At 45.5% G+C, this 52,924-nt stretch carries 49 protein-coding genes and 1 pseudogene (1 of these 50 running past the window's edge); 18 read left to right on the forward strand and 32 right to left on the reverse strand.

What is annotated here, in order from left to right; all coding sequences use genetic code 11:
* The 9 genes and pseudogenes from MOB98_RS15905 to MOB98_RS15945 all read right to left on the reverse strand — a co-directional run.
* On the reverse strand, positions 1-732 hold the 5' portion of the coding sequence (locus MOB98_RS15905) for a dihydrolipoamide acetyltransferase family protein (protein WP_268360454.1). It extends 465 nt beyond the left edge of the window; only the first 732 of its 1,197 coding nucleotides appear in the window; its start codon is at positions 730-732; its stop codon lies beyond the left edge, outside the window.
* A 13-nt stretch (positions 733-745) separates the two neighbouring features.
* Positions 746-1,774, reverse strand: a complete 1,029-nt coding sequence (gene acoB / locus MOB98_RS15910; protein ID WP_268360453.1) for an acetoin:2,6-dichlorophenolindophenol oxidoreductase subunit beta — start codon at positions 1,772-1,774, stop codon at positions 746-748.
* A 1-nt stretch (position 1,775) separates the two neighbouring features.
* On the reverse strand, positions 1,776-2,777 hold the full coding sequence (acoA, locus tag MOB98_RS15915; protein WP_268360452.1) for an acetoin:2,6-dichlorophenolindophenol oxidoreductase subunit alpha: 1,002 nt from the start codon (positions 2,775-2,777) through the stop codon (positions 1,776-1,778).
* Between the two features lie 227 nt (positions 2,778-3,004).
* A complete protein-coding gene (locus tag MOB98_RS15920) occupies positions 3,005-3,694 on the reverse strand; it encodes a hypothetical protein (protein WP_268367257.1) in 690 nt (229 codons plus the stop codon).
* 29 nt (positions 3,695-3,723) lie between these two features.
* On the reverse strand, positions 3,724-4,176 hold the full coding sequence (locus tag MOB98_RS15925; RefSeq protein ID WP_019713636.1) for a DUF6884 domain-containing protein: 453 nt from the start codon (positions 4,174-4,176) through the stop codon (positions 3,724-3,726).
* A 459-nt stretch (positions 4,177-4,635) separates the two neighbouring features.
* Positions 4,636-6,414 carry an ABC transporter ATP-binding protein gene (locus tag MOB98_RS15930; protein WP_268360920.1) on the reverse strand — a complete coding sequence of 593 codons (1,779 nt, stop codon included), beginning with the start codon at positions 6,412-6,414 and terminating at the stop codon, positions 4,636-4,638.
* A 780-nt stretch (positions 6,415-7,194) separates the two neighbouring features.
* Positions 7,195-8,171 (reverse strand): annotated as a pseudogene (locus tag MOB98_RS15935) (tRNA dihydrouridine synthase).
* A 373-nt stretch (positions 8,172-8,544) separates the two neighbouring features.
* Positions 8,545-9,945 (reverse strand): 23S rRNA (uracil(1939)-C(5))-methyltransferase RlmD, encoded by a 1,401-nt coding sequence (gene rlmD / locus MOB98_RS15940; RefSeq protein WP_268360921.1) that lies wholly within the window; start codon positions 9,943-9,945, stop codon positions 8,545-8,547.
* Between the two features lie 113 nt (positions 9,946-10,058).
* Positions 10,059-10,922, reverse strand: a complete 864-nt coding sequence (locus MOB98_RS15945; protein WP_268360922.1) for a DNA-3-methyladenine glycosylase family protein — start codon at positions 10,920-10,922, stop codon at positions 10,059-10,061.
* 118 nt (positions 10,923-11,040) lie between these two features.
* Here MOB98_RS15945 and corA point away from each other — a divergent pair, with 118 nt between their 5' ends.
* Together corA and MOB98_RS15955 are read left to right on the forward strand one after the other, a co-directional pair.
* Positions 11,041-12,000, forward strand: coding sequence for a magnesium/cobalt transporter CorA (corA, locus tag MOB98_RS15950; RefSeq protein WP_268360924.1), 960 nt, complete (start codon positions 11,041-11,043; stop codon positions 11,998-12,000).
* Positions 12,001-12,083: 83 nt separating this feature from the next.
* Positions 12,084-12,944 carry an NAD(P)-dependent oxidoreductase gene (locus MOB98_RS15955; protein ID WP_268360926.1) on the forward strand — a complete coding sequence of 287 codons (861 nt, stop codon included), beginning with the start codon at positions 12,084-12,086 and terminating at the stop codon, positions 12,942-12,944.
* Between the two features lie 38 nt (positions 12,945-12,982).
* On the opposite strand, the gene pdaA is transcribed toward MOB98_RS15955, so the two are convergent.
* Together pdaA and MOB98_RS15965 are read right to left on the reverse strand one after the other, a co-directional pair.
* A complete protein-coding gene (gene pdaA / locus MOB98_RS15960; RefSeq protein WP_268360928.1) occupies positions 12,983-13,774 on the reverse strand; it encodes a delta-lactam-biosynthetic de-N-acetylase in 792 nt (263 codons plus the stop codon).
* A 99-nt stretch (positions 13,775-13,873) separates the two neighbouring features.
* Positions 13,874-14,059, reverse strand: coding sequence for an SE1561 family protein (locus tag MOB98_RS15965; protein ID WP_003239829.1), 186 nt, complete (start codon positions 14,057-14,059; stop codon positions 13,874-13,876).
* A 145-nt stretch (positions 14,060-14,204) separates the two neighbouring features.
* Between MOB98_RS15965 and yfkAB the strand changes: the two genes are divergently transcribed.
* A complete protein-coding gene (gene yfkAB, locus MOB98_RS15970) occupies positions 14,205-15,326 on the forward strand; it encodes a radical SAM/CxCxxxxC motif protein YfkAB (protein WP_268360930.1) in 1,122 nt (373 codons plus the stop codon).
* Entirely contained in the window at positions 15,327-16,169 is an 843-nt protein-coding gene (gene mscC, locus MOB98_RS15975) for a mechanosensitive ion channel protein MscC (RefSeq protein ID WP_268360932.1), read from the forward strand.
* A gap of 35 nt (positions 16,170-16,204) precedes the next feature.
* Here the strand turns inward: mscC and MOB98_RS15980 are convergent, their stop codons facing one another.
* Complete coding sequence (locus MOB98_RS15980; RefSeq protein ID WP_268360934.1) at positions 16,205-16,999, reverse strand: YfkD famly protein; 795 nt, start codon at positions 16,997-16,999, stop codon at positions 16,205-16,207.
* 70 nt (positions 17,000-17,069) lie between these two features.
* Positions 17,070-18,125, reverse strand: coding sequence for a calcium/proton exchanger (gene cax / locus MOB98_RS15985; protein ID WP_268360935.1), 1,056 nt, complete (start codon positions 18,123-18,125; stop codon positions 17,070-17,072).
* A 167-nt stretch (positions 18,126-18,292) separates the two neighbouring features.
* Here cax and MOB98_RS15990 point away from each other — a divergent pair, with 167 nt between their 5' ends.
* On the forward strand, positions 18,293-19,468 hold the full coding sequence (locus tag MOB98_RS15990) for an MFS transporter (protein ID WP_268360937.1): 1,176 nt from the start codon (positions 18,293-18,295) through the stop codon (positions 19,466-19,468).
* A 199-nt stretch (positions 19,469-19,667) separates the two neighbouring features.
* Here the strand turns inward: MOB98_RS15990 and MOB98_RS15995 are convergent, their stop codons facing one another.
* Genes MOB98_RS15995 through MOB98_RS16005 form a run of 3 tightly spaced genes read right to left on the reverse strand, consistent with a single transcriptional unit; the run spans position 19,668 to position 21,328 of the window.
* Positions 19,668-20,495 (reverse strand): YihY family inner membrane protein, encoded by an 828-nt coding sequence (locus tag MOB98_RS15995; RefSeq protein WP_268360939.1) that lies wholly within the window; start codon positions 20,493-20,495, stop codon positions 19,668-19,670.
* A 24-nt stretch (positions 20,496-20,519) separates the two neighbouring features.
* Positions 20,520-20,840, reverse strand: a complete 321-nt coding sequence (locus tag MOB98_RS16000; RefSeq protein ID WP_268360941.1) for a hypothetical protein — start codon at positions 20,838-20,840, stop codon at positions 20,520-20,522.
* A gap of 17 nt (positions 20,841-20,857) precedes the next feature.
* Positions 20,858-21,328 carry a low molecular weight protein-tyrosine-phosphatase gene (locus MOB98_RS16005; protein ID WP_268360942.1) on the reverse strand — a complete coding sequence of 157 codons (471 nt, stop codon included), beginning with the start codon at positions 21,326-21,328 and terminating at the stop codon, positions 20,858-20,860.
* A 203-nt stretch (positions 21,329-21,531) separates the two neighbouring features.
* On the opposite strand from MOB98_RS16005, the gene MOB98_RS16010 reads away from it, so the two are divergent.
* Positions 21,532-21,747, forward strand: coding sequence for a DUF1128 domain-containing protein (locus tag MOB98_RS16010; protein WP_268360943.1), 216 nt, complete (start codon positions 21,532-21,534; stop codon positions 21,745-21,747).
* A 168-nt stretch (positions 21,748-21,915) separates the two neighbouring features.
* Complete coding sequence (locus MOB98_RS16015) at positions 21,916-23,115, forward strand: MFS transporter (RefSeq protein WP_268360945.1); 1,200 nt, start codon at positions 21,916-21,918, stop codon at positions 23,113-23,115.
* A 29-nt stretch (positions 23,116-23,144) separates the two neighbouring features.
* Here MOB98_RS16015 and yfkM read toward each other — a convergent pair whose 3' ends face one another.
* Positions 23,145-23,663 carry a general stress protein 18 gene (gene yfkM, locus MOB98_RS16020; RefSeq protein ID WP_268360947.1) on the reverse strand — a complete coding sequence of 173 codons (519 nt, stop codon included), beginning with the start codon at positions 23,661-23,663 and terminating at the stop codon, positions 23,145-23,147.
* Positions 23,664-23,905: 242 nt separating this feature from the next.
* Here yfkM and MOB98_RS16025 point away from each other — a divergent pair, with 242 nt between their 5' ends.
* Positions 23,906-28,294 (forward strand): multifunctional 2',3'-cyclic-nucleotide 2'-phosphodiesterase/3'-nucleotidase/5'-nucleotidase, encoded by a 4,389-nt coding sequence (locus tag MOB98_RS16025; protein WP_268360948.1) that lies wholly within the window; start codon positions 23,906-23,908, stop codon positions 28,292-28,294.
* Positions 28,295-28,328: 34 nt separating this feature from the next.
* Here MOB98_RS16025 and MOB98_RS16030 read toward each other — a convergent pair whose 3' ends face one another.
* From MOB98_RS16030 to treP, 4 genes are all read right to left on the reverse strand, one after another.
* A complete protein-coding gene (locus MOB98_RS16030; RefSeq protein WP_268360949.1) occupies positions 28,329-28,994 on the reverse strand; it encodes an NAD(P)H-dependent oxidoreductase in 666 nt (221 codons plus the stop codon).
* A gap of 139 nt (positions 28,995-29,133) precedes the next feature.
* Positions 29,134-29,850 (reverse strand): trehalose operon repressor, encoded by a 717-nt coding sequence (treR, locus tag MOB98_RS16035; RefSeq protein ID WP_268360950.1) that lies wholly within the window; start codon positions 29,848-29,850, stop codon positions 29,134-29,136.
* 20 nt (positions 29,851-29,870) lie between these two features.
* Positions 29,871-31,559 (reverse strand): alpha,alpha-phosphotrehalase, encoded by a 1,689-nt coding sequence (gene treC / locus MOB98_RS16040; RefSeq protein ID WP_268360952.1) that lies wholly within the window; start codon positions 31,557-31,559, stop codon positions 29,871-29,873.
* A 70-nt stretch (positions 31,560-31,629) separates the two neighbouring features.
* On the reverse strand, positions 31,630-33,042 hold the full coding sequence (gene treP / locus MOB98_RS16045) for a PTS system trehalose-specific EIIBC component (protein ID WP_268360954.1): 1,413 nt from the start codon (positions 33,040-33,042) through the stop codon (positions 31,630-31,632).
* Positions 33,043-33,233: 191 nt separating this feature from the next.
* Between treP and MOB98_RS16050 the strand changes: the two genes are divergently transcribed.
* From MOB98_RS16050 to MOB98_RS16065, 4 genes are read left to right on the forward strand one after another with little or no spacing between them, the layout of a single operon-like run.
* Positions 33,234-34,775: a spore germination protein gene (locus tag MOB98_RS16050; RefSeq protein ID WP_268360955.1), complete on the forward strand. Its 1,542-nt coding sequence runs from the start codon at positions 33,234-33,236 to the stop codon at positions 34,773-34,775.
* Positions 34,756-35,910 carry a Ger(x)C family spore germination protein gene (locus MOB98_RS16055; protein ID WP_268360956.1) on the forward strand — a complete coding sequence of 385 codons (1,155 nt, stop codon included), beginning with the start codon at positions 34,756-34,758 and terminating at the stop codon, positions 35,908-35,910. The genes MOB98_RS16050 and MOB98_RS16055 overlap by 20 nt, the downstream gene beginning before the upstream one ends.
* Positions 35,911-35,925: 15 nt before the next feature.
* Positions 35,926-36,126: a hypothetical protein gene (locus MOB98_RS16060; protein ID WP_044163621.1), complete on the forward strand. Its 201-nt coding sequence runs from the start codon at positions 35,926-35,928 to the stop codon at positions 36,124-36,126.
* 23 nt (positions 36,127-36,149) lie between these two features.
* Positions 36,150-37,226: an endospore germination permease gene (locus MOB98_RS16065; RefSeq protein ID WP_268360958.1), complete on the forward strand. Its 1,077-nt coding sequence runs from the start codon at positions 36,150-36,152 to the stop codon at positions 37,224-37,226.
* Here the strand turns inward: MOB98_RS16065 and MOB98_RS16070 are convergent.
* Both MOB98_RS16070 and MOB98_RS16075 read right to left on the reverse strand, forming a co-directional pair.
* A complete protein-coding gene (locus MOB98_RS16070) occupies positions 37,223-38,638 on the reverse strand; it encodes an alanine/glycine:cation symporter family protein (RefSeq protein ID WP_268360960.1) in 1,416 nt (471 codons plus the stop codon). The two genes, MOB98_RS16065 and MOB98_RS16070, sit on opposite strands and share 4 nt — an antisense overlap.
* Positions 38,639-38,764: 126 nt before the next feature.
* A complete protein-coding gene (locus MOB98_RS16075; RefSeq protein ID WP_268360962.1) occupies positions 38,765-39,157 on the reverse strand; it encodes a DUF1992 domain-containing protein in 393 nt (130 codons plus the stop codon).
* 257 nt (positions 39,158-39,414) lie between these two features.
* Here MOB98_RS16075 and ltaS point away from each other — a divergent pair, with 257 nt between their 5' ends.
* Positions 39,415-41,364 carry a lipoteichoic acid synthase gene (gene ltaS, locus MOB98_RS16080; protein ID WP_268425360.1) on the forward strand — a complete coding sequence of 650 codons (1,950 nt, stop codon included), beginning with the start codon at positions 39,415-39,417 and terminating at the stop codon, positions 41,362-41,364.
* A gap of 33 nt (positions 41,365-41,397) precedes the next feature.
* Here the strand turns inward: ltaS and nagE are convergent, their stop codons facing one another.
* Positions 41,398-42,756, reverse strand: coding sequence for an N-acetylglucosamine-specific PTS transporter subunit IIBC (gene nagE, locus MOB98_RS16085; protein ID WP_268361856.1), 1,359 nt, complete (start codon positions 42,754-42,756; stop codon positions 41,398-41,400).
* Positions 42,757-42,927: 171 nt separating this feature from the next.
* On the opposite strand from nagE, the gene map reads away from it, so the two are divergent.
* The 4 genes from map to MOB98_RS16105 all read left to right on the forward strand — a co-directional run bounded on the left by map (position 42,928) and on the right by MOB98_RS16105 (position 44,631).
* Positions 42,928-43,677 (forward strand): type I methionyl aminopeptidase, encoded by a 750-nt coding sequence (map, locus tag MOB98_RS16090; protein WP_268290837.1) that lies wholly within the window; start codon positions 42,928-42,930, stop codon positions 43,675-43,677.
* 81 nt (positions 43,678-43,758) lie between these two features.
* Positions 43,759-44,073: a DUF3243 domain-containing protein gene (locus MOB98_RS16095; protein ID WP_268361858.1), complete on the forward strand. Its 315-nt coding sequence runs from the start codon at positions 43,759-43,761 to the stop codon at positions 44,071-44,073.
* Between the two features lie 108 nt (positions 44,074-44,181).
* Complete coding sequence (locus MOB98_RS16100; RefSeq protein ID WP_268361861.1) at positions 44,182-44,337, forward strand: hypothetical protein; 156 nt, start codon at positions 44,182-44,184, stop codon at positions 44,335-44,337.
* Between the two features lie 156 nt (positions 44,338-44,493).
* Entirely contained in the window at positions 44,494-44,631 is a 138-nt protein-coding gene (locus MOB98_RS16105; RefSeq protein WP_003239885.1) for a YflJ family protein, read from the forward strand.
* 40 nt (positions 44,632-44,671) lie between these two features.
* On the opposite strand, the gene MOB98_RS16110 is transcribed toward MOB98_RS16105, so the two are convergent.
* Positions 44,672-45,337 (reverse strand): MOSC domain-containing protein, encoded by a 666-nt coding sequence (locus tag MOB98_RS16110; RefSeq protein WP_268361862.1) that lies wholly within the window; start codon positions 45,335-45,337, stop codon positions 44,672-44,674.
* Positions 45,338-45,403: 66 nt separating this feature from the next.
* Between MOB98_RS16110 and MOB98_RS16115 the strand changes: the two genes are divergently transcribed.
* On the forward strand, positions 45,404-45,679 hold the full coding sequence (locus MOB98_RS16115; protein WP_268361865.1) for an acylphosphatase: 276 nt from the start codon (positions 45,404-45,406) through the stop codon (positions 45,677-45,679).
* Here MOB98_RS16115 and nosA read toward each other — a convergent pair.
* The 7 genes from nosA to yflR all read right to left on the reverse strand — a co-directional run bounded on the left by nosA (position 45,670) and on the right by yflR (position 52,473).
* A complete protein-coding gene (gene nosA / locus MOB98_RS16120) occupies positions 45,670-46,761 on the reverse strand; it encodes a nitric oxide synthase (protein ID WP_268361867.1) in 1,092 nt (363 codons plus the stop codon). The genes MOB98_RS16115 and nosA overlap by 10 nt on opposite strands.
* A gap of 121 nt (positions 46,762-46,882) precedes the next feature.
* A complete protein-coding gene (locus tag MOB98_RS16125; protein WP_268361868.1) occupies positions 46,883-47,677 on the reverse strand; it encodes an MBL fold metallo-hydrolase in 795 nt (264 codons plus the stop codon).
* A 55-nt stretch (positions 47,678-47,732) separates the two neighbouring features.
* On the reverse strand, positions 47,733-49,034 hold the full coding sequence (gene citM, locus MOB98_RS16130) for a citrate transporter CitM (RefSeq protein WP_268361869.1): 1,302 nt from the start codon (positions 49,032-49,034) through the stop codon (positions 47,733-47,735).
* Positions 49,035-49,060: 26 nt separating this feature from the next.
* Positions 49,061-49,204, reverse strand: coding sequence for a hypothetical protein (locus tag MOB98_RS16135; protein ID WP_268361871.1), 144 nt, complete (start codon positions 49,202-49,204; stop codon positions 49,061-49,063).
* A gap of 26 nt (positions 49,205-49,230) precedes the next feature.
* Positions 49,231-50,190 carry a tripartite tricarboxylate transporter substrate binding protein gene (locus MOB98_RS16140; RefSeq protein ID WP_268361873.1) on the reverse strand — a complete coding sequence of 320 codons (960 nt, stop codon included), beginning with the start codon at positions 50,188-50,190 and terminating at the stop codon, positions 49,231-49,233.
* A gap of 2 nt (positions 50,191-50,192) precedes the next feature.
* Positions 50,193-50,873, reverse strand: coding sequence for a two-component response regulator CitT (gene citT / locus MOB98_RS16145; RefSeq protein WP_268361876.1), 681 nt, complete (start codon positions 50,871-50,873; stop codon positions 50,193-50,195).
* Complete coding sequence (gene yflR / locus MOB98_RS16150; RefSeq protein ID WP_268361878.1) at positions 50,845-52,473, reverse strand: two-component sensor histidine kinase CitS; 1,629 nt, start codon at positions 52,471-52,473, stop codon at positions 50,845-50,847. Before yflR ends, citT begins: the two co-directional genes overlap by 29 nt.
* Positions 52,474-52,924: the final 451 nt, after the last annotated feature.

Genomic DNA, 52,924 nt, shown 5'->3' on the forward strand with positions numbered 1-52,924 from the left:
ATGAGCTTGCAGGGCGAGAACGGCGGCTTTTGAGATAAAATGAGTGATCGTCAGCTTTGTGCCGTACCGTTCTTCAGCAGTCGGCGAAAGCTGTTTTTGAAGAGCGGCAAGCTTAGTGATATCAGCCTTCATTGTAATCGTCAGCTGCGCACTGTTTGCCAGGCTTTCCTGCATTCTGGCTGCGATGACTTTTCTCATGCCTGTCACTGGGGTTTCCTGCGCTTTCTGCTCAGAAACCGGCTCTGCCCGATCTTTTTTCGGTTCAGCCAGCGCCTTTGTGACGTCGTCCTTCACGATTCGCCCGCCTGGTCCAGTACCCTTCAGCTGTTTCAGGTCTAATCCCGCTTTTTCTGCTATTTTCCTGGCGACTGGAGATATTTTGATCCGTTCTTTTTTAGCGGCTGCGGGTTTGTTGTTTTGTTTGATGGGCTGGACGGCTGGCGATGCGCTGTTTTCTGCAGCAGGCGCGTCCACCTCTTCCTGCACCGATTCATTGGCTTCCCCGATGTAGCAGATCGCTGTTCCGGGCGGAACCTCTTCTCCCTCTTTCACTTTGATATCGATCAGCGTTCCATTTTCGGGCGCCTCGATGTCCATTTCAATTTTCTCCGATTGAATGCTGGCAATGCTTTCTCCTTTTTCAACCGGATCGCCTACTTTTTTATTCCATATTGATACTTCCCCTTGTTTCATGGCCATTCCCAATTTTGGCATCACTACTTTTACCGCCATTTGTGTCCCCCCTTTAATTCATTGCCGGCTCGCCAAGCAATTTAAGCGTGACGCTGACTATTTGATCTGGTGTCGGCAAATATTGATCTTCAAGCACCGGCGAGAACGGAACTGGTGTATGCGGTGCCGTAATCCGTTTAATCGGCGCATCAAGCAAATCAAAGCCCTTGTCTGCAACAATCGCAGCAATATCCGTGGCAATGCTGCAGCGCGGATTGGCTTCATCAATGATGATCAATCGGTTTGTTTTTTCCAACGACCTAAAAATGGCTTCTTCATCCAGAGGAGACAGACTGCGGGGATCCAGCACCTCGGCTTCGATGCCTTTTTCTGAAAGCTGTGCAGCCGCTTCAAGTGCGGTATTGACCTGCTTGCCGACCGCAAACAGCGTGATATCGCTCCCTTCGCGTTTGATGTCCGCCTTTCCGAGCGGGATTGTATAATAATCTTCCGGCACCTCGCCTTTCATGTTGTAGGACGTTTTGTCTTCAAAAAAGAACACCGGATCATTGTCTTCTATTGCCGCCAGCAGGAGGCCTTTGGCGTCATACGGATTGGACGGAACAACCGTCTTCAGACCCGGGATGCTGGTGAAAAGACCGTACAGCGCCTGTGAGTGCTGAGCAGCTGCCCGGAATCCCGCTCCGTACGTGGTGCGGACTGTAATCGGCACTTGCGCTTTTCCGCCGAACATATAACGGAATTTCGCCCCTTGGTTGATCACCTGGTCAAAGCATGTGCCGATAAAATCATTAAACATCAGCTCGGCAATCGGTCTCAGCCCGGTGGATGCCGCAGCCATTGCCGCACCCATATAGCCCGCCTCAGAAATCGGTGTGTCCAGCACTCTTGTACGCCCGAATTCCTGTACAAGCCCCTTTGTGACCCCTAATACGCCGCCCCAAGCCTCATCATCCTGCAAATGATCGACCGCTGCTCCCCCGGCGACATCCTCACCGATCAACAGCACATTTTCGTCTCTTCTCATCGCAAGCTTCATCGCTTCATTGATCGCGTCTGACATGCTTATGACTCTGGCCATCTCACATTCCCCCTTTTTCATATGACACGTAGACGTCTGTCAGCAGCTCTGATTCTTTTGGATATGGACTGTCTTCACTAAACGAAACGGCTTTTTCAATCGATTCGCTGACACGCTGTTCAATGGCTGACAGCTTATTGGCATCTGTTTCGTTTAACAGGTAGTTTTTAAAGCCTTGAATGGCATCCTTTTCTTCAAGGTGCTCAACTCTTTCATCCTTCGTTTTATAGGTCTGGGCATCCCCTTCGAAATGTCCGTAGTTTCTGTAGGTCATACATTCAATCAAAGATGGGCCTCCGCCGTTTCTTGCTCTTTCTATCGCTTCCTCGGCTGCCTGGTAAACTGCTAAAATATCTTTTCCGTCAACTGTGACCCCCGGCATATTATAGGCAGCAGCCCGGTCGGCGATTGAATCACAGGCTGACGCGTACTCAAATGGGGTAGCTTCGCCGTAGCCGTTGTTTTCAGCAACAAATACGACAGGAAGGTTCCATACTGCCGCTAGGTTCAGCCCTTCATGGAAGGTGCCTTGGTTATTTGCTCCGTCTCCAAAAAAGCAAACGCTTACATTTTTAGTTTGTTTATATTTAGCGGTGAGCGCTGATCCGCATGCGAGTGTAAATCCGCCCCCGACAATTCCATTTGCCCCTAGCATGCCTTTATCGAGATCGGCAATGTGCATAGAGCCGCCCTTGCCTTTGCACAATCCGGTCGCTTTCCCGAAAATTTCCGCCATCATGCCGTCCAGATCACAGCCCTTGGCAATACAATGGCCATGTCCCCTGTGCGTGCTTGTAATGCTGTCGCCATCATGTAAATGAGCGCACACACCTACAGCCACCGCTTCCTCACCGGCATACAAATGGACGAATCCGGGAAGCACTCCCTGTGCGAACAGCTCATGCACTTTGTCTTCAAAGCCCCTGATTTCCAGCATCTTTTGGTACATCCACAGCGCTTTCTCCTCAGTTAATGACAAGCCTTCTCGTTTTAACAATTCCATTTTGTGTGCCTCCTTCTATTTAGGGTTCACATTTATAAATGCAAGAAGTGTGCCAGCCTTTTCGGCCCGTAAAATCAATCTTTCCATTTTCATACTGGAGACAGTTTGAGACAGGTGTCTCATTTTGTCTCGATTTGTTCCATTTGTCTCGTTTTATGGCAATAAAAAAAGACCGGACATCTGGTCTTCTGACAATGATCGACGTATTTATTTCCTCGGAAATCTCTTTAAATGCCTAATTCTTCTGCATCGTTTGGCTGAATAGCTGTTTTTGGGAGAAAATCTATTGAATATTTGACATAACCGATACCGCCGTCACCGTCCTTCTGCATACAGTCTATCGTGCCGTTTAAATATGTATATCCCTTTTCATTAAGCGTTTTTCTGACCGTTTCCGCCATCTTTGCAGCATCTGTTTTTGATAATCCGCTGGCATCTAACTGAATCGTCATGTTCATAGACACTTTTTCAGCCAGCTGCTTGTTCCATTTTGTATCTAATGTAAACTCTCCGTTTTCGATACTCAAAACAGCATCAGCCTTTATGACTCGCGGAACCGCTTTTTTCAGGTCTGCTTCGATTGCCTTCGATGCTTCTTCATTTACATGTTTTGCTACTGATTCGGTGTACGCTTCTTCAATTCCATCGCACGCTACTTTAGGATGGAGAAATCCCTTCGTACACATTGGATAATGATGAGATTGGGTGTTTGCTTGGAATACATATTCAGAGGTTTTAGCGTTATATACCCCATTCGTGATCTTGATTTCTTTTTTTGGATAGGTTTCCTTCACATAAGAGGTAAGTTTCTGCTCAGCAGCATTTTTCGAAAATGGATCACCGAACCATACATGATAGATATATAGTCCGCACCCGAATACCGCCATGGCAAGCAAGCCAAACACAAGTTTTTTCATGTTCACCCTCTTTTCTTCATATGTACGTGCTACAATTCTTGCTTTTCTTCAACAGCCCGGTTCAGCGCTTGAAGCATGTAGCCAATGCCTTTGTACGATGACAGCGGCCAGCTGATATGCTGATGCTCTCCGATGACAGCGTTTAGGACGCTTCGATATTTTTTCCCGCCAAGCATGACTAGCTCTTCGATATCTGAAAAGCCCTTTTCGTAAAATTGGCGGTGCAGGTTCTCAGCAGTCATGATCTCCGGATGACCGGTGCCAAAAGTCACATCGTAATTTTCCGATACGATATCATCAGGGCGAAGGAATCCGTGCTTCGCCGATAAAATGACCCACTCATCGAAAAATGCTTTCGCATACCGCTCGCATGCCTGATGAAACGGGCTGAGATAAGCGTCCTCCGCCCTTACCGGCCCGGCATCAGGCTGGACATCCCAAATTTTTTTCTTCCCGCAGGGGATGATGCATAGTCGTTTCATTTTCCTCTCCCCCTTTATAATGTATCAATGTACCATTATTTCTTATTCCTGCATGACTAAACAAGAGAAGAGAGGTTTCGCTACCTCAACAGCTTCATTGTAACCCTCTCACAGCAGTTGATACTTTAGCAGAATGTCCTCCTGAATATCGAACTTTTATGATGATACGGTACGGCCGATAAGCATATACGTTTCCTTATTGCTCCTGAACTCTTTTGATCAGTAGCTTGTGTCTTCACTTCATCTTGAGCCTGTTTGGATGGCCTTTTAGAGAAGAAAAACCTCTTTAGCTGGATGTTCCACCTCAAGTAGTTTTTTCTTTAAAAAGTCGTATATGGATATTATCATATTTACGGCTATTTTCATCCTATGTTAATTCAAGTAAAAGATAGATGTATAAAAAAATTAGGCAACCATACACCAATAGAATTTGGTAACATAGCAGCCTAATTGAGTATATTAACTTGACCCTATATTATTAGTTTGTTCGTTTAACTTACATAGTACATCATTGCCTCGATCCATTTGTTCTCTAATTACTCTTACATAATAATCATTTCTCTTGATTAATTCTTCGTGTGTTCCAATATCTTCTAACTGTCCATCTTTAATCACAGCAATTTTATCGGCACCTTTTACAGTGGAAAGTCTGTGAGCTATGATAATAAACCCCATATCCCCTCTCAACTGAGAAACTGCTTTAATTAATTCCTGTTCTGTATCACTGTCAACATTGGAAGTATACTCATCTAACAAAACGAATGAACTTTTCCTTAAAAAGGCTCTAGCAATTGCTATTCTTTGTTTTTGCCCTCCAGATAGATAACTACCGTAGTCACCAATATCCGAATCATATCCATCGTCTAATTTCATTATAAATTCGTGAGCACTCGCTTGTTTTGCAGCAAATATGACTTCTTCGTCTGTTGCATTTGGATTTGCATATTTGATATTATCCTTTATTGTCCCGTCAAACAAAGATGTATCTTGAGAAACAAGGCTAAACCCTTTTCGCCAAATTTGTGGAGGAATATTTTTATAAGAAACGTTATCAATTAGCATGTTGCCTGAGTCTGGTTCATAGAATCTCTCAAGCAAATTGATAATTGTTGATTTCCCCGCACCACTCTCACCAATCAATGCTAGTACTTCCCCACGACAAACATTTAAAGATAGATTAGATACAACATTTTCCTTCTTATTGTAAGAAAAATTAACATTTTCTAGCCTGATTTCACTAAAAGGAAATCTCATTTTTCTATCATTCTCTGTTATGCTCTCTTCTTCTTTTTCCATCAATATTTCAAACACTTGTTTTAAGGAACCTTTCGCTTCATGATAAGAGCCAATGTTCATCCCAATTCCCGCTACGTGAACAATAACCTGGAATAAGTATAATACAAAAGCAACCAACGTACCCATTGTAAGGTCTCCAGAACCTAAACGCCAGAAACCAAATCCAACAACTATAACAACGATCACAAAACCAATTACACTCAATAAAGGATAGATTACGGAATCTATAATCGCTTCTCTAATACTCAATTGATACATATTAGAAAAAAAGTTCTTTCCTTTAGCTTGTTCATCCGCTTCCCTACCATAAGCCTTCACAATTTTAAAATTCCTAAGTATTTGTGAAGAAAACACGGTAACCTCTGATAATTTTTCTTGCCGACTATAATTAATATGCTCTATTCTTTTAAAAAGCGGTAAAACTAGAACAAAAGTTAACGGAACAAGCACAATGACTAATATAGTTAACCAAAAATCAGTTAACATTAAAACTATAATGGCTCCAATCACAGAGATAATAGCCATCACAAAATCTATTAGGTCTTTTGTTAAGATAGATGAAATTAACGTGGCATCTTCAGTTAGCCGACTAACTAAAGACTCCGACTTATTTTTTTGGAAATATGAAACAGGCAGTTTTAATATTTTGCTCCATAAAATTTCCCTTAATAAATATACTACTTTTTCTTCTGTAAACTTTATAATAGAGGAGGCAACTGTAGAAGATACACTATCTGCTATTAACAATCCTACAACAAGGGCAACTAACGTCCAATCTATAACTTGATTTGAAAATTGATCAACAAACTCCTTTACAATCATTGGAGAAACCAAACCAATAGCAGCACTTAACAACGATAAAATGAACGCTATCATCAAAGCGATTCTGCTTTTCACTGGTAAAGTATATTTTATAACTTCTACAATTGTTTTTTTAGACATATGATGTATTCCCCCATGCAGGTTAGTCATAGATATAGTATAGATTTTTTATTTAATTATATCAAATACAGAAATAACACTTTATGTAATTACTTTTTCTTCTTTTTCTTTTTCTTCTTATCAGGAACTTTTTTTGTTACTTTTCTTTCAACCTTAAGGAAACCTAAACTAACTTTAATAACTGTTTCTACTACCTTTGCCATAAACTATCCTTCCCCTTTTATACTTCTACACTATAATCTATGACCAACACCTAGTAAATGTTAGCATAATATATTAAAAATGTAAATATTATTCCTTTTTTTCTGATACTTTATCTCTAAAAAATTATATTCCTTATTAAGAGATTATTTTACATTAATTCATAGTTACTAATATTTTTGTCTATAACGTCCCTTTTATGAAACTAAAACATTTTGTCAATAAGTCAAAATAAGATGTTATTTATACTTGTAGATCTAAAGGTCAGTAACAAATAAATCGTTTAGATAAAAAAGTTCCACTACTAAATGATGGACTCTTCAACAGTATATTTTCCGCCCCTTCATTTTCCTTACTGACTGTCACTGGCTTAATTTATTTTGCCTTTTCCCTCGATATAAAGTCTAGATCTCGGAAGTAGGAAAAGGAATACCAAAAGCCCAGACAGATCAAGGACTGCAATGAAAAAAACCCGGAAATCGGAATTGTTTATTTTACCGAACATCCAGGTTTATTTGAGTCAAGAATTGTGTGAAAATCCCTTTATTTTGTTAGCCTTTTTTGAATCAAGCACTGCTGTTACTCTATCCCATCAAGATCTTTCTCTCAAAGTCGTCGAGCAATGCACGCACTTCATCTGTTGACTTTGTGTTCATGCATTGATTTCTTAAGTCACTTGCCCCTCTGAATCCGCGGAGATAAATCTTGAAAAAGCGAGGAAGAGGCTTGTACGGACGCGCTTCTAATGCTGAATATTTATCATGAAGATCCAGATGCAGCCTTAAGAGATCAAGCAATTCCTTGCTGCTATGCTCTTTTGGCTCATTTTCAAAGGCAAATGGATTTGTAAAGATACCGCGCCCAATCATAATCCCATCAACACCGTATTGTTCAGCAAGTTTCAAGCCGGTTTGGCGGTCAGGGATATCCCCGTTGATTGTCAACAGTGTATCTGGTGCCACCTCGTCACGAAGTTTTTTAATCTCAGGTATTAGCTCCCAATGCGCATCTACTTTGCTCATTTCTGCTCTTGTACGCAAATGAATAGAAAGATTGGCAATATCCTGTTTCAAAATGTGTGTCAGCCAGTCGCGCCATTCGTCTACATCTGTATATCCAAGCCTTGTCTTCACGCTTACAGGCAATCCCCCTGCTTTTGCAGCTTGTATTAATTCTGCCGCAACACCGGGACGGCAAATAAGGCCGCTTCCCTTTCCATTCCCCGCCACATTAGGCACAGGGCAGCCCATATTGATATCTAGTCCTTTAAATCCTAACTCTGCCATGCCAATACTCATTTTACGGAAGTTTTCAGGCTTATCTCCCCATATATGGGCTACCATTGGCTGTTCATCCTCTGTAAAAGTCAAACGGCCGCGCACGCTATCCTTTCCATCCGGGTGACAATAGCTCTCTGAGTTTGTAAACTCTGTAAAAAATACATCCGGTCTGCCTGCTTCACTTACTACATGCCGGAAAACAACATCTGTCACATCTTCCATTGGTGCCAGTACAAAAAATGGCCGTGGTAATTCACGCCAGAAATTATCTGTCATCATACATTCAAATCCTTTCATTATGGGATATTTCAAAACCTTTATCCCAACATTAACAAGCTGACCATACTTCTTTTACACTTATAGCATGCTTCAGCAGTTCTTATCAAACGATAGTAAATTTTGAACATTTATATCTTTACACACATAAAAAATTGACACAGTAAATCAAGTAAGAAAAAGCAGTTTGAGTCTTAGGGTTAGGTACACGAGCCAGTTTTCTAGTGTTGTTTCTGAAAATTTTCTTACAATAGCTGGAATACGCCGCATCCTTGTTTCCTGAGTCACTACCCAAATAAAACGCAAGGAAAAGACCCGAAAATCGGAATTGTTTATTTTACCGAGGTCCAGGCCTGATTAGAAGCTGTTTATTTTAGTTAGACGATTTCAATACAAGCTTGGCCACCGCTTCAACATGCGCTGTCTGCGGAAACATATCCATAGGCTGAATATATTCCACGCGATAGTCCTTTGACAGCGCCTGCAAATCCTTCGCAAGCGTGGATGGGTTGCAGGAAACGTAGACAAAGCGTTTCGGTTTGACTTTTTTGATCGTGTCCAGGAACGTGCTGTCACAGCCGGTTCTTGGCGGGTCCACGATGACGACGTCAGGTCGGAAGCCTTCTTTCGTCCATTTCGGGAGCCAGTGCTCGGCTGTTCCTGTTACGTATGTGGCATTTGTCATGCCGTGTTTTTTGGCGTTTTTCTTGGCATCGTCAATTGATTCCTTGATAACGTCCATGCCGCGGACTTCCTTCGCTCCGTCCGCAACCCACATGCCGATGGTGCCGACGCCGCAATACGCATCAACGACTTTTTCTTTTCCGGTCAGCTGCGCCGCTTTTTTCACTTCATCATACAGCTTGACGGTCTGTTCCGGATTGAGCTGGAAGAAGGCGCGGGCGCTCAATTCAAAGGATACGTCTCCGAGCACCTCTTGGATCACTGTTTTTCCGGCGAGCGGTTTTGTTTTCTCACCAAAAATCACAGAGGTTTTCGCTCCGTTTACATTTTGGATAATGGATTTGACCTCTGGCAGGCGCTTTTGGATCGCTTTGACGATTTCTTCCTTGTGGGGAAGCGTTTCTTTTGCTGTTACAAGCACGACCTGCACTTCGCCTGTTTCAAAGCCGACTCTCGTCACTATCGTGCGGACGTCGCCTTTTCGTTTTCTTTCATTATAAACAGACACATTGAAGTCCTCTAAAATGCGGCGGACGATGCCTGTTGTTTTATTAGTTGCCGGATGCTGAACAATGCAGTCTTTAATCGGCACAATGTCATGAGAATCAAGGCCGTATAAGCCGGCGATAATGCTGCCGCTTTGCGAGCGCCCGATCTGGAATTGGCTTTTGTTGCGGTAATTCCACGGATTGTCCATGCCGATTGTTTCTCTGATGTCCATATTCTCTATTTTAAACTTCGTGTGACGCTCAAGCGACTGAATGACGATGTCTCGTTTTTCCCGAAGCTGCTGGCTGTATGCAAGGTGCTGAAGCTGGCAGCCGCCGCATTGTTCGTATACAGGACAAGGCGGTGCCACGCGGTGCTCCGACGCCTTGCGGATTTTTTTAATGCGGCCCTCCGAAAACTTCGGCTGAACCTTTGTGGCCTGCACGACAACCTCTTCACCAGGAAGCGCGCCGGGCACAAAGACGACTTTTTTCTTAAAATAGCCGACACCTTCTCCGTTAATGCCGAGACGCTTAATCGTCAGCGGAAAGGTTTGTCCGACCTTCAGTTCGACGGGCGCCTGTTTCTTTTGTTGGTTCACGTTGTTCTCTCCGTTTCTATATGAAGCTTTCTGCAGATGGCAGAAAGTGAAATGGTTTTTTCACATCTTTCTAGTATAACACGTTTGCAGGATTTCCTTCATTGTCAGACGAATTATTCTATACTTCTCCACAAATACAAAGACGCATAGCTTAAATAAGGCTCCCACTCCTTGCTCATCGCCAGCATGACGTCCTTTGCCGGTTTATCGTCCAGCTGAAAATGGCGTTTGATCGCGTTCTGGAGTCCGATATCGGCAAGCGGGAATAAATTAGGGCGTCCAAGCCCGAACATGAGGACGTTTTGCACGGTCCACGGGCCGATGCCCCTGATTTTGACCAGTTTCTTCATAATGTCTTCATCCGTCATATGCGGCAGCTCTGACAAGCTGAGTGTGCCTTCGGCGATCATCCTTGATGTATCAATGGCGTATTCCGCTTTTCTCATGCTGAACTGCAGATCGCGCAAATCCTGATAATCTAGTTCCGCAATCGTTTCCGGCTTTGGATAGCACCACACGCCGTCCTTCTGCTCGCCAAACGCATGGACAAACCGTTCTGTCAGCGTGTAAGCGAAGGAAAGATTGAGCTGCTGGTGGATGATGCATTTCATGATGCAATTGTACACGCTGTAGTCCAGTACAAGCGGCGTGCCCGCATGCTCTTCAAAAATGGCTGACAGACTCGTTTTCGAAAAATGATCGAGAACGTGCTGCAAATCATGTTCCCATTGAAAAATCCGTTTGATTTCCTGCATCATCTCTTCCTGATCCGCTTCTCCGCTGACGAGAAACTCAGGTTCATCCGCATGGCCTAACGCCTGTACCTTTACAATACACACGTCCCCCGCCCGGTTTCTGATCGGCACGCGGATTTCCCGTGCTTCTCGATCTGCCGCATTAAGAGGGTCTAAAGACAGTCTGTCTAACACGCGGTCAAAATGGTACGGAGGCGTAGCAGCTACGTTTTCCTTCCACATGCCATTCACCCTTTTTTCGTTTTTTGTTCAGTATAACACGCCGTTGGAAATAGGCAGAGAACACCGTATACTTTTCTCATAAAGGCCGCATGATATAATGGCAGGTGGAGGGTTGTTTATGATCAACATTACCGCAATTACAACAGAGCATCAGCTGCTGAAAAATATACCGATCGAACGAGTGGAACAGCCTGATATTGCGTGGTACTGGGTTGATTTTTACGGCCCGGAGGATACGGAAACGGCGTTATTGAGAGATTTTTTTCATTTTCATCCGCTTGCCATTGAGGATTGCTTCCAGCATATGCAGCGGCCTAAGCTTGACCATTATGACGGTTATCGCTTTTACGTGATTCATGCGCTGAATAAGGAAACACTTGAGACGGAGGAAGTCGATATCTTTCAAGGCGACAAATTTGTCGTCACCTTTCATTTACACGAAACGCCCGGTATTGCCAAAGTCCGGGAGCGTTTGTATGCTTCACCGGACATATTTAAAAAAGGCCCTGGGCACATTTCTTATATGATCATGGATCAGCTTGTTGATGAATATTTTCCTCTCGTATACAAAATTGAAGACCGGCTGAACGAAATTGAAGAGAGCCGTCCCCATAAAACCTATGGAACGCTGATGAACGAGGTATTTGATCTCAGGACAGATCTTTTGCATTTGAGACGGACGATAATTCCGATGCGTGATTTGCTCTACCGGATTTTAAGCCTTGACCATGTGAAAGAGCAGCGCGAAACGAAAGCCTACTTCAGCGACATATACGATCATTTGTTAAAATTATCTGAGATTGTGGAATCCAACCGTGACATGACGTCCGACTTGCGTGACAGCTACGTGACACTGAACTCAAATCGGATGAACGCGATTATGATGACACTGACGATCGTATCGACTATTTTCATCCCGCTTACCTTTATCGCCGGCGTATATGGCATGAACTTCGACAACATGCCGGAGCTGCATTGGGAATACGGGTATTTCGCCGTGCTTGGCCTGATGGCTGCACTTGTGATCGGGATGCTGATATGGTTTGTACATAAAGGATGGTTCAATATATTTAAATGAGGACAGCGTGAAGCTGTTCTTTTTTTGTTGGCATATCATGTTCTTTTGTTTATAATGGAAAAAATATTCAGGGAGTGATCAGATTGAAAATTGCTGTCATCGGACTTGGCAATATGGGGCAGCCCATTGCCCGAAATGTGCTTCAAGCAGGCTACGAATTGACTGTATATAACCGGACGAAACAAAAGGCAGAGGAACTAGCATCAGAAGGCGCGCAGGCAGCTGACACACCGCGACAGGCGGCAGAATCCGCTGATATTGTGATCACGATGCTTTCGGATGACGATTCTGTCAGTGCTGTGACATTCGGAGAGGACGGGCTGATTAAAGGATTAGCGGAGAACGGCATTCACATCTCGATGAGCACGATCAGTGTTGAGTTCTCAGAAAAGCTCGCCGCAGCTCATGCAGAAAAAGGACAATCCTTCCTCTCCGCTCCTGTGCTCGGCAGACCGGATGCCGCCGCCAAAGCTGCGCTCCGCATCATAACAGCCGGACCGGCGGAAGCGAAGCAAACAGCCAAGCCTCTGCTCGACAGCCTGAGCCAGCAGGTATTTGATGTCGGCGAAGAAAGCAAGACAGCAAATGCGGCCAAAATCAGCATCAATTTCCTGCTTGTGTCCATGTTGGAGGCGTTATCTGAATCATTCTTACTGATGGAGAAATACGGTTTAGAACAAAAACAATTTTTAGAAATTGCCAGCGCGCTCTTTGGCTCTCCAGTCTATCAAAATTACGGAACCATCATGGCCGAGGAGAAATTTGAGCCGGCCGGTTTCAAAATGTCTTTAGGGCTGAAAGATACCAATCTGGCACTCGCCGCCGCAGAACAAGTCGCTGCAAACCTTCCTCTTGCCGAGCTGGCCAAGAGCCATTTTGAAAGCGGGATTGAACAAGGCTTCGGAGATCTGGATTGGGCCGCACTAATTAAATGTATAAAATAATGAGAAAAGCCTCTCCGTTTTAAGGAGAGGCTTTCTTTTTACAAAGACGGCAGCTTCATCTCTTTCTCAAACATCAAATCATCAAGGCTTTTAAATGTGTAGCCCTGTTTTTTCAGATCTGTAATCGCATCATCCAGTGCTTCGGCATTGTCTCTTGATACAGTGTGAAGCAGGTAAATAGCTCCTGGATGCGCCTGCTTGATCATATGATCGTAGGCATATTTCTTTCCCTTCTGATTGTTGATTTTCCAATCGACAAAAGCGACTGACCAGAAAACGGTTTGATAGCCGAGGCGCTTTGTTTCTTTCAGCACGTATTCACTGAACACGCCGCGCGGCGGGCGCAAATACAAGTTATCCTGCTTTCCCGTAATTTTATAGACCTCTTCGTTGACGGAATCAAGCTCGTCCTGGATCTGATCAGCTGTTTTTGTGGTCAAATCCGGATGGTGAAAGGAATGGTTGCCGATAATATGGCCTTCATCTGACATACGCTTGATCAGCTGGGGCTGATCCTTCACAAAATGTCCAGTGACAAAAAATGTTCCTGTTACGCGATGTTTTTTTAAGACATCAAGCACCTTTGGCGTATAGCCATTTTCATAGCCGTTATCAAACGTTAAATAAATTGTTTTTTCCTTTGTATTCCCTAAATAAAACGCGTCATATTTATCAATTAAGCTGTTCAGCTGCTTCCCGGCATCAGGCGGCTGATGATTGACACTGCGTTTAAAGCCCCAATTGATTGGCTCATTCGGCACCGCTCCCGCCTGTGCTGCACCGCCGGCAAGCAAAACGGCGGCGCAGCATATTGAACACATCCACTTCATGGCCAGCGCTCCTTCTGCATTTTTTCTTATTTTACAGAAAGGCGCTTCGTTTTATACTGACGCTTTATGCCAATAGAAAAAACCGCGGCGTGCGCGGTTTTATTCCCAATCTTTTTTAAAGCGTTCGTATTTGGCTTCAAGGTCATCAAGCATGCTGATGAGCCTGTCTATATCTTCAACGTCGGTTGCTTCAGGGTCTAATGAATCGATGACGTTCATAAACATATCAAGTCTGTTTTTTAAATAATCTAGCTGCTGGTCCTTATTGTTTACTGCGTTCCCCATTCTGCTCCTCCATTCATTTTTTATTATGGTAGCTCATTTTTTGCCCTTTTTCAATTGCTTCGCTACTTGCGAACTTGTCAAATCAGGTCTAAAATTAACTGTTGGCAGCGTTAGTATGCCCCATTTATAAAGGAGTTAGATAGTCATGACACAAAACACGAAGCTGCGTCCGATCACACCCGAGTTTGACCCTTGGGAAGCCTATATGGATGTTGACCAGTATGGAGACATGCAGCTGACAAACGTTGAATTTACAACGACGACACTGTGCAATATGAGATGTGAGCATTGCGCTGTAGGCTATACATTGCAGCCTAAAGACCCGAATGCTCTGCCAATAGATCTTTTGTTAAAACGACTGGAGGAAATTCCGCGCCTGCGGTCCATCAGCATTACAGGCGGAGAGCCGATGCTTTCGCTAAAATCAGTAAAGGAATACGTCGTTCCATTATTAAAATATGCACACGAGCGGGGCGTACGAACGCAGATTAATTCAAACCTGACCCTCGACATTGAACGATACGAATGGATCATTCCGTATCTTGATGTGCTACATATTTCTCATAACTGGGGTACAGTTGAGGATTTCGCTGAAATTGGCTTTGCCATGATGGACAGAAAACCAACCTTCGAGCAGCGCGCACGTTATTTTGAAAAAATGATCGAAAACAGCCGCACGCTCGTAGAGGCCGGAGTGATGGTATCTGCGGAAACAATGCTGAATAAACGCACACTTCCACATATTGAGCATATTCACCGCCAAATCACAGAAGATATGAAATGTCAGCGCCACGAAGTCCATCCGATGTATCCGAGCGATTTCGCAAGCGCTCTTGATTCTCTCAGCCTGAAAGAGATGAGACAGGCCATTCACCGCTTGCTGGATATTCGCGATGAAAAGACGTGGATGCTGTTCGGGACACTGCCGTTTTATGCCTGCAGCCCGGATGAAGAAGATCAAAAGCTGCTTCGCCGGCTTCGCGCGGCGAAAAATGTTACGGTGAGAAATGACCCTGACGGGCGTTCCCGCCTGAATGTGAACATTTTCGACGGAAACATTATCGTGACCGATTTCGGTGATACACCGCCGCTTGGCAATATTCAAACGGACAGCCTCCCTTCCGCCTATGAAAAATGGAGAGAGACGAAGCTTGCAAAAGAGCTGAATTGCCATTGCCCGAATGTCCGATGCTTGGGGCCGAATGTGCTCGTCAAAAACAGTTATTATCAAGATACAGATTTCACAAAACGTCAAGCCAGGAGTTAGATGCGGATGGAAGAAACCCTTACGGAGATTTTTCAAAATAAAATCGTTGATATTCTCCTCGTTGCCGTTATCCTTTGGATTGGTGTTTTTATCATCAACCGGCTGGTACAGCTATTTTTTAAACGGACGGATTTCATTGAAGAAAGAAAAGAAAAAACAATTGAAAGCTTGGTTCGTTCTGTCACCCAGTATACGGCGACGATTGGTTTTATCTTTTACGTTATATCTTTATTTGTGCATGATTTCGGCAAAATTTTAGCCGGGGCAGGCGTGGCCGGTATCGTCATTGGTTTTGGCGCCCAATCGCTGATTAAAGATGTGCTGGCAGGTGTGTTCTTAATTTATGAACGCCAGCTGCACAAAGGCGATTATGTCACCGTCAACAATTTGTTTAACGGTACTGTAGAGGAAATCGGCCTTCGCTCACTGCAGATCCGGGAATGGAGCGGGAAGCTGCTCACCATCAGCAACGGTGAGGTCAGACAGATAGAGAACTATAATATTGATTTTATGCGGATTACCGAATCCTTTCTCATTAGCTTTAAGGAAGATCCGGACCGCGTGTACAGCGTATTGGAAGAAGCATGTGACATGCTGAATGAAGAGCTTCAGGATTCATTGAAGCGCGATGAATTCGGCAATCCGACAGAACCGTTTCAAATCCACGGGATCACCGCATTAAATAAAATCAACCGCGGCGTTGAATTTACGGTAAAAGGCATGGTGAAAGATGATGATTATTTCAGCGCCAGCCTTGCAGCAAGACGGGTTCTCGTTCGCCAGCTGTACCAAAACAATGTGCAAATGCTTGAGGAAGCGGTCAGAATCGAGAGAACGCAATAAAAAAACTGATTCCGAGTTGGAATCAGTTTTTTTATTTATCTTGGCTGCGAGGAAAGCTGAAAGCCAAACGTGACGTGATCTTGAACCGGAATCCAGGCGCCGATTCCCTGTGATGTGACATTCTTCACGACAAGTTTTCGTTTATTCCCCTTCAGCACTAAGTACACTTCTCCGTAAGTCACTTTTCCTTTTTCATTCACAGCCGGTGCATATGCGTTTAGATAACCTAATTTTTTAGGAGCTACTTTATAAATTTGATCCCGTTTCGTGCCCGCTCCGACGACCGTTTCAAATGCCAGCGGAAGATTCGTTTTCTTCATCGCTTTCAGCATCATCATGCTTCTGACATCTTCGGCATTTGGAACCTTAGCTGTGAGTCCGCCCTTCACTTTGTACTGCTGTTCCTGGGCATAATGCATTTCAGCCGTTTCTTTCCCGCCGCGGTTATCCGCACGGTTTGTATTGATTTTTTTATATTCCCAGTTCGCGACTGTTTCATTTGATTCATAGCCGAGCGCCCATTTCCCGAGAAATATTGTCGCCCGATAGCCAACCGCAAGCGGTGTGCCGGATATGTTGGACTCATTCAGCATTTTGATAAGGTGCGGGTTTTCAATCTTCACCTCAGAATGATCGAGCAATTCCTTTGCCAGTTTACTCGGCTGAAGCATCGGCTGATCCTGTGAAGCATTTGGATACGTGTTTTCCTTCGAAATGCTTGCTACAGAATTAGGAACCTTAAACTGCTTTTTCGCGTGGATAGGCTGAACGCCGAAAAAACTAAAGAATAACAACACAATAAGTGTGGAATGAAATAGCTTTTTCATCATATCACTCTTTCTATGGCATTTTCCCTTAGTCTTTTCATCCCGCATTGTTGTTATCCATCATTTTTTCAGGTTAAAGCAGGAAAAAGCCGATCGCCATAATGATATAGGCGGCAAGCAGGGTTGCTCCTTCAAACCAGTTGGAATCGCCGTCATTCGAAATGGCGATCATTAAGAGAACGGCTGATACCATCGCAACAAGCTCCGGCAGTGTAAAGACAAGCGGCATGCTTACCGGGAAAAAGATGGAACAAATGACGAGAACCGGCGCGACAAACATAGCAATCTGCAGCGTCGAGCCGACTGCGATTTCAACTGCAATATCCATTTTATTTTTGTAGGCCATAATAATCGCGGACGCGTGCTCCGCGGCATTACCGACAATCGCAACGATAATGACCCCGATAAACAGCTCGCTCCATCCGAACTGCTCTGCCACCGAGTGAAAGGTGTGGACCAGGTTTTCGGATATGTATGCCACGGCAATCGTTGCTGCAAACAAAACAATTGTGGCAATCTTCCCTGACCATTCCGGCTCCTCCTCTTCCACATGCTGGGCGGCATTGTTCGGCTGATATACACCGCGGTGCGTGACGAGTTTAAAGTACAGAGCCGCTACATACAACAGAATCAAAATGATGCTGATTCCAATGCTTAAATTGAGCTTGCTGACGTCGCCCATACCAACGGAAAATACCTCCGGAATGACAAAAGCGACAATGATGGCAAAAATCAAAAGTCCTGAATTATGGCGGGCATCATGGATGTTAAATTCCTGACGCTTATATTTTAAACCGCCGACAAAAAATGATAGGCCCGCGACCAGCAGCAGGTTCCCCAGCACTGACCCGGTTAAAGAGGCAAGCACGATCCCGGTCAAACCTTCCTTTAATGCAAAAATGGAAATGATCAGCTCAACCGCATTTCCGAATGTCGCGTTCAACAATCCGCCGATTCGCGGGCCGGCAATGATGGACAGCGCTTCCGTCGCTCTCCCCATATAGCTCGCAAGGGCGATAATCGTTACACAATAGACGGCAAAAAGAATGGCAGAAGGCCAATGCATGAAACTGCCGATCACAGAAAGCGGTATCCCCGCTGCTACTAAAATAAAAAAGATACGATTCATGGTGAGTTAACTCCTTTTGTATGACTTGTTTTATTTTTATTCTTCACAAAAATCATCATGATTACACGAGGTCAAATGTTTACTGTGATATAGGCTTTTTTCAGGTTGCCTGGTTTTGGAAATCGTTGTACGATCAACATAGATTCCATATAAGGAGAACAAACACGATGTCACGATTTCATTTTTTTATCCTTGTCTTGCTCGTTTCCATTTCCGGATTTTCACAAGGCATGCTGCTGCCTGTCATCTCGATTATTTTTGAAACAAATGGGGAATCGGCTGCCATCAACGGCCTGCACGCGACCGGACTGTATATCGGCGTGCTTTTGGCTTCGCCGTTTATGGAAGCGCCGCTCAGAAAGCTCGGATTCAAGCCGCTGATTGTTATTGGCGGAAGCATTGTGATTGTAAGCTTGTTCGGATTTATTTGGCTTCAGTCCGTTTGGATCTGGTTCCTGCTTCGTCTGTTCATCGGAATCGGCGACCACATGCTTCATTTTTCTACACAAACGTGGGTGACCTCCATGTCAACAAAACAAAACCGCGGAAGAAATCTGTCTGTTTACGGGCTTTCCTTCGGCCTTGGTTTTGCTGCGGGCCCGTTCATGGTTCCGTTTGTCAAGCTGAGCCCGGCGCTTCCTTTTATCGTGTCCGGCTGCTTCAGCCTGTTTGCATGGCTTTTTGTTTTCTTTCTACAAAATGCATACCCGGAAACTAGTCCTTGCGAAACCAAATCAGACAATAGTTTCAGGCGGTTTTATCAAGCCATGCTGTTTGGATGGGTTGCCTTTATGCCTACATTTGGCTATGGCTTTCTGGAGACGGCGCTAAACGGAAGCTTTCCGGTATACGCGCTACGGCTGGGGATCTCAGTAGATGCGGTGGCACTGATCCTTCCCGCATTTGCGATTGGAAGCATTATTTTTCAGTTTCCGCTCGGCATCCTCAGCGATAAATACGGGCGGCGGAATGTGCTGCTTGTCATTTTACTGACAGGGGCGCTCTGCTTTTTCATCGCCGGCGTATTCCCTTTGCCTTTCGTCATCGGCTGCTGCTTTTTTATCGCGGGAATGGCAGTCGGATCAACCTTTACACTTGGCATCAGCTATATGACAGATCTTCTTCCGCCGCACCTGCTGCCGGCGGGGAACCTGCTTTGCGGCATTACATTCAGTCTCGGCAGCATTCTTGGCCCGATTGCCGGAGGCTGGTATATGCAGACATTTGAAAGCGCAAACTTATTTTATTTCATTACGCTCACGCTTAGCGTTGTGTGGCTGGCCCTTGTGCTGGGTAAACCGAAAAGCTGGTCGCCGGCTGAAACCTATTCTTCATCTTCCTAATTAAAAAGCCTCCTGACATAGTGTCAGGAGGCTTTTATGCTAATGATAGCCGTTTTGTCCGTTGGCGCTTCCGCTTGTTTTATTGCTTGATTTGCTTTTCGAATTTTGTTTGTTGTGGCTTCCGCCTTTTTTCGTATGCTTGGTCATTACGATAGCCCCCCCGACATCTTTTTGAACCGCAGTTCGTTTATAGGGTGTGCTATTGATAGGGATTTTCATCAGGAAGCTTTTTACGTTTATGTAAAAGAGCGTTGATTTCTCCTCCCAGGATAATCAAGATGCCGCTCAAGTAAAACCAAATCATCAGGACGATAATTCCCCCGATGCTTCCATATGTGGCGCTGTAGTTCGCAAATGTGCTGACATAAAATGAAAACAAGGTGCTGACAACGATCCAGCCGATCGTCGCAAACACCGCACCCGGCATGACAAAGCGGAGGGACAGCTTTTTGTTCGGCGCGATGACATACAGGGCGGAAAAGACGATCAGCAGCACAAGCGGGCTGACACCCCAGCGAACCGCCTCCCAAACGGATAAAAACAGGTCCGATGCGCCGACAAAGTCTGAAGCGAGTATCCCGATCTGGCGGCCAAATACCGGCAGAAGCAAGGCTACTAAAATGGTAAATACCATGGCGATTGTCAGAAAAATTGAGGTTAGACGAACAATGATAAAAGAGCGGTTTTCCTCCACATCATACGCATGATTTAACGATCGGACGATGGCGTTCATTCCATTAGACGCAGACCATAAAGCCGCGATAATCCCGAATGACAGCAAACCGCCATTTCGATTATTTAAGGTTTGATGGGTAATGGATTCAACGAGGGACATCGCACTGTCGGGAGCATATTGTTCGACAACTCCCAGCACATCATCGGTAGAAAGCGGAAGATATGCGGTGAGCGTCAGCATAAAAATTAAAAACGGAAACAGTGACAATAGAAAAAAATACGCCAGCTCCGCTGATTTGCTTTGCCCCTCATGAAGGGTGTATCGGCTGAAAAGCTCTTTCAAAAAATTCATGTCCGTCTCACCTCACATGTTTGATCATTTTTTTGTAAAATGCTCTTTTGTTTCTTGCACAAGCTCCATCACTTGCGGCGTTGTTTTCTTCAGCTCTTTCACTTGCTGATTCACAAAGCCGACTTCATCTGAAAGCGTTTGGGCGAGCTTCTTGGCCTTATCCACTTTTGTGATTATGGTATTTTTCAGCAGTTCTGGATTGCTTTTGTACAGTGAAAGTTTATGCTTGCATGTCAGCCATCTCATGCCGCATGCCTGTCTTGTCGGCTTATGGAGCAGCGATAACGCCGCGCCTGCCGCAGCTCCGAGAAATATACCTTTCAGCATTAAACGTTCATTGTTCATGCAAATTCTCCTTTCACTCACAATTGTTTTTCTTTTTGAATGGATGCAAGCAGATGCTCACAACCCGATTTGATTAATTGGGAGACCTCTTCAAAGTTCCCTGTGTAGTAAGGATCGGGAACGTCGGCAAGATCTGAATCTTCAACATAGTCCAAAAGCCTTTTGATATGCGGGGTGTTCTTAAAACCCGCCATGCTTCTGAGGCTCCCGATATTTTCTGCATCCATCGCAATGATGTAATCAAAATCAGACAGATCCTGTTCGCTGACTTGACGCGCCAGCATGCCCTCAAAGCTGATTCCTTCTCTGCGCAATATCTCCTGCGTTCCTTCATGCGGCGGTTTGCCGATGTGCCACCCACCGATACCGGCTGAGTCCGTCTTGATTTTCCCCTCTAAACCTTTTTGGGCTGCCAAGTCCCGAAAAATCGCTTCCGCCATCGGAGACCGGCAAATGTTTCCCAAACAAACAAATAATACGCTTACCATGTTGTGCAACCTCCCTATTCTTTGCCCATATTTCTCTTAAAAGAAACCTTCATGAATATCTTAGTAGGATGTTCATTTTCTTTTCAACTGATGTCTCCACTTTTTTGAAATCAACGGGCAGCTTTTAGAATAGGGTTTTTTTCTGAACGAATTCTGTTAGAATAAAACATACCGAATCTCGCGTAAAGAAAGGATGGAGCCATTTGTCCAGCCCAAATACAGAAACGTTAACTCAAATGATTGAAGACATTTCCCAAAAACTGAACATGCTGAATGTCGGCGTGATCAAAGCGGAGGATTTCAGTGATGAAAAGATCGAAGACCTCACGTACCTCCACAGCATGGTGATGAGAAAGGACTCATTCAGCCCAAGTGAAATGCAGGCGATTGCTCAAGAACTTGCCTCACTTCGTAAATAATGGAGACTGGCCGAAAACTCGGCGAGTCTTTTTTATCATTGCCCCAAAACCAAATTTCCTAAAGACAGGCGTCATGTTTAATAAGGAAAACACATTGACTGGCCAAGACATAACGTCTATAACATCAAAAAACAGTCATGCCCGAAAAAGATTTGAAGGAGTACAAGCATGAAAACGACATCTATTAAAACTGCATCCGGAATGTATATCAACTACTTCTTTCTGGGGATGGTCAACATCATTCTCGCATCCAATATGTCCTCTTTAACAAAACAGTGGAATACCGATCCGACCGGCATCAGTTATGTCATTGCCGCTATCGGGTTCGGCAAGCTTCTGACATACGGCATTTCCGGTGTTTTGTCAGATAAGATTGGAAGAAAGCCGCTTGTTGTCGCTTCTGCGGGAATTATGGCCGTCTTTTTAGTCGGTATTCCTTTATCACCGAGCTATGAACTGGCGTTTGTGTTCGCCTTATTAGCCGGAATCGCTAATTCAGCAATGGACGCCGGAACATATCCGGCTTTAACCGAGCTCTTCCCGAAAGCTTCCGGCTCGGCGAATGTTTTGGTCAAAGCCTTTATGTCTGTCGGGGCCGCACTTTTGCCGCTTTTGATCACATTTTTAGCAGACCACAGCATGTTTTACGGATTTGCTTTTTATCTCCCGGCAGCAGTGTATGCGCTGAATATCGTTTATTTATCAACGCTTTCGTTTCCTAAGAAACAGGAGAAGCCAACTAACAGCGGCCACCAGGATTCTCCCGCCTTCTTGTCTGAACCTGTTTTTCAGAAAGAAGGCACTGCACTGATCATTATCGGTTTTACATCAACGGCTTTATTTACCGTTTCTCAAATCTGGCTCCCGAGCTACGCGCAAAAGGCTGCCGGTTTAGCTGAAACAGCATCCGTGCAATTGCTGAGCTATTACAGTATAGGATCTCTGACATCCGTTTTATTATTAGCCCTTCTGCTGAACAGATGGGTTAAGCCAGTCATGATTACGCTCTTGTATCCTGTTATTACGTTATGTACGCTTGCGGTTATGCTGACGGTTCATGTGCCATTGGTGCTGGACATCACCGCCTTTTTCTTAGGATTTTCAACCGCGGGTGTGTTTCAGATTACCATTACATTAATGACAGAGCTTTTTTGGAAGCGAAAAGGAACCGTTACCGGCATTGTTGCTACCGCTTCAAGCCTCGCGTCGATTCTGCTGCCGATTGCCACCGGGCTTATCGCACAAGCGGGAGGCACCGCCCATATCTTTATGTTCGACTTCGGCATAGCAGTCATCGGTACAGCTGCAGCCGCCTTCCTGTATTACAGATACAAAAAACTGACGGCTGCTCCACGCTGTCATTCATAAAAAACGGACGCCCTGGGCGTCCGTTTTTCTTATTTCTCAAGCAATGCGAGAGATTCGCGGTTAAATGCCGGAATGTCGTCCGGTGTGCGGCTTGTGACCAATTGATTTTGGCAAACGACCACTTCCTGGTCCACAACGTCGGCACCCGCGTTTTCCATGTCAACACGAATAGACGTATAGCCTGTCGCTTTTCGGCCATCGAGCGCTTTTGCGTTGATTAAGAGCTGCGGGCCGTGGCAAATCGCAAATACCGGTTTTTTGTCAGTCATAAACGCTTTCGTAAATTGGACGAAACGGTCATCTGCGCGAAGCTGGTCTGGTGAAAATCCTCCTGGAATCAAAAGCGCATCAAAGTCTGAAGGGTTGACATCGTCAATGGACGCGTCAACTGTCACTTCCGCGTTCCCCTGCTTGCCTTTTACTGTTTTTCCTTTTTCGTTTTCGATGACAGTCAGTTCATGTCCCGCTTCTTTAAAAGCTTTCGCTGGTTCCGTGTACTCGCTGTCCTCAAAATAATCTGTCAAAACAACTGCAATTTTTTTCCCCATGATTCATAACCTCCCGCTTAATATGACTACATAAAACACTCTACCCCAGCCACACTAAAATAAACATTCTTCAGATCCGGCATACACTAAGCATAAATACCCAAAATTCATCGATAGATGCCATTACATAATACTCATTTTTCTCCCTTTTACAATAATCATAAAGAAACACCTACAAATAGTTACAAAATATTCTTACAATAGGAGCTGTAACACAAATTTCGTTGAAAGGTGGAGAACTGGTGAGAATACAGAAAAGACGAACACACGTCGGTAACATTCTCCGTATTCTTTTGCCCCCAATTATGATACTTAGCCTAATCCTCCCAACACCACCCATTCATGCAGAAGAAAGCGCGGCTCCTCAAGTGCATCTGAGTATTTTGGCCACGACTGATATTCATGCCAACATGATGGATTACGATTACTACAGCGACAAAGAAACGGCGGATTTCGGGCTGGCGAGGACGGCCCAGCTGATCCAAAAGCACCGCCAGGAAAACCCAAACACCCTGCTCGTTGATAATGGCGACTTGATCCAAGGGAATCCGCTGGGTGAATACGCGGTGAAATATGAAAAAAACGACATTATCTCCGGCTCGAAAACCCACCCGATCATCAGCGTGATGAATGCGCTGAAATACGACGCCGGCACACTGGGCAATCATGAATTCAACTACGGGCTCGATTTTCTCGACGGCACGATCAAGGGAGCCGATTTCCCGATTGTAAATGCCAACGTCAAAACAACAAACGGTGAAAATCGTTTTACGCCGTATGTCATTAAAGAAAAAACCGTCACTGACGAAAACGGCCAAGAACAGAAAGTAAAGGTTGGCTACATAGGCTTCGTCCCGCCGCAAATCATGACGTGGGATAGAAAGAATCTCGAAGGTCAGGTGCAGGTGCAGGATATCGTAGAATCCGCCAATGAAACGATTCCGAAAATGAAGGCGGAAGGCGCAGAGGTTATTATTGCCCTCGCCCACACCGGCATTGAAAAGCAGGCTCAATCGTCAGGCGCAGAAAATGCCGTGTTTGACCTTGCCACCAAAACGAAAGGCATTGACGCCATCATCTCGGGCCATCAGCACGGACTCTTCCCATCCGCCGAGTATGCGGGTGCTGCCCAATTCGATGTTGAAAAAGGGACCATTAACGGCATTCCTGTCGTCATGCCGAGCAGCTGGGGCAAATACTTAGGCGTGATAGACCTCAAACTTGAAAAGACGGACGGCTCATGGAAGGTGGCAGATTCCAAAGGCAGTATTGAATCCATTGCCGGCAATGTCACATCACGAAATGAAACCGTCACAAGCACCATTCAGCAAACACACCAAAACACATTGGAATATGTCAGAAAACCGGTCGGCAAAACAGAAGCAGATATTAACAGCTTCTTTGCACAGGTCAAAGATGACCCATCCATTCAGATTGTGACCGATGCGCAAAAATGGTATGCCGTAAAAGAGATGAAGGATACCGAGTACAAGGACCTGCCGATTTTATCCGCCGGAGCGCCGTTTAAAGCAGGCGGCAGAAACGGAGCCAACTACTATACGAACATTCCGGCCGGTGATCTCGCCATTAAAAACGTCGGTGACTTGTATTTGTACGATAATACCGTTCAGATCGTCAAGCTGACAGGAAGCGAAGTCAAGGACTGGCTGGAGATGGCAGCTGGCCAGTTCAATCAAATTGATCCGTCAAAAGGCGGGGATCAAGCCTTGCTGAATGAGAATTTCCGCTCCTATAATTTTGACGTGATGGACGGCGTCACCTATCAGGTAGATGTCACAAAACCGGCGAAATACGATGAGAACGGAAAAGTGATCAATGCGAACTCATCCCGGATCATCAATCTTTTCTATGAAGGCAAACCGATCAGCCCAAACCAGGAATTTCTCGTTGTCACCAATAATTATCGTGCGTCCGGAGGCGGCGGATTCCCTCACCTGACGAGCGATAAGATTGTTCACGGCTCTGCGGTTGAAAACAGGCAGGTGCTGATGGATTATATTATCGAACAAAAAACAGTTAATCCAAAAGCAGACAATAACTGGTCAATCGCGCCTGTTTCCGGAACCAATTTGACGTTTGAATCCTCGCTTTTGGCCAAGCCGTTTGCCGATAAAGCAGACGATGTCGCTTATGTAGGCGAATCTGCAAATAATGGCTATGGTGTGTACAAGCTGCAATTCGATGATGACCCAGCTCCTGATCCTCCTAAAGACGGACTGTGGGACCTGACTGTCATGCACACCAATGATACGCACGCCCACCTCGATAACGCAGCGAGACGAATGACGAAAATTAACGAAGTACGAAATGAAACAGACCATCACATTCTCCTTGATGCAGGAGACGTGTTTTCCGGGGATCTGTATTTCACAAAATGGAACGGTTTAGCCGATTTGAAAATGATGAATATGATGGGCTATGACGCCATGACCTTCGGAAACCACGAGTTTGATAAAGGGCCGGCAGTGCTTTCTGATTTTCTCAGCGGAAACAGCACAACCGTCGACCCGGCGAACCGCTATCACTTTGAAGCACCTGAATTTCCGTTCGTCAGCGCTAACGTAGATGTGTCAAATGAGCCTAAGCTTGCATCGTATGTCAAAAAGCCGCAAACCTTTAAGGCAGGTGAAAAGAAAGAGCCCGGCATCCACCCTTACATTCTGTTAGATGTTGACGGTGAGAAGGTCGCCGTATTCGGACTGACAACCGAAGATACGGCCACCACATCAAGCCCGGGCAAAAGCATCGTTTTCAATGATGCCTTTGAAACAGCACAAAACACCGTCAAAGCGATTCAAGAAGAAGAAAAAGTAAACAAAATTATTGCTTTAACCCATATCGGGCATAACCGAGACCTTGAGCTAGCCAAAAAAGTTAAAGGCATTGACTTGATCATCGGCGGACACACCCACACCCTCGTTGATAAAATGGAGGTCGTGGACAACGAAGAGCCGACGATCGTGGCGCAGGCCAAAGAATACGGCCAATACTTGGGACGTGTTGATGTCGCGTTTGATGAAAACGGTGTGGTGCAAACAGACAAATCAAATCTGAGCGTGCTGCCGATTGATGAACATACAGAAGAAAACGCAGAAGCAAAAAAAGAGCTCGATCAGTTCAAAACTGAATTAGAGGACGTGAAAAATGAAAAAGTCGGCTACACGGATGTCGCGCTTGACGGCCAGCGTGAGCATGTGCGCACGAAGGAAACCAATCTCGGAAACTTCATTGCGGACGGCATGCTGGCAAAAGCGAAAGAAGCAGCCGGCGCCAGAATCGCGATAACAAATGGCGGCGGCATCAGAGCCGGCATTGACAAAGGCGACATCACACTCGGCGAGGTGCTGAACGTGATGCCGTTCGGCAACACGCTTTACGTGGCCGATTTGACCGGAAAGCAAATCAAAGAAGCCCTTGAACAAGGCTTAAGCAATGTGGAAAACGGAGGCGGCGCCTTCCCTCAGGTGGCCGGAATCGAATATACCTTTACCTTAAACAACGAACCTGGACACCGTGTTTTAGACGCGAAAGTCGAATCGCCTAACGGAGACAAAGTTGATCTGAATACGGATGATACCTACCGCGTGGCAACGAATAATTTTGTCGGCGCTGGAGGAGACGGATACTCTGTCTTCACAAAGGCATCCCATGGTGAAGACCTTGGCTACGTGGATTATGAGATTTTCACTGAACAGCTGAAAAAACTAGGAAACAAGGTCTCTCCTAAAATCGAAGGACGCATCAAAGAAGTCTTCCTGCCGACAAAGCAGAAGGACGGCAGCTGGACACTTGATGAGGACAAATTTGAGATTTATGCTAAAAATGCAAATACGCCGTTTGTCTATTATGAAACACCTGAAGGATCTCAAGAGAAGCCTATTAATCTAAAAGTGAAAAAAGACCAGGTCAAACGTTTAAAAGAAAGAGAGTCAGATCCTTCATTGACGGTGTTCAACTACTGGTACAGCATGAAGCTGCCAATGGCAAATCTCAAAACCGCCGATACTGCAATTGGGATCAAATCTACGGGAGAATTGAATGTTTCACTGGCAGATGTATATGACTTTACAGTGAAACAAAAAGGAAAAGAAATAAAATCATTCAAGGAGCCTGTGCAGCTTTCGCTTCGCATGTTTGATATTGAAGAAGCCCATAACCCTGCGATTTACCATGTTGACCGGAAAAAGAAAGCATTCACAAAGACAGAAAACGGATCAGTTGACAATGATATGGTGACAGGATATACAAACCACTTCAGCGAATACACGATCTTAAATTCCGGTGAAAACAACAAACCGCCGGCATTCCCAACCGATCAGCCGACAGGCGGTGATGACGGCAACAATGGCGGAGGCTCCGACAAACCCGGCGGAAAACAGCCGACTGATGGAAACGGAGGACATGATACACCGCCCGGCACTGAACCGACAAACGGCTCTGGAGGAAACGGATCGGGCGGATCAGGTGCAGACGACCCGGCTGGCGGCCTGCTACCGGACACAGCCACCTCCACGTACTCGATCCTCTTGGCCGGATTTCTGATCAGTGCACTCGGAACAGCTATGTACTGGCATCAGAGAAGAAAACAGAATAAAGCGAATCAGGCATAAAAAAGAGCTGCTCGTTATCGAGCAGCTTTCTTTATTACACCCACTTCACAACATCTTCAACAGCAGATCTTGTTTTCGGGCGAGGGTCTCTCACACGGTAGCCGAACGCCACCATCACAGAAATATCGAAGCTTCCGTTTTCCAGCAGGCCTTCTTCTTCAAGAATGCGGTGAATGTGGTCATACTGGAAGCCTTCGATAGGGCAAGAATCAACACCGATTTGCGCAGCGGCAGTCATCATGTTGCCAAGCGCGATATAGGTTTGTTTGGATGCCCAGTCAAACAGTGTTCTATCACTTTCAAGCAAATGCAAATCATTTTTCTGGAAATCTTCTGTTTTGCTGAGATAGCCTTCGTATACGTCCTGAGGCATTTGTTTTACTTCTTTTAAATGACGTTTGATGTAATCCGCATTATATTTGATATCCTTCGCTGTACGCGCAAGAATCAGGACGAAATGGCTTGCGGTCGGAAGCTGCTTTTGTGCGCCCCATGTGTATTCGCGAAGCTTCTCGCGGAATTCCGGATTTTGCACGACGACAAATTTCCAAGGCTCAAGGCCAAGTGAGCTCGGAGACAGTCTTCCTGTTTCTAAAATAAATTCAAAATCACTGTCTGATACTTTTTTATTCGGGTCAAATTCCTTTGTTGCATGTCTGAAATGGTATGCATCGAGAATTTGTTTCTTTAGATCTGCCATGTTAAACACCTCTCCTTTTGGTTACTCTCATCTCTATTGTAGCCATTATGATAAAAAGTAAAAGTACGCACATTTTTGTTGGATAGTATCAATTTTGATACCAACAAAAAAAGCGCGCTGCCGCAGGCAGGCGCTACTTTCATTTTCCCCGCCTAGCAAAATCGACAAATCGGAATTTGTCCAGGCGGTGTCTGCTTTCCGTATATTGAAACAGGCTCGTATCCTCCAAAAAGACGTAGTTTCTCACCACGACCATATGGTCATAGCCGCGTAAATCAAGCAGCTCCCTGTCTTCATCCGTACACGGCTCGGCAACAATTTCTTTTTGGGCATAACTGATTGAAAGACCCAGTTCCCCTTCTATATATTCATATATAGAGTTTTCACAAATTTCTTTCGTCAGGTGCAGCACATGCTTTCTAAAAAAGTAATCCTTGTCCAAAATCACATGTTCCCCGTCAATTTTTCTTGACCTGATGACCTCCCAAATATCGTCTTCCGGCTGAGCCCGAAGCTGTTTTTGGATGAGCTCTGACGGAGGCTCCAGCCCGAATTTGTGTACAGTTGTTTTCGTTTCTTTGCCAAGCGTTTGCGCGAGCTCCTTGAAGCTGACAAGGCCTGATACGGGAAATTGCATTTTTTCACGGTTGAGGACGACGGAGCCCTTCCCTCTGATTTTCTGGATATAGCCGTTTTGCGCAAGCATGTGAAGCGCCTTTCGGACCGTTTCTCTCGATGTACTGTATTGTGCGGCCAACTCGTGTTCAGAGGGAAGAATCTCCTCCGCTTTCCATCGGCCGCCTTCAATTTGCTGTGCGATGTCTTTATAGATTGTGATGAATTTGTTCACCTTCATTATGGACCACCCAGCTTAGTTTAACACGGTTTCGTTAAACGATAAACAATGGACTCATACGGACGGAGCGTCATGTTCTGCAGCTGTTCCCTCACATCATCGTTCGTCAGCAGCACCTCTGCCTTCCATTCGTCAGGCTTTATAGAGTCCGGCAGTGTAAAGGCTGCCTCTCTTCCGTAAAAATTATTGATCACAAGCAGCTTTTCATTGCTGCCGTGTCTGAGATACGCAAAAATGTTCGGGTCATCCTTTGCAATGCACTCATACGTCCCATCTGTCACTATGTCATACGTTTTACGAATCTGAATCAGCTTTTGATAATGGTAAAACACCGAGTTTTGGTCCTTCAGCGCCGCTTCGGCATTGATTTCCCGATAGTTGCCGGCAACCGGTATCCATGGTGTGCCCGTTGTAAAACCGCCATTCTCCGTAGCATCCCATTGAACAGGCGTTCTGGAATTGTCTCGGGACTTCGCCTGTAAAATCGCATTGATCTCTTGTTCAGCCATTCCCTTTTCCTTAAAGGCGTGATACATGTTCAGCGATTCGACATCCCGGTAGGAGCTGATGTCAGTAAACTTCGGATTTGTCATCCCCAGCTCCTCGCCCTGATAAATATAAGGCGTGCCCTGCATCATGTGAATGGCGGTCGCAAGCATTTTCGCTGATTTCACCCTGTATGCGCCGTCATCTCCATATCTTGATACAACGCGCGGCTGATCGTGGTTGCACCAGAACAGAGCATTCCATCCTCCTCCAGCGTGCATCCCCGTCTGCCACTCGGAGAGGATCTCCTTCAGCTTCAAAAAGTCAAACGGCGCCAAGGCCCATTTTTCACCGTTTGGATAGTCAACCTTGAGATGATGGAAGCTGAACGTCATATCAAGTTCTTTATTGTCGGGATTCGTATACCGGATGCAATGATCTACCGTGGTTGAAGACATCTCACCAACCGTCATGCTGTTATAAAGGGAAAACACCCTTTCGTTCATTTCATGCAGAAATTCGTGCACCCGCGGGCCGTCAGTGTAAAAGGAACGGCCGTCGCCACCATCTTCCGCATTCGGAAAGCGCTGATCCTTAGAAATCAGGTTGATGACATCCAGCCTGAAGCCGTCTATTCCCTTTTCAAACCAAAAATGCATCATGTCATAGACATGCTTTCTGACCTCTTCATTTTCCCAATTCAAATCAGCCTGCGTCACATCAAACAGATGCAAATAGTATTGGCCCGATGCTTCGTCAAGCTCCCAGGCTGAGCCGCCGAATTTCGATTCCCAGTTCGTCGGGGCAGCACCGTTTTCCTGCGGGTTTTTCCATATATAAAAGTCACGGTACGGGCTGTTTTTTGAAGAAATTGCCTCTCGAAACCATTTGTGCTCTGTTGACGTATGGTTGACAACAAGATCCATGACGACTTTCAGGTCTCTTTTATGCGCTTCGGACACTAGCCGCTCAAAATCCTCCATCGTCCCGTATTCAGGATAAATCGAGTAATAATCACGAATATCATATCCATTATCATGCTGCGGTGAATCATAAATCGGTGTCAGCCAAAGCACATCCACCTGAAGTGTTTTTAAGTAATCAAGCTTTTCAATAATGCCGTTTAGATCTCCGACACCGTTTCCTGTCGTATCGTTAAAGCTTTTCGGATAAATTTGATAGACCACAGCTTTTTTCCACCATGGCGTTTGTTCTGTTTTCATCTGTCTCCACCACCATATTTAAATTGACAACGGGAAAAGGGAACGTTCAACACGCCCCGCTCCCCATTGGTTATTTATGTTTGAATCTCGCATACGCGTATGTTCCGGCAAACGGCACGATCAATACAATAGCCATCCCGATAGCAAACGCCCCCCAGTACTGGCTCATGATTGAGAAAATCCCCGGCACGCCGCCGACACCGACGGAGCTTGCCAGCACACCTTGAGAAGAAATATACATTCCGGCCAGCCCTGAGCTGATCATCGCAATAATAAACGGGAACCTGTACCGAAGATTCACCCCGAAAATGGCAGGCTCTGTAATGCCTAAATATGCAGAAATCCCTGATGTGAGGGAGAGGCCTTTTTGTTTCTCATCCTTCACAATAAACATCATGGCCAGTGCAGCCGAACCTTGCGCGATATTAGAAAGCGCCAGCATCGGCCATAAAAATGTGCCGCCAAGCTTTGAGCCGATGAGCTGCAGGTCGACTGCCAGAAACGTGTGATGCATGCCGGTAATTACGAGCGCCGAGTAGAAACCGCCATATAACAAACCGCCCAGCGCGGCAAAAGAACCAAACACCGAGATAAGCCCTGAAGTCAGCACATTTCCAATCGCAAATGTAACCGGACCGATAATAATAAAAGAGGCAAAGCCTGTTACAAGTAGCGTTATCGGTGCGACGACGAGCAGCTGTATGCCTTCAGGTGTTCGCTTTGTTAGAAATACTTCAATCTTCGCCAGCATATAGGAGGCTAACAAAATCGGAAGCACCTGCCCCTGATATCCGACTTTCTGTACCTCAAGTCCGAACAAATTCCATACCGGAATCTTTCCGCTTTGTTCTGCGGCCCCGTAGCCCCACGCGTTCAGCAAATCAGGATGCACGAGCATCACGCCGAGCACAATGCCAAGCAGCGGATTGCCGCCAAACCGTTTGACCGCAGACCAGCCGATTAGCGCAGGCAGAAACGTAAAGGCTGTGCCCGCAATCAGGTTAATCATATTAGCAAGATCAGCCCATTGCGGATAGACCTGCACAATCGATTTGGTGCTGAAGAAAATGCCCTGAGCCGTTAAAATGTTGTTGATCCCCATCAAGAGGCCCGCCGTGACAATCGCAGGCAATATGGGAATAAAAATATCTGCAAGCGTTTTCACAGCACGCTGAAAAGGATTCATATTTTTTTCTGAAGCCTTCTTCACTTCATCCTTTGTTGACTCGCCAATCCCCGTTTCCTTGGCCAGTTCAGCATATACTTTGTTGACCGTTCCCTGGCCGATTACGACCTGAAATTGCCCGTTTGTCGAAAACGACCCCTTTACAACGTCAATTTGATCAAGTTCCTCTTGGTCAACCTTGCTCTCATCTATTAATGCAAAACGCAAACGTGTCACACAATGAGTTGCCGCTGCAATATTTTCAGCACCGCCGACTGCTTCGACAATCTGCCGTGCCGATCTGTTCAGTTCCCCCATGCCAACCCCTCCGTATTCGTTGATAACTTGTATATACAACTTATGATTATATTGTATTCTTGTATATACATGCAGTCAACAATTTTTTATAGCGCTTTCATCCTAGTCCGGAATATCTGAAACAGACAAGGTTACCCTAAAAGTCACGAGCACTTATTAAATAAAGACATTGAAAAAGCAGGGTGACCCTCATGAATAAACACGACAAAGCGCTGCAGCTCATCAAAGAGCTTGAAGACAATCAGGACAGGCCGATTTCTCCCGATTTGAAGGAAAACCTCGATCATCTGACTTTATTAACAGAAGGCTGCTCAGACATTGTTTTTAGACAATTTGATTTTGGAAGCGGACTGTGTGGATTTATTGTTTATATCGAAGGAATTGTAAAATCTGAACACATACAGGATCACGCTCTCCGTCCTTTCTTAAGGCATTTGACAGACCAGATAGAAGAACATGAAGAAGCGCTGCAAAATACACTATCGATTTCAAGCGTCACGGCAGAAACAAGCTTATCTAAAGTGGCTTCATCCATCATTGAAGGAAACGCGGTTTTATTTGCCGACAAACATTCAAAATGCCTGATCTTAAAAATAAAAGGCGGGCAAAGAAGAAGCATCGAAGAACCGATAACGGAATCGACCATCAGAGGATCGCGAGAGGGCTTCACTGAAAGCCTCAGGGTTAATACAGCCCTTGTGCGCTTTCGGGTCAAAACGTTTCAGCTCAAAATGCTCTCTTTTAAAATCGGCACCAAAACCAAAACCGACATTGTCTTGGCCTATATTGACGGGCTTGCGGATCCAAAGGTCATTGACAAAGTGAAAAAGAGAATCAAAAACATCAAGATTGATTCCGTGTTAGAAAGCGGATATATTGAGGAGTTTATCGAGGACGACACGTACTCTCCTTTCCCCCAGCTGCAATACACGGAAAGGCCCGATACCGTTGCCGCCCAGCTGCTCGAAGGCCGTTTTGCCATTTTTACAGATAATACGCCTTTTGTCTTAACAGGCCCAATTACGTTTTGGCAGCTGATGCAGGCCAGTGAAGACTACTATGAGCGTTATTTGATGTCTAACTTAATCCGCTGGCTTCGCTATATGTTTTTATTCGTTGCTTTATATTTGCCGGCTATTTATGTTGCCGTTATTACATACCATCAGGACTTAATGCCGACAAACTTAATGTTCAGCGTGGCATCTGCGCGTGAACCGATTCCTTTCCCCGCCATCGTGGAGGCATTGATTATGGAAATCTCCTTTGAGGCTCTCCGTGAAGCGGGGGTGCGCCTCCCGAAAACCATCGGCCAGACCGTCAGCATTCTCGGCGCACTGGTCATCGGGACAGCCGCAGTTGAGGCGGGAATTGTGTCAGCTCCGATGGTGATCATCGTATCGTTAACAGGAATCGCCTCCTTTACGATTCCGCGGTTTAATTTAGCCATCTCCATCAGGATGCTTCGTTTCCCATTTATGTTTTTGGCGAGTATTTTCGGGATATTCGGCATTATGCTCGGCACAATTCTCTTAGTGCTCCATTTATGCAAGCTGCAATCTTTCGGCATTCCTTATTTATCCGGGATTTCTCCGTTTAAACGAGAGGAAGTGAAAGATATTTTTGTTCGGGCGCCGTGGTGGACGATGACCAGAAGGCCGGGCACGTATTCGCGCGGCAATGGACAGAAGGGAGCGAAAAGAGAGGATCCTCAAGATGAAGAAAACAATATATAAGTGTGTTGTGCCGCTTCTCGTTTGTATCCTTCTAACAGGGTGCTGGGACCGTACAGAAATCAATGACATCGCCTTTGTCGTCAGCTCTGCAATTGATAAGAAAAAAGATCAGTACCGAGTAGCCATGCAAATTCCCTTGGTTGGCAAATTAGGTGGACAAACAGGTGGAGGAGGCGGAACTGCCGGTTCAAAGACATGGTATGTGGATTCAGCTTCGGGCACTACGATTAAGGAAGCAAACAGCAAGCTGCAAACTTCCTTGTCCCGGATGATCAATACGTCCCACAGGCGTACGGTCGTGATTGGAGAGGATATGGCAAGGGACGGCGTCGCCCCAGTCTTTGATATGTTAACGCGAAATCCGCAGAACAGATTAACGGCGCTTCTTTTAATCAGCCGGGGAGAAGCGCGGGACATTTTAAACACCGATGTTCAGCTTGAACAGTTTTCGGCGGAAATGATTCGGGAGCTGGCCATTATGGCAACGAGCCGCCCCGTTTTTTTAAGCAGATTCATGTCTGACCTAGTAGAAAAAGGCAGTGATCCATATGCACCGGTCATCTCCGCATCTAAAACAAAGCCTGGAGGGAAAGGCAAGCCCAATTTGAAGATTGACGGACTTGCGATCTTTAAAAAGGACAGATTGATGGATATTTTCAAAGACGAACACATGACAGCAGCCCTGATGTTGCTGAATCAAGCACGGCAGCCAGAATTCATCCTAGACCTGCCCAATCAAATGGGGCAAGCGTCCATTCAGCTTCAAAAGTCCAATGCATCCTTTCATGCGGCTGAAAAAAACGGAAAGCTGTCGATGACAATCGAGATCAGAGCCAAAGGAATTATTATGGAAAACCAATCCACTTATGAGACGAGAGAGAATGACCATTTTTACATCATACAAAAAGCTTTAAACAGAGCTGTTAAAAAAGACGTGATCAGCACCGTTCATCGGCTTCAAAAGCTAAAGGCGGACCCGGCCGGCTTCCAAGACCAAACGATAAGAAGCATGGACATCACGAAGGATCTGCTGAGAAAGGAATGGGATGAGGTCTACAAGGACATGGAGATTCACGTCAACCCAATTGTGACGATTGAGCAAGGCGGTGTCTTGTATAAAACGATCAGCCATTAATGGAGGTGCGCCAGCATGATCAGCTATATCGTACAGACAGTGATTGTGTGCATTGCCATTTACGTATATGAATGGAAGAATTTTCGTTCCGCTACCGCAGCAACGAAATGGGCCTTCAGCTTGCTGATAGCAGGAAGTGCTTTTCTGTGGATTTATTTGAGAGTGAATCCCCTGCTTCCGCGGCTGGGTCACCTGTTTAAATATATAACGTTTTGAACATGACAGAAAGGATGTGCTTTATGGATAAGACCTCTGCATACCAAGGGTTATTTTTCGGAGCGCTTTATACGTTAGCGGTTGGACTGAAGCATGCCCCGATCCTCATGATCGAATCGGCAAAACAAAACGCCTGGCACAGCTATATCCTAGGCGTCATCTTGGTCTTTCCGGCGCTCTGGCTTATGCACAGGCTGATGAAAAAGCATCAGGATCAAAATATCTATCAGCTATTGAGCCGCTCTTCGCCAATCGCCGGCCGGTTTATTATTTTCCTGTTTTCTTTATATTTCCTGTTAATCAACGCTCATGATATACGTTTTTTCATCAATTTAATTAACATTTTATTTCTGCCGAGAACACCAATGGCTGTTCTTGGCGGCGTTATTATCTTTGTGGCGATCTGTATTGCCAGAGAGGGAAAAGAAACGTTGACAAGAATGGCGCAGATTTTTTTATTTCCATTCGGCACCTTGATTTTGCTTCTTCCCCTTACACTGGCCACACAAATTGAGCTGCAAAATGTAACGCCGGTCTTTGAAGGGCCGATCCAATACCTTCAATCAAGCTTTTATGCGTTCGGCACAATGGGAGAATTGATCATCCTCCCACTTCTCTTTTCAAACAGAAGCGTCCCGCTGAAACACACCATTATTGCAATACTGCTGGGCGCTTTATTCCTTGCCGTGATGTTATTTTCTTCAATTTCAGTCTTCGGTCCCAATCTGACATCTACTTTCTTTGATCCTGCCTATATGGTGATCAGGCAGATCCGCATTACGGATTTCCTGGATCGATCAGATCTCATCATCGCGGCCTTATGGATTCCGGTCATTATGGTGAAGATAGCCGGTTCGCTTTATATTGTGGTATACGGACTTTCCTTCTTGCACTCAAAAATCGACCTGAAAGCCATGTATACACCAACCGGCATGTTTTCGCTCGTATGCAGCTTTTGGTTTTTCCTAAATACAAATCAGCTGATCGACTTTAACAGAATCAAACCGTTCATCAATGTAGTGATTTCTCTTTTGCTGCCTGTATTCATCTATTTGATCATCAAAAGCAAAGCAAAGTTCGGCGCTAAAGCAAAACACTAAGAATGTTTGGCTTCTTTTGTTTGATACACAGAATCTTGTTTCGTTTTTCCCTTATCTTTCAGATAATACTGTTCAGATGTAAAAAATTCGGTATACAGCGCTTTTACCTTTCTGCTTAATAACAGCAGCGCAATCACATTCGGAACGAGGATAAAAGCCAATGCTAAGTCCAGAAAGCCCCAGATGGCTTTTGCTCCGCCCGCGGCACCTATGATGATAGCAGCCAAATAAGCGAATTTGATCACATGTCCTGCCAGCCGCCCAAACAGAAATTCAGCTTGCTTCACGCCGTAAAAAATGACTACCATAATAGTCGATACAACAAAGAAGACGAGGGAAATCGAGACGAAGTACCCTCCGCCAGAACCAAAATAGTGCTGAAATGCAGCCGTCGTCAGTGCTGCCGGGTCATTTGAAGCATTCTCCCCTGTCCAGACACCGGATGCTAGAACAACAAAAGCCGTCGTGGTGCAGATAATCAAGGTGTCAATGACAATGCCAATTACAGACCAGAACCCCTGCCTCACAGGGTGATCAGTCATTGCCGCCGCATGTGCAATCGGGGCTGTTCCCATTCCGGCTTCATTCGAATACAGTCCGCGGGCAAATCCCCAGCGAACGGTTTCAGCCAGTGCAGCACCTGCGAATCCTCCAACTGCTGAAGAAGAAGTAAACGCATTCGAAAAGACGAGAGAGAAGAACGCCGGCACTGAGGATAGATTCATGAGAACAATCAGGAGCCCGGCTCCCGCGTATGCCCCTGCCATAAGAGGAACGATAAACTCTGTTACTTTTCCGATCCGCTTTACCCCTCCTATCACCACTAACCCGATCAAAAACGCAATGCCGATTCCCGCGTATATTTTATTGAAAGAAAACGTTTCGGCCAGAGAGACCGAAACTGAATGTCCCTGAACCATAATGCTTGGAATCAGCTCCACAATCAGCGCAACAGAAAAAAATACGCCGAGCCATTTCATGCGCAGCCCTTTTGTTATGTAATACATCGGTCCCCCTACAAATTCCCCCTGCTCATTTTTTTCTCTGTAATGAACAGCAAGCACACTTTCAGAAAACTTAATCGCCATGGCAAATAAGGCAATCAGCCACATCCAAAAAACCGCTCCGGGGCCTCCAAACATAATAGCGGCAGGGACACCGACAATGTTCGCTGCACCGATTGTTGAACTGAGGGCTGAGGTCAATGCCTGAAGAGGTGTGACCGTGCCCTCTCCCTTCGGCTTTTTCCCTACGCTGCCGATGGTCTGTTTGAAAATGTATAAAGGATAGCGAAATTGAAAGCCTTTCAGCAAAATAGTAAAATACAGCCCCGTCCCCGTCAGCAAGATGATCAGCGGCGGTCCCCACAGCCAATCAGATATACGCTCTAACCATTCCAATAATCGTTCCATCCCATCACCCTTTTTCCGTTTATGGGTCATTTCCCATAGATGAAAAAACATAAACCCTTTGACAAAGAACTTAGAATATAAAAAGAGGATGGCTTTAGTCAATCGCCATCCTTCAGACAGGAAACATCAGCTGGAAGAAGGTCTGTTTCGTCCAAGCCGATCATATACTTTATTCTTATAAAAAGCCGACGCAGGTTTTGAAAACATGTCTTTTTTGTCAACAAGCTTATCGAGCATCATCTGCTTTTCAGTTTTTTTTCTTATTAATTGCTCCCGTTCTTTTTCGTCATAGCACTTTGCGATGAGATGGTCGATCGTCATAAGCTCTTTTTTGAGTGCGCCCTCGTCCTCTGCCATACCTGCATTTTTCAATATACGGTAGCCCATGCGGAGCGATTCAGGCAAGTGTGCTGCGTCATCTTTTGGCAGCGGCTTCCCCATCCCCGGCAGGTTTTCAAATTCCCCGTCTTTGATGGCGCGCTTAATTTTATCTTCAGACACAATATGGGAAAAATCCATCATTCCACCTCTTTTCAAATATAGCTTATATTTTATCATATCGTTCTTTAAGTACCATTTTATTCCTTTATTTCAAGGAAGAAACCTTATTTTACATTTGGCAATATGTACTGAAAACGTTGATTCGACGGCGTTTTTCGCCACTTTCTCCATCGTACGATTTTCACTTTTCTAATCAGCTGATTCGTGTTATATTTGATACGTTCGTTTTTTCTATCGTTTCGCTCGAACTGTGATCGGAAAAAAGGAGTGTAACAATGAAAACATTTATTAAAGAAAGAGGACTGGCCTTCTTTTTAATTGCGGTCGTCCTGTTATGGATCAAAACGTATGTCGGTTATGTCCTTAACTTCAACTTAGGAATAGACAACACGATACAAAAAATATTGCTTTTTGTGAATCCTCTCAGCTCAAGCTTGTTCTTTCTTGGCTTTGGACTCTTGTTCAAGAAAAAATTACAGCAGACAGCCATTATAGTGATTCATTTTTTAATGTCTTTTTTACTGTACGCAAACATTGTGTACTACAGATTTTTCAATGATTTTATTACAATTCCGGTCATTATGCAGGCTAAAACAAACGGCGGCCAACTCGGTGACAGCGCATTTTCGCTGATGAGACCGACTGACGCCTTTTACTTTATCGATACGATTATTCTGATCATCTTGGCGATCAAAGTGAACAAGCCTGTTGAAACGTCGAGCAAAAAATCGTTCCGAATCGTTCTTGCGTCTTCGATTCTGGTTTTCCTTATTAACCTGGCAGTTGCAGAATCAGACCGTCCTGAATTGCTGACAAGATCATTCGACCGAAATTATCTTGTGAAATACCTGGGAACGTACAATTTTACAATTTATGACGCTGTGCAGAATATCAAATCGAACAGCCAGCGTGCGCTTGCCGATTCAAGCGACGTAACAGAAGTTGAAAACTACATGAAAGCCAATTACGACGTGCCGAATAATGTGTATTTCGGCAAAGCGGAAGGAAAAAACGTCATTTACGTTTCACTTGAATCTCTTCAGTCATTTGTCATCGACTATAAGATTAACGGCAAAGAAGTGACACCGTTCTTAAATAAATTGGCACATGATAACGATACGTTCTACTTTGATAACTTTTTCCACCAAACGGGACAAGGTAAAACATCCGATGCAGAATTTATGATGGAAAACTCTCTGTACCCGCTGGCTCAAGGTTCAGTTTTCGTCAACAAAGCGCAAAACACGCTTCAATCTGTTCCGGCGATTCTGAAGTCTAAGGATTACACATCTGCTACGTTCCACGGAAATACGCAGACGTTCTGGAACAGAAACGAGATGTACAAAGCGGAAGGCATCGATAAGTTCTTCGATTCTGCCTACTATGACATGAGCGAAGAAAACACGAAAAACTACGGCATGAAAGACAAACCGTTCTTCAAGGAATCCATGCCGCTGTTAGAAAGCCTGCCGCAGCCGTTCTATACGAAGTTCATTACCCTGTCTAACCACTTCCCATTCGGAATGGATGAGGGGGATACAGACTTCCCGGCTGGAGACTTTGGTGACTCTGTCGTCAACAACTACTTCCAGTCAGCCCATTACCTTGATCAGTCCATTGAACAATTTTTCAATGACCTGAAAAAAGACGGGCTGTATGATAAATCGATTATCGTGATGTACGGAGACCACTACGGCATCTCTGAAAACCACAATAAAGCGATGGCCAAAGTGCTTGGCAAAGATGAAATCACCGATTATGACAACGCCCAGCTTCAACGGGTGCCGCTCTTTATCCACGCTGCCGGTGTGAAGGGCGAGAAGGTTCATAAATATGCCGGAGACGTCGATGTGGCTCCGACCATTCTTCATTTGCTCGGAGTGGATACAAAAGACTATCTGATGTCCGGTTCGGATATTTTATCGAAAGAACATCGTGAAGTGATTCCGTTCCGTAACGGAGACTTTATTTCACCGAAGTATACGAAAGTATCCGGCAAGTATTATGATACGAAAACCGGAAAAGAGCTTGATGAATCTGAAGTCGACAAATCAGAAGACTCGCTCGTCAAGAAGGAACTTGAAATGTCCGATAAAATCATAAATGGAGACCTGCTGCGTTTCTACGAGCCGAAAGGCTTTAAGAAGGTGAACCCTTCTGATTATGATTACACAAAACATGGCGAGGATTCTTCCGAAACGTCAACAGATGATGAAGATAAATAAGAAAAAGCAGAGAGGCTAGCCTCTCTGCTTTTTTTATTTCATGGCAGCCCTCAATTCCTCCGCTGCAAATTCGACATTCGGGCCAATGATCACTTGAACCGATTGCCCGCCTGATTTGACCACCCCTTTTGCGCCTGCTTTCTTGAGCAGTGCTTCATTTACTAAAGCGGTATCCTTCACAGTCAGCCGCAGCCTTGTGGCGCAATGGTCAATGGTTTGAAGGTTTTCTTTTCCGCCGAGCCCTTTCAGCATGATGTTTTCATTGACATCCTGAACCGTATTTTCGTCCAGCACTTCATCCACGTCATCATCTTCCCGTCCCGGCGTTTTTAAGTTCAAAGCTTTAATCAGTACATAGAACACGATAAAGTATACCGCCGCATAGCATATACCTACCAGAAGCAGAAGCAGCGGTTTCTCTGCGATTCCGTAGCTGAGCACATAATCGATCGCTCCCGCTGAAAAAGAAAAACCTGAACGGATGCCGAGCCAGTTGACGATAAATAAAGACAGCCCGGTTAAGATCGCATGAACAGCGTATAAAAGCGGAGATAAAAACATAAATGCAAACTCAATCGGCTCCGTAATCCCTGTGATAAACGCAGTCAAGGCAAACCCGATCATCATTCCCGCCGTGGCTTTCCGCTTTGACGGCTTGGCAGTCACAACCATAGCCAGACATGCCGCCGGAAGACCGAACATCATAATTGGGAAGAATCCGGTCATGTATGTGCCCGCTGTCGGATCTTTTGCGAAAAAGCGTGCCAGATCCCCTGTCACTCCGTTATATTCTCCAAATTGGAACCAGAAAATATTGTTCAGCACGTGGTGAAGGCCAAGCGGTATTAACAGCCTGTTGAATAGGCCGAATATGCCAGCCCCGATGCCGCCGAGTCCCAGCATCCATTCTCCAAACGCATTAATGCACGATTGAATCGGAGGCCAGACGATTCCGAAAATACCGGCTAAAATGATCGTGATAATAGCGGTTACAATTGGCACAAGCCGTCTGCCGCTGAAAAATCCGAGATATTCAGGCAGCTTTGTATTCTTAAAGCGATTATACGTATAACCGGCAATTAACCCCGCAATGATTCCCCCAAACACCGCCATATTGTTTGTTTTATCAATTGTCTTTGTCGCCGCGTCAAGCATCAAGTACGATATCGCCCCTGATAAACCTGCGGCCCCATTGCTGTCCTTTGAAATTCCAATGGCAATACCGATCGCGAAAATAAGCGGAAGATGATCAAAAACCGCCGTCCCTGCTTGATAGATAAACGGGATATTAAATACATCCTCCCTGCCAAGCGCCAGGATAATTCCAACCGCAGGCAGAACCGCAATCGGGAGCATAAATGACTTCCCGAGCTTTTGTAAAAATGAAAGCATACCCATCCCCCTCATACCCTTTTTGTTCAAATATACCATATAGGATATCTAGTGATCTATACCAATTTTCCCGGCCGTATTTCTTTTTTCCCAGGTTCGTGTATTTCCTATTTTTAAGACAATTGTGGTAAGCTTAAACTAGATTATTTAAAAAGAAAGCGGGAATGACAGATGATTGTAACAAACGATCAAGAATTAGAAGGCCTGAAAAAAATCGGAAGAATTGTGGCGCTTGCACGTGAAGAAATGAAACGGAAAGCAGAGCCCGGCATGAGCACTAAAGACCTTGACCTGATCGGAAAAGCGGTGCTTGATGAGCACGGCGCTGTTTCCGCTCCTGAGAAGGAATACGACTTTCCGGGTGTGACATGCATCAGCGTAAATGATGAAGTGGCTCACGGCATACCAAGCACCTCCAAAATATTAAAAGCGGGAGATCTTGTGAACATTGACATCTCAGCAGAATTTGGAGGTTTCTATTCCGATACAGGCGTCTCATTTGTGCTCGGTGAAGGAGAAGAACGCCTTCATAAGCTTTGCCAATGTGCGGAAGACGCTTTTCAAAAGGGGCTGCAGCAGGCAAAAGCGGGTAAGCGCCAAAACCAAATCGGAAGAGCCGTTTATCATGAGGCACGCTCTCAAGGCTTTACCGTCATCAAAACCCTGACCGGGCACGGAATTGGCAGAAGCCTGCATGAAGCGCCAAATCACATCATGAACTATTATGATCCATTTGATAACGCGCTTTTCAAAAACGGCACAGTCATCGCGCTCGAACCGTTTATTTCAACGAAAGCAGAAACCATTGTTGAAGCTGGAGACGGCTGGACGTTCAAGACACCTGACAAGAGCATGGTTGCCCAAGTGGAACACACCATCGTCATCACAAAGGACGAACCGATTATCCTGACAAAGCTGTAAAACATATTCCGGACTGCCGGCATGTTTAACCTCCTCCAATTGCAGGTAAAACATCACTATTCTGCAGGAGGAGGTATTGCAATGAACAGAGATCAAGAAAAAATCCAAATTGAAAACGAATTGAACGCAATGCATGGCATAACAAAAGAAGACATTTTACAAGACTTCGAGGAATTTAAGGACTACTTAAAAAAACAAGTGAACCGAGGCAAAAAGCTGGGATTGGATGACGGCAAGCTTGTGAAAAGCGCCGCGATCCTGGGAGACTACCTCGCGAAGCATGAAGAGCCGCAAAACAGTGAAGAAATGCTGCTGCAAGAGCTTTGGAGCGTTGCGGACGAAGATGAGAAAAAACATTTGGCACAGCTGCTGGTCAAATTGGTTGATAAACAATAAAACATGAGCCGGGCGCATATGCTGCCTGGCTTTCTTGATATTGTCACAGCCCGTCTCTTCCAGATATGCTACACTACTATTATGTCTGTGAAAGGAGCCTTTATCTGCATGTGGTTTATTATTTTCGGCATTATTTTTTTCATTGAAGGCATCATTATGACCGTTTACGGCGTAAAGAAAAAAAACGGGATGCTCACATATATCGGCGTTGTTTTCGCCATTATGACATTTGGCGTTGTCATGCTCAAATTGACCGGCCATTAAATCATATTCGGCTTTTGCTCCGCATATACATACAGAAGAACATTCGTACATCTAGTTCGAAAGGCTCAGTTTTTCCCGCATCTCTTTTCAGCATCTTTTTATGGATGTTACAATGCCAATCGTTTAGAAATCAGATAGGGAAAGGAGTTTTCTGACATGCATTACGGCAGTAAAGGCTGGTATGTGGCAGAATTAAAAAAGCAGGGGATCACGCACCATGAAGGAAGAAAGCTTCAAAGCTATAAAACCTATTTTCTTGCCAACCTGCTTGAAACAAAGAAAAAACAATCTTAAGAATGATAAAGCCGTGCACGTTGATATGCGCGGCTTTTTTCTATTCAGCCGGCTGCAGCCTGTCTCTTTTTTTCATAAAAGACGCTCTCCAGCTCTCCGACAATGCATCTTCACTTAATATCAGTTCAATGGCTGCGAGATTTTTTGCATCATGGTAGTTGATGCGGTTGGCGAACTGGACGGATATGCCTTTCTCTCCTCTGGACAGCAATTCAAGTTTGGCGCCTGGAGACACCCTGCCCTCTTCCAATACGCGAAAATAAAAACCGGTATAGCCGGTTTGCTGGACCTTCAGTACCATTTCCTTTACGCCAAACTTTTTCGCCAGCTTTACACACGGCTGGCGCGGCTGGCTGACCTGAACAACAGCTTCATCAAGCTTAAACACATCCCCGATGCAAACATTCTCCTCGGTCAGACCCGCGACCGTCAGATTTTCACCAAATGCGGCGCTTGGCAGCGGTCTTGAGAGGAACTCTTCCCAAAACGGATAATGCTCTGCCTGATAAACACAGACAGCCTTATCAGGCCCGCCGTGATTGACGAGATCCGCCTGTCCGTCTCCTTCAAAATTCTCCCGATACAGCATAACAGCGGAATCAGCCGGCCGCTTCATGATGCCGGTTTCGATCTTCTTTCCGTCATATTCAAGCGTCTGCGGCATTCCGAGATTAAGAGAAAGAACTGAATAGTGCGCTGGTTTCATACGAACACATCCCCTTTACTGGTCGCAAAATATTTGATTATCATAAAAAGAAAAGGTGGTTTTGACATGCTTCAATACCGAATCGTTGTAGACGGCCGGGTTCAAGGTGTGGGCTTTCGCTATTTTGTTCAAATGGAAGCCGATAAGCGAAAACTGGCCGGCTGGGTCAAAAACCGGGATGACGGCCGTGTCGAGATTTTGGCAGAAGGCCCGGAAAACGCCTTGCAATCGTTTGTTGAGGCTGTAAAGAAAGGCAGCCCTTTCTCAAAGGTTACCGACGTCTCTGTTACTGAATCCCGCAGCCTTAACGGCCATCATCGCTTTTCCATTGTTTACTCATAAGGCTTATCTTGATAAAAGTAGTTCGGCTTAACGATTGCGTTGTCATAGGAACGGTGGAAGATATGGGTTGCCGCGGGTGAAATCGGCGGTATCAGCCACGTCCAGTCTCCCGTCAGCTTTCTGCCCGCTTCTTCCTCCTGTTCTTCAAACCGTTTAAACTGGCTTGCGGCCGTATGATGGTCAACGATGCTGACACCTTGCTTTTTAAACGAGTGCAGCACAGCTTTATTCAATTCAACAAGCGCTTGATCCTTCCATAAATCCGTATTGTAATCAGAGGCGATGCCGATCACGGATGCCACTTTTTTCAGCTTGTCGTACCGCTTTTCATCCGCCAGGTTTCTCGCTCCGATCTCCGTGCCCATATACCAGCCGTTAAACGGCGCGGCATTATAATGAATGCCCCCGACCTCAAGCTTCATATCAGAAATAATCGGCACGCCGTACCATTTCAGCTCCAGATCTGAAAACGCTTCGATGTCCGGATGTGTGATTGGAACCTCAATCACAAGTGAACGCGGCAGGTCATACCAGACCGGCTGTTCGTCGCCTTTCATGCGAAAGATAAGCGGCAGCAGGTCAAAATCCGTTCGTTCTCCGCGCCAGCCGAGCTCTTCGCAGGCTGCGGTCAGAGAAAGGGAAGCCGGGTCGCCGATTCTTTCTCCGTCTGATTCATATCCAGCGTACCGGATCAGCTGATGATTCCAGATCTCGACTTGTTTTTCACCCTTCTCTTCCGGAGGGAAAATCGTAATGGTCGGCCTGATTTTCCCGTTATTGGTGGCGGTTTCAATATGATGAAAGAGCGCGTCACGCACTTCCTCCTTCGTCCGGACGTCACGTCTGTCGATGACATTCAGCGAGTTCCAGAACAATCTGCCGATGCAGCGGTTGCTGTTTCTCCAAGCCATTTTCGCTCCGTGCTCCAGCTCTTCCTTCGTATGTACATAGCTTCCGGTCCGGTCAATTTCACTTTTGATGCCATCAAGACGGCCTTTTATTTCATCCTCCTTTCCCAATTCCTGATAGCATGCGGCAATAAACGCTTTCGCTTCGTTCCAGAGTATTTCTTTTTCTTCCAACAAACTCTCCCCTTCACATCACATTCATGCTTTTCATTGTATCGTTTTTAAGCGGGAAGACAAATGATTTTTCTGCATCTTCTTGGAATAAAACAATAAAAAACACCCACGTCTGTGGGTGTCAAAGAGACAACAAGCGATTTGCCAATTCAGTTAAGTCACTGTGAAAGTTTTTGCCGGTCATCGGTATGCCGTGCCCGGTCAGCAGCGCTTCCGGTTCAAGGCCGGCCAGCTTCTGAATGGACTCGGCAGCCGTCTCTGGGTCAGGCGTGAAATAAGCTGGCGGCCCGTGAAGCTCCTGTTTTTGAATCAAGACGTCAGCCATTTTCTCCTGTTCGACTGTAATGACAGCATCGCCTGCCACAAGCACGCGTCCGTCCTCGCGGAATAATGAAATATGGCCGGGCGTATGTCCCGGTGTCGCAATCCACATCCACTCGTCAAGAAACGGAACGGAGCCGTCTTCCGGCAGTGCCTGCACATATGAGGAAATATTGATGGAATGCCGCGGAAACAGCGGTGACAGCTTGGCGACCAGCCCGCTCTTGCTGTCAGGACGAGCCGGAGGATAATCCTCTTTCCCTGTTACATAAGGCATTTCCCGAGAGTGGACATAAACAGGAACGTCCCAATGCTCAAGAATCTCTTCGATTGCCCCGATATGATCAAAGTGCCCGTGTGTGAGGATCATCGCCTTCAGCTGAAAATCCTCACCAAATCTTTGTTTGGCTTCATTGATAATCATGCCGGCTGATTGAGGCATGCCGGCATCGACCAAAACAAATGAGTGAGGTTCAGCAGGCAGCTGAATAAAATAGACATTCGCAATTTGCACGGTCAGGCCGTGCACCCCTTTTGCCGCTTCGAACCCCGTTCCGCTTCTGACTGAAGTCAGCGGCATGTAAGGATCACTCATGATGACACCTCCGGTATGTTGTATGCCGTTAGTGTGTGTCATTCCGCCTGAATTATCAAAAGGAAATAGAGATCGAACCAATTAATAGAGCGATAGCCGTCATGACAATCACAGCCAGAACCGCCCACTTCAATGCGAACTTTTGATGGTCATCAATGGAAACCCCGACAAGTCCGACAAGCAGATGCGTGGATGGCACAAGCGGGCTCAGCATATGAATCGGCTGGCCGATGATGGAGGCTCTGGCAATTTCCACTTTATCCACACCGTATGCGACAGCTGTTTCTGATAAAATCGGAAGCACCCCGTAGAAATACGCGTCATTCGGCATCAAGAATGTGAAAATGCCGCTTGTTAAGGCCACAATCGCCGGAATCAATCCGCCCAATTGTTCAGGAATCATAGACACGAGCGAAATCGCCATTTCATCAACCATTTTGGTGCCTGTCAAAATCCCCGTAAAAACCCCCGCCGCAAAAATCATGGATCCAATAGCCAGCACGTTGCTCGAATGCGCCGAGATGCGCTGTCTTTGATGCTCAAGATTTGGATAATTCACAATGAGTGCAATACAGAACGCAATGACAAACAGTACGGTTAAACTGATTTTCCCAGATACCAAACATCCTATTAAAGAAAGCGTTAACAATAAATTGAACCACCAAAGTTTCGGCCGCTTCCACTCATCTTCAACCGCGGCCGCCGGTTCATTGGCATTGGCCGGCTGTTTCAGTTCAATCACGCCAAGGCGCTTTCGTTCCGCCTTTCCAAGCACATACGCAACCGCTACCATACAAAGCATCCCGCTTGCAATGACAGGTATCATCGGCCCAGTAAGCTCAGCCGGATCAACCCCCAGCGCGCTCGCCGCCCGCGGCGTCGCGCCTCCCCATGGAATCGTGTTCATGATCCCCATGCCGACTCCCGCGATTCCCGCCAGGATAATCGGCCGGATGCCAAGCAGCAGGTAGAGCGGAAGCATGGCGCTTGTCGTAATCATATACGTAGTCGAGCCATCTCCGTCCAAGGCAACAAGCATCGTAAGAATCGCTGTCCCCACAACGATTTTTAACGGGTCACCTTTGACCATGCTTAGAATTTTGCCAACCATCGGATCAAACAGTCCTGTATCAATCATTATCCCAAAATATAAGATCGCAAACATAATCATGACCGCAGTCGGCGCTACCTGCTGAATCCCCGAAATCATCATATCGCCGACTTCAGTAAATCCAAATCCGGCGATCAGCGCAAACACAATCGGCGTCAAAACTAATGCTGTTAAAACAGAAAGCCGTTTTGTCATGATCAACGCCATAAACACAAGCATCATGAGAAAGCCTAAGATTGCTAACACATCCATTCCCCCTTAAATGAATCCGCTTACATTTTTTTGTCTCCCTTACTCCCTTTTTGTCTTGCCTTTTTGCCATCGTATGAGAAAACCATTCGCAAGTAAATAATTTGGTTTTTTTGTATTTTTAATTTTTTAAAACCGTTTTGTTCTTTTTGACCATTTTCCGTCATGAAAAAAATCCCGGGATGCCGGGATCTTAATGTCCTGTCATAATGCTTTGATAAAAAGCGGATTGCTGTTCAAGAAACCGTTTCGTTTCGCTGCTGTTTAAATAAAAGCTTTCCCAGTCCTGTTCGTTTATTTTTTGCTTCCACTCAGGTGAGGATGTGACCTTTTTTAGCGCTTGATCCCAGTAAGAAATCTCTTCCTCAGACATGTTTTTCGGGCCCAAAATCCCTCGCCAATGAGAAAACACAAACGGGATCCCCTGCTCCTTCCACGTCGGTACATTTGGAAAGCCGGGAAGTCTTTTATCAGACGTGACAGCGGCTAACGTGATATCGCCTTGCCGTTCATATGGCTTCGCTTCAGAAAGTGTCATGGAAGCCGCTTCTATCTCATGTCTCATCAGCGCCTGAATGAGCTGTTCACTGCTGTCATACTGTAAAAATTGAATGTCAAAAGGGTCAATGCCGTACATATCTGCCGCTCTGACGAACGAGAGCTGATCATCATTGCCAAATCCCGGAGCAAAGCCGATTTTCACCTTGCCGGGATGCCTTTTGATCTCATTCAGAACATCCTTGGCGTTTGATAACACCGATCCTTTTGGCAATGCAACCGTCTGCCATTCCTTGGAGAGAATGGCGAGCGGAGTAAAATCGGCCATTTTTAATTTGCTTTGCCCAAGAAGGTCATTGCTCAATATTAGGCTGGACGTCATGCTGATGGTCTGTTTGCTGCTTTCGTTAACGTATTTCCAGCCTTTCTCTCCCCCTCCTCCGGGTTTATAGACAATATGAACATCACCCTTCACAATCTGCTTCTGCTTCAAAACAGATTGGATCGCCTTGGCTGTGACATCCCAGCCGCCAGAAGGCTCAGCGGGGACGACAATTTCTATCGGCCCCTCAGGCAGGCGCGGCGCAGCCGCCTGCCTGATATCACCCTGCATAAAGATCAATAAAGAAATCAATAGGATTATCGATTTTTTCATATCTAGTCCGCCGCCAAATAATATTTTCTCTCCGGCCTGCCGATAATCCCGTATTCAAGCTCCGCTCTTGCTTCTTCCTTTGATACAAGGTACTCGGCATAGCGGCGGGCAGTCGTTCGTGACGCCCCCATTTTTTCTCCAAGTTCTTCCGCTGTTAATCCTTCTGACGCAGTCCGAAGCGCTTCCTTAATTTTTCGCAGTGTAATCGAATTAATGCCTGTCGGCAAATCCTCTGCCGGCAAGGATGTTTTTACACCGTTCCCAAAAATATGATCGATCATGGATTGGCTGACCTCCGGCTGAGACAGGAGCAGCTTTCTTTTTTCTTTATACTGAAGCAGCACCCGCCTGAACTTGTCAGCCGTGACGGGTTTGATCAAATAGTGGGCAATCCCTGCCCTGAGCGCTTCCTGTAAATGACGGGTTTCTGTTGCCGCTGTGATAATCATAATATCCACTTCAGGAAATCGGCTTCGTATCTCAGGAATCAATGTGGTCCCAAGCTCGTCCGGCATATAAATATCCAGCAGAAGCAAATCAGCCTTTCGTTCCTCTAAAAGCGCCATTGTCTCTTTAGCGTTTGCTGCTTTGCCGATAATCTTGAATCCATCAAGCTGTTCAATCAATCTCTCATGGATTTGCGCAACCCGAAAATCATCCTCCGCAATCGCGATGTGAATCAAATGGATTCCCCCTTTGTTTCTCCTTTGGTATAAATACAGTGAATACCGCACCGCCAGTTTTTTGATTCGCCAGTTCGATCCAGCCGCCCAGTTCATCTACTGAGTCTTTCACATTGGCCAGACCGTAGCCTCTCTCCATCCCCTTTGAAGAATAGCCTCTTTCAAACACAGCTTCCATCTTATCTGGCGGCACACCGGGTCCTGTGTCTGATACTTCAATGACAATGTCACAACCCATATCCGTGATAAAAAACAAAACCTCCTTCACGCTTTGCTTCGCTACAGCTTCGAAAGCGTTATCAATTAAATTGCCGATAATCGTAATAAGATGAGACAAGCCGATATGTGCAGGAAGAGGCGCGAGTGAGCTGTTCTCATCAATAACCAGCTTGACCTTCTTTTCCGATGCCTTGCTGATTTTCCCTAACAAAATGGCCTGCACCTGCTGCGAATGAATGTTTTGGAATAAAAGATCATGCTGTTCATTTTGTATCGCGTATTCCTCTTTAATCAGATCAATGGCTTCATCGCATTCTCCAAGTTCAAGCAGCCCTAAAATCGCATAAAGCTTATTTGAAAATTCATGAGTCTGCGCCCTGAGATCCTCTGAATATTTGCGAACCTCTGTCAATGTGTCGATCAGCTTCTTCAGCTCTGTTTTCTCCCTGAAGCTGACGACAATCCCATACGCCTGCCCGCCTTGATTCATCACTTTCGTATTGATAATAAACACTTGATCGTTGACACTTACCTCCTGGTTCGGCAGCATTTCTCCTTGTTCAAGCACAGACATCAGCCCTGCGCCCGGCATGACGTCATCTATGGGAAGATGGATCACAGGCTTTGGCAGCTTCAGCATTTCGGCCGCCGACACGTTCATCATGGTGACAACGCCTTCACGATTGGTGGCAATGATTCCTTCTCGAATTGCGAAAAGCATTGCATTTCTCTCACGATATAGAGCCGCGATCTCATGAGGCTCAAGGCCAAGCGTATCCTTCCTGATGCTTTTCGCCAATGCGGCGGCACCGGCAAATCCAAGCAGCAGCACAAGCACAGCAATCACACTCAAATTTCTCAAATGCTTTTTGATGCTTTGCTCTGTCTCCGTTTGCAGAAAATCAACAGACACGCTGCCGATCACTTGTCTGTATCCCTTTTGTTCTTTTATAATCGGCGCGCTCCCTCTAATCACTCTTCGTCCATCCGCTTTTGTTTCAGAAACATGGGAGCCGCCAAACAAAATTTCTCTGCTGCGCTCCAGCTTCTTTAGACCGCTTTTTCCAGAGGCGCTGCGAATGTCTCCTTTTTCATCCAACACATAAATGGCATACGCGCCAGTCTGTTCTTTCATTTGTTCAATGACCTCTTGCGTCTCAGCCGCATGTCCGCCTTTTCTCTCAATGAGCCCTTTAGCCGGCGGCATGTAGGAAATGGTTCTCGCCGTTTGAACCGCCAGCTGCTCTGCCTGTCTCCGTTCCTCCTGTGTATGCTGAACGGCTAACGTAATGGTCAGCACACCAATGACAAAGACCAGCAGAGCCGCAATGAGCCCCATTATTTTTGTTTGCAGGGAAAAATGGAACCGCTTTTTCACCACAGCACCAGCCGTCCTTTCTACCTAGATCATATCATTTTTCGTTCAGAATTTTTTGTTTTTTGGTATTGATTGCGTAAACAAACGAAATTCTTTCTGAGACCATTACCTATTGAAAAAGTTATAGCTCTTAAATATTACGAACCTCACAAAGATTCGTTAGCGGCCTTTCAATTTTAGTTTTCAAGTAAATCACAAAGAAAGTTTTCCAACACAAAAAAGATTGTAGAGAAAACATAGCCTTTCTCTACAATCTGAGTAAAACCTATTACATTTTTTGATGTCACTATAGCAATAAGAAAATAAGTTCTAACGCGCCATTGGAACGGAAATTAACATTTATCAATGAAGTAGTATATATAAGTGAATTGTCTTAAGTGAAGCGATTATGTAACCCATAAAAGGTTTAGTTGATTGAGATAAATAGATTTAAAAGAAGGTCCAACATGTCATC

This window comes from Bacillus sp. N13C7 (genome assembly GCF_026790065.1).
GTDB lineage: Bacteria > Bacillota > Bacilli > Bacillales > Bacillaceae > Bacillus.

Excerpts from the sequence above, each read along its gene's own strand:
- acoB (WP_268360453.1), bottom strand. The coding sequence starts at position 1,774 with ATGGCCAGAGTCATAAGCATGTCAGACGCGATCAATGAAGCGATGAAG.
- acoA (WP_268360452.1), bottom strand. The coding sequence starts at position 2,777 with ATGGAATTGTTAAAACGAGAAGGCTTGTCATTAACTGAGGAGAAAGCG.
- MOB98_RS15920 (WP_268367257.1), bottom strand. The coding sequence starts at position 3,694 with ATGAAAAAACTTGTGTTTGGCTTGCTTGCCATGGCGGTATTCGGGTGC.
- MOB98_RS15925 (WP_019713636.1), bottom strand. The coding sequence starts at position 4,176 with ATGAAACGACTATGCATCATCCCCTGCGGGAAGAAAAAAATTTGGGAT.
- MOB98_RS15930 (WP_268360920.1), bottom strand. The coding sequence starts at position 6,414 with ATGTCTAAAAAAACAATTGTAGAAGTTATAAAATATACTTTACCAGTG.
- MOB98_RS15945 (WP_268360922.1), bottom strand. The coding sequence starts at position 10,922 with ATGTGGAAGGAAAACGTAGCTGCTACGCCTCCGTACCATTTTGACCGC.
- corA (WP_268360924.1), top strand. The coding sequence starts at position 11,041 with ATGATCAACATTACCGCAATTACAACAGAGCATCAGCTGCTGAAAAAT.
- pdaA (WP_268360928.1), bottom strand. The coding sequence starts at position 13,774 with ATGAAGTGGATGTGTTCAATATGCTGCGCCGCCGTTTTGCTTGCCGGC.
- MOB98_RS15965 (WP_003239829.1), bottom strand. The coding sequence starts at position 14,059 with ATGGGGAACGCAGTAAACAATAAGGACCAGCAGCTAGATTATTTAAAA.
- yfkAB (WP_268360930.1), top strand. The coding sequence starts at position 14,205 with ATGACACAAAACACGAAGCTGCGTCCGATCACACCCGAGTTTGACCCT.
- mscC (WP_268360932.1), top strand. The coding sequence starts at position 15,327 with ATGCGGATGGAAGAAACCCTTACGGAGATTTTTCAAAATAAAATCGTT.
- MOB98_RS15980 (WP_268360934.1), bottom strand. The coding sequence starts at position 16,999 with ATGATGAAAAAGCTATTTCATTCCACACTTATTGTGTTGTTATTCTTT.
- cax (WP_268360935.1), bottom strand. The coding sequence starts at position 18,125 with ATGAATCGTATCTTTTTTATTTTAGTAGCAGCGGGGATACCGCTTTCT.
- MOB98_RS15990 (WP_268360937.1), top strand. The coding sequence starts at position 18,293 with ATGTCACGATTTCATTTTTTTATCCTTGTCTTGCTCGTTTCCATTTCC.
- MOB98_RS15995 (WP_268360939.1), bottom strand. The coding sequence starts at position 20,495 with ATGAATTTTTTGAAAGAGCTTTTCAGCCGATACACCCTTCATGAGGGG.
- MOB98_RS16000 (WP_268360941.1), bottom strand. The coding sequence starts at position 20,840 with ATGAACAATGAACGTTTAATGCTGAAAGGTATATTTCTCGGAGCTGCG.
- MOB98_RS16005 (WP_268360942.1), bottom strand. The coding sequence starts at position 21,328 with ATGGTAAGCGTATTATTTGTTTGTTTGGGAAACATTTGCCGGTCTCCG.
- MOB98_RS16015 (WP_268360945.1), top strand. The coding sequence starts at position 21,916 with ATGAAAACGACATCTATTAAAACTGCATCCGGAATGTATATCAACTAC.
- yfkM (WP_268360947.1), bottom strand. The coding sequence starts at position 23,663 with ATGGGGAAAAAAATTGCAGTTGTTTTGACAGATTATTTTGAGGACAGC.
- MOB98_RS16030 (WP_268360949.1), bottom strand. The coding sequence starts at position 28,994 with ATGGCAGATCTAAAGAAACAAATTCTCGATGCATACCATTTCAGACAT.
- treR (WP_268360950.1), bottom strand. The coding sequence starts at position 29,850 with ATGAAGGTGAACAAATTCATCACAATCTATAAAGACATCGCACAGCAA.
- treC (WP_268360952.1), bottom strand. The coding sequence starts at position 31,559 with ATGAAAACAGAACAAACGCCATGGTGGAAAAAAGCTGTGGTCTATCAA.
- treP (WP_268360954.1), bottom strand. The coding sequence starts at position 33,042 with ATGGGGGAACTGAACAGATCGGCACGGCAGATTGTCGAAGCAGTCGGC.
- MOB98_RS16050 (WP_268360955.1), top strand. The coding sequence starts at position 33,234 with ATGAATAAACACGACAAAGCGCTGCAGCTCATCAAAGAGCTTGAAGAC.
- MOB98_RS16055 (WP_268360956.1), top strand. The coding sequence starts at position 34,756 with ATGAAGAAAACAATATATAAGTGTGTTGTGCCGCTTCTCGTTTGTATC.
- MOB98_RS16060 (WP_044163621.1), top strand. The coding sequence starts at position 35,926 with ATGATCAGCTATATCGTACAGACAGTGATTGTGTGCATTGCCATTTAC.
- MOB98_RS16065 (WP_268360958.1), top strand. The coding sequence starts at position 36,150 with ATGGATAAGACCTCTGCATACCAAGGGTTATTTTTCGGAGCGCTTTAT.
- MOB98_RS16070 (WP_268360960.1), bottom strand. The coding sequence starts at position 38,638 with ATGGAACGATTATTGGAATGGTTAGAGCGTATATCTGATTGGCTGTGG.
- MOB98_RS16075 (WP_268360962.1), bottom strand. The coding sequence starts at position 39,157 with ATGGATTTTTCCCATATTGTGTCTGAAGATAAAATTAAGCGCGCCATC.
- ltaS (WP_268425360.1), top strand. The coding sequence starts at position 39,415 with ATGAAAACATTTATTAAAGAAAGAGGACTGGCCTTCTTTTTAATTGCG.
- nagE (WP_268361856.1), bottom strand. The coding sequence starts at position 42,756 with ATGCTTTCATTTTTACAAAAGCTCGGGAAGTCATTTATGCTCCCGATT.
- map (WP_268290837.1), top strand. The coding sequence starts at position 42,928 with ATGATTGTAACAAACGATCAAGAATTAGAAGGCCTGAAAAAAATCGGA.
- MOB98_RS16095 (WP_268361858.1), top strand. The coding sequence starts at position 43,759 with ATGAACAGAGATCAAGAAAAAATCCAAATTGAAAACGAATTGAACGCA.
- MOB98_RS16100 (WP_268361861.1), top strand. The coding sequence starts at position 44,182 with ATGTGGTTTATTATTTTCGGCATTATTTTTTTCATTGAAGGCATCATT.
- MOB98_RS16105 (WP_003239885.1), top strand. The coding sequence starts at position 44,494 with ATGCATTACGGCAGTAAAGGCTGGTATGTGGCAGAATTAAAAAAGCAG.
- MOB98_RS16110 (WP_268361862.1), bottom strand. The coding sequence starts at position 45,337 with ATGAAACCAGCGCACTATTCAGTTCTTTCTCTTAATCTCGGAATGCCG.
- MOB98_RS16115 (WP_268361865.1), top strand. The coding sequence starts at position 45,404 with ATGCTTCAATACCGAATCGTTGTAGACGGCCGGGTTCAAGGTGTGGGC.
- MOB98_RS16125 (WP_268361868.1), bottom strand. The coding sequence starts at position 47,677 with ATGAGTGATCCTTACATGCCGCTGACTTCAGTCAGAAGCGGAACGGGG.
- MOB98_RS16135 (WP_268361871.1), bottom strand. The coding sequence starts at position 49,204 with ATGACGGAAAATGGTCAAAAAGAACAAAACGGTTTTAAAAAATTAAAA.
- MOB98_RS16140 (WP_268361873.1), bottom strand. The coding sequence starts at position 50,190 with ATGAAAAAATCGATAATCCTATTGATTTCTTTATTGATCTTTATGCAG.